The 56,668-nt window shown below is 62.5% G+C and carries 61 protein-coding genes and 1 tRNA gene (2 of these 62 only partly in view); 21 read left to right on the top strand and 41 right to left on the bottom strand.

Going from position 1 to position 56,668, the window contains the following annotated elements; translation table 11 throughout:
- The 6 genes from V9F06_04930 to V9F06_04955 all read right to left on the bottom strand — a co-directional run.
- Window positions 1-895, bottom strand: partial view of a cbb3-type cytochrome c oxidase subunit I gene (locus V9F06_04930; GenBank protein MEI2616979.1) — the 5' portion only. The gene continues 854 nt to the left of window position 1, outside the view; the window shows 895 of its 1,749 coding nt (coding positions 1-895); the start codon lies at window positions 893-895; the stop codon falls past the left edge of the window.
- Between the two features lie 22 nt (window positions 896-917).
- Complete coding sequence (locus V9F06_04935; GenBank protein MEI2616980.1) at window positions 918-1,469, bottom strand: cytochrome C oxidase subunit II; 552 nt, start codon at window positions 1,467-1,469, stop codon at window positions 918-920.
- A 47-nt stretch (window positions 1,470-1,516) separates the two neighbouring features.
- The gene (locus tag V9F06_04940) at window positions 1,517-1,687 is read right to left on the bottom strand and encodes a hypothetical protein (protein ID MEI2616981.1); all 171 of its coding nucleotides are present in this window, start codon (window positions 1,685-1,687) and stop codon (window positions 1,517-1,519) included.
- A gap of 192 nt (window positions 1,688-1,879) precedes the next feature.
- Window positions 1,880-2,794 (bottom strand): cytochrome c oxidase assembly protein, encoded by a 915-nt coding sequence (locus V9F06_04945; GenBank protein MEI2616982.1) that lies wholly within the window; start codon window positions 2,792-2,794, stop codon window positions 1,880-1,882.
- Window positions 2,795-2,924: 130 nt separating this feature from the next.
- On the bottom strand, window positions 2,925-5,687 hold the full coding sequence (locus V9F06_04950; GenBank protein ID MEI2616983.1) for a 6-bladed beta-propeller: 2,763 nt from the start codon (window positions 5,685-5,687) through the stop codon (window positions 2,925-2,927).
- A 22-nt stretch (window positions 5,688-5,709) separates the two neighbouring features.
- Window positions 5,710-8,118: a flippase activity-associated protein Agl23 gene (locus V9F06_04955; protein MEI2616984.1), complete on the bottom strand. Its 2,409-nt coding sequence runs from the start codon at window positions 8,116-8,118 to the stop codon at window positions 5,710-5,712.
- 206 nt (window positions 8,119-8,324) lie between these two features.
- Between V9F06_04955 and V9F06_04960 the strand changes: the two genes are divergently transcribed.
- Entirely contained in the window at window positions 8,325-9,254 is a 930-nt protein-coding gene (locus V9F06_04960) for a pyruvate, water dikinase regulatory protein (protein MEI2616985.1), read from the top strand.
- Between the two features lie 40 nt (window positions 9,255-9,294).
- Here V9F06_04960 and V9F06_04965 read toward each other — a convergent pair whose 3' ends face one another.
- The 6 genes from V9F06_04965 to V9F06_04990 form a co-directional block, all read right to left on the bottom strand.
- Window positions 9,295-9,525, bottom strand: a complete 231-nt coding sequence (locus V9F06_04965) for a hypothetical protein (protein MEI2616986.1) — start codon at window positions 9,523-9,525, stop codon at window positions 9,295-9,297.
- 61 nt (window positions 9,526-9,586) lie between these two features.
- Window positions 9,587-10,267 carry a PRC-barrel domain-containing protein gene (locus V9F06_04970; GenBank protein ID MEI2616987.1) on the bottom strand — a complete coding sequence of 227 codons (681 nt, stop codon included), beginning with the start codon at window positions 10,265-10,267 and terminating at the stop codon, window positions 9,587-9,589.
- A 356-nt stretch (window positions 10,268-10,623) separates the two neighbouring features.
- On the bottom strand, window positions 10,624-11,970 hold the full coding sequence (locus tag V9F06_04975; GenBank protein ID MEI2616988.1) for an amidohydrolase: 1,347 nt from the start codon (window positions 11,968-11,970) through the stop codon (window positions 10,624-10,626).
- Window positions 11,971-12,041: 71 nt separating this feature from the next.
- Window positions 12,042-12,959, bottom strand: coding sequence for a phosphotransferase (locus tag V9F06_04980; protein MEI2616989.1), 918 nt, complete (start codon window positions 12,957-12,959; stop codon window positions 12,042-12,044).
- A 61-nt stretch (window positions 12,960-13,020) separates the two neighbouring features.
- Window positions 13,021-13,094 (bottom strand) — tRNA-Glu (locus tag V9F06_04985).
- A gap of 110 nt (window positions 13,095-13,204) precedes the next feature.
- A complete protein-coding gene (locus tag V9F06_04990) occupies window positions 13,205-13,381 on the bottom strand; it encodes a hypothetical protein (protein MEI2616990.1) in 177 nt (58 codons plus the stop codon).
- Window positions 13,382-13,587: 206 nt separating this feature from the next.
- Here V9F06_04990 and V9F06_04995 point away from each other — a divergent pair, with 206 nt between their 5' ends.
- The 3 genes from V9F06_04995 to V9F06_05005 all read left to right on the top strand — a co-directional run bounded on the left by V9F06_04995 (window position 13,588) and on the right by V9F06_05005 (window position 17,669).
- Complete coding sequence (locus tag V9F06_04995) at window positions 13,588-14,430, top strand: 3-keto-5-aminohexanoate cleavage protein (protein MEI2616991.1); 843 nt, start codon at window positions 13,588-13,590, stop codon at window positions 14,428-14,430.
- Window positions 14,430-15,935: a M81 family metallopeptidase gene (locus V9F06_05000; GenBank protein MEI2616992.1), complete on the top strand. Its 1,506-nt coding sequence runs from the start codon at window positions 14,430-14,432 to the stop codon at window positions 15,933-15,935. The genes V9F06_04995 and V9F06_05000 overlap by 1 nt, the downstream gene beginning before the upstream one ends.
- A gap of 123 nt (window positions 15,936-16,058) precedes the next feature.
- On the top strand, window positions 16,059-17,669 hold the full coding sequence (locus tag V9F06_05005) for a phosphoenolpyruvate carboxykinase (protein ID MEI2616993.1): 1,611 nt from the start codon (window positions 16,059-16,061) through the stop codon (window positions 17,667-17,669).
- 56 nt (window positions 17,670-17,725) lie between these two features.
- Here the strand turns inward: V9F06_05005 and thiO are convergent, their stop codons facing one another.
- The 5 genes from thiO to rplU form a co-directional block, all read right to left on the bottom strand.
- On the bottom strand, window positions 17,726-18,844 hold the full coding sequence (gene thiO, locus V9F06_05010; protein ID MEI2616994.1) for a glycine oxidase ThiO: 1,119 nt from the start codon (window positions 18,842-18,844) through the stop codon (window positions 17,726-17,728).
- 120 nt (window positions 18,845-18,964) lie between these two features.
- The gene (locus V9F06_05015; protein MEI2616995.1) at window positions 18,965-19,168 is read right to left on the bottom strand and encodes a hypothetical protein; all 204 of its coding nucleotides are present in this window, start codon (window positions 19,166-19,168) and stop codon (window positions 18,965-18,967) included.
- Window positions 19,169-19,424: 256 nt separating this feature from the next.
- Window positions 19,425-19,751: a 50S ribosomal protein L31 gene (gene rpmE / locus V9F06_05020; GenBank protein ID MEI2616996.1), complete on the bottom strand. Its 327-nt coding sequence runs from the start codon at window positions 19,749-19,751 to the stop codon at window positions 19,425-19,427.
- Window positions 19,752-19,800: 49 nt separating this feature from the next.
- Window positions 19,801-20,100, bottom strand: coding sequence for a 50S ribosomal protein L27 (gene rpmA, locus V9F06_05025; protein ID MEI2616997.1), 300 nt, complete (start codon window positions 20,098-20,100; stop codon window positions 19,801-19,803).
- A gap of 34 nt (window positions 20,101-20,134) precedes the next feature.
- Window positions 20,135-20,449, bottom strand: a complete 315-nt coding sequence (gene rplU / locus V9F06_05030; protein MEI2616998.1) for a 50S ribosomal protein L21 — start codon at window positions 20,447-20,449, stop codon at window positions 20,135-20,137.
- Between the two features lie 425 nt (window positions 20,450-20,874).
- Here rplU and hemC point away from each other — a divergent pair, with 425 nt between their 5' ends.
- The 6 genes from hemC (at window position 20,875) to V9F06_05060 (ending at window position 25,567) form a co-directional block, all read left to right on the top strand.
- A complete protein-coding gene (hemC, locus tag V9F06_05035; protein MEI2616999.1) occupies window positions 20,875-21,804 on the top strand; it encodes a hydroxymethylbilane synthase in 930 nt (309 codons plus the stop codon).
- Window positions 21,801-22,592, top strand: coding sequence for a uroporphyrinogen-III synthase (locus V9F06_05040; GenBank protein MEI2617000.1), 792 nt, complete (start codon window positions 21,801-21,803; stop codon window positions 22,590-22,592). Before hemC ends, V9F06_05040 begins: the two co-directional genes overlap by 4 nt.
- A gap of 11 nt (window positions 22,593-22,603) precedes the next feature.
- Window positions 22,604-23,680 carry a porphobilinogen synthase gene (gene hemB, locus V9F06_05045; protein MEI2617001.1) on the top strand — a complete coding sequence of 359 codons (1,077 nt, stop codon included), beginning with the start codon at window positions 22,604-22,606 and terminating at the stop codon, window positions 23,678-23,680.
- A gap of 45 nt (window positions 23,681-23,725) precedes the next feature.
- Entirely contained in the window at window positions 23,726-24,121 is a 396-nt protein-coding gene (locus V9F06_05050) for a hypothetical protein (GenBank protein ID MEI2617002.1), read from the top strand.
- A 101-nt stretch (window positions 24,122-24,222) separates the two neighbouring features.
- Window positions 24,223-25,179 carry an aldo/keto reductase gene (locus V9F06_05055; protein MEI2617003.1) on the top strand — a complete coding sequence of 319 codons (957 nt, stop codon included), beginning with the start codon at window positions 24,223-24,225 and terminating at the stop codon, window positions 25,177-25,179.
- Window position 25,180: 1 nt separating this feature from the next.
- Entirely contained in the window at window positions 25,181-25,567 is a 387-nt protein-coding gene (locus tag V9F06_05060) for a carboxymuconolactone decarboxylase family protein (GenBank protein ID MEI2617004.1), read from the top strand.
- A 9-nt stretch (window positions 25,568-25,576) separates the two neighbouring features.
- Here the strand turns inward: V9F06_05060 and V9F06_05065 are convergent, their stop codons facing one another.
- From V9F06_05065 to V9F06_05090, 6 genes are all read right to left on the bottom strand, one after another.
- Entirely contained in the window at window positions 25,577-26,860 is a 1,284-nt protein-coding gene (locus V9F06_05065) for an MFS transporter (GenBank protein ID MEI2617005.1), read from the bottom strand.
- 72 nt (window positions 26,861-26,932) lie between these two features.
- On the bottom strand, window positions 26,933-27,670 hold the full coding sequence (locus V9F06_05070) for a DHHA1 domain-containing protein (GenBank protein MEI2617006.1): 738 nt from the start codon (window positions 27,668-27,670) through the stop codon (window positions 26,933-26,935).
- The gene (locus tag V9F06_05075; GenBank protein MEI2617007.1) at window positions 27,594-28,610 is read right to left on the bottom strand and encodes a DHH family phosphoesterase; all 1,017 of its coding nucleotides are present in this window, start codon (window positions 28,608-28,610) and stop codon (window positions 27,594-27,596) included. The genes V9F06_05070 and V9F06_05075 overlap by 77 nt, the downstream gene beginning before the upstream one ends.
- Before the next feature lie 16 nt (window positions 28,611-28,626).
- Entirely contained in the window at window positions 28,627-29,325 is a 699-nt protein-coding gene (locus tag V9F06_05080; protein MEI2617008.1) for a metal-dependent transcriptional regulator, read from the bottom strand.
- 73 nt (window positions 29,326-29,398) lie between these two features.
- Window positions 29,399-29,872, bottom strand: a complete 474-nt coding sequence (locus V9F06_05085) for a vitamin K epoxide reductase family protein (protein ID MEI2617009.1) — start codon at window positions 29,870-29,872, stop codon at window positions 29,399-29,401.
- Window positions 29,850-30,740: a DsbA family protein gene (locus V9F06_05090; GenBank protein MEI2617010.1), complete on the bottom strand. Its 891-nt coding sequence runs from the start codon at window positions 30,738-30,740 to the stop codon at window positions 29,850-29,852. Before V9F06_05090 ends, V9F06_05085 begins: the two co-directional genes overlap by 23 nt.
- A 142-nt stretch (window positions 30,741-30,882) precedes the next feature.
- Here V9F06_05090 and V9F06_05095 point away from each other — a divergent pair, with 142 nt between their 5' ends.
- On the top strand, window positions 30,883-31,833 hold the full coding sequence (locus V9F06_05095; GenBank protein ID MEI2617011.1) for a metallophosphoesterase: 951 nt from the start codon (window positions 30,883-30,885) through the stop codon (window positions 31,831-31,833).
- A gap of 44 nt (window positions 31,834-31,877) precedes the next feature.
- Here V9F06_05095 and V9F06_05100 read toward each other — a convergent pair whose 3' ends face one another.
- Complete coding sequence (locus V9F06_05100; protein MEI2617012.1) at window positions 31,878-32,897, bottom strand: polyprenyl synthetase family protein; 1,020 nt, start codon at window positions 32,895-32,897, stop codon at window positions 31,878-31,880.
- A gap of 268 nt (window positions 32,898-33,165) precedes the next feature.
- Here V9F06_05100 and V9F06_05105 point away from each other — a divergent pair, with 268 nt between their 5' ends.
- Window positions 33,166-33,858, top strand: a complete 693-nt coding sequence (locus tag V9F06_05105; GenBank protein MEI2617013.1) for a zinc metallopeptidase — start codon at window positions 33,166-33,168, stop codon at window positions 33,856-33,858.
- Window positions 33,859-33,911: 53 nt separating this feature from the next.
- Here V9F06_05105 and V9F06_05110 read toward each other — a convergent pair whose 3' ends face one another.
- From V9F06_05110 to V9F06_05150, 9 genes are read right to left on the bottom strand one after another with little or no spacing between them, the layout of a single operon-like run.
- Window positions 33,912-35,174 (bottom strand): crosslink repair DNA glycosylase YcaQ family protein, encoded by a 1,263-nt coding sequence (locus V9F06_05110; protein ID MEI2617014.1) that lies wholly within the window; start codon window positions 35,172-35,174, stop codon window positions 33,912-33,914.
- 57 nt (window positions 35,175-35,231) lie between these two features.
- Window positions 35,232-35,915 carry a CYTH domain-containing protein gene (locus V9F06_05115; protein ID MEI2617015.1) on the bottom strand — a complete coding sequence of 228 codons (684 nt, stop codon included), beginning with the start codon at window positions 35,913-35,915 and terminating at the stop codon, window positions 35,232-35,234.
- Complete coding sequence (locus V9F06_05120; protein ID MEI2617016.1) at window positions 35,908-36,636, bottom strand: metallophosphoesterase family protein; 729 nt, start codon at window positions 36,634-36,636, stop codon at window positions 35,908-35,910. The genes V9F06_05115 and V9F06_05120 overlap by 8 nt, the downstream gene beginning before the upstream one ends.
- Window positions 36,633-37,250 (bottom strand): CHAD domain-containing protein, encoded by a 618-nt coding sequence (locus V9F06_05125; GenBank protein ID MEI2617017.1) that lies wholly within the window; start codon window positions 37,248-37,250, stop codon window positions 36,633-36,635. The genes V9F06_05120 and V9F06_05125 overlap by 4 nt, the downstream gene beginning before the upstream one ends.
- On the bottom strand, window positions 37,237-37,722 hold the full coding sequence (locus V9F06_05130; GenBank protein ID MEI2617018.1) for a CHAD domain-containing protein: 486 nt from the start codon (window positions 37,720-37,722) through the stop codon (window positions 37,237-37,239). The genes V9F06_05125 and V9F06_05130 overlap by 14 nt, the downstream gene beginning before the upstream one ends.
- A 29-nt stretch (window positions 37,723-37,751) precedes the next feature.
- Window positions 37,752-38,069, bottom strand: a complete 318-nt coding sequence (locus V9F06_05135; GenBank protein MEI2617019.1) for a hypothetical protein — start codon at window positions 38,067-38,069, stop codon at window positions 37,752-37,754.
- Window positions 38,070-38,115: 46 nt separating this feature from the next.
- On the bottom strand, window positions 38,116-38,817 hold the full coding sequence (locus V9F06_05140) for a thymidylate kinase (protein ID MEI2617020.1): 702 nt from the start codon (window positions 38,815-38,817) through the stop codon (window positions 38,116-38,118).
- On the bottom strand, window positions 38,814-39,527 hold the full coding sequence (locus V9F06_05145) for a hypothetical protein (GenBank protein ID MEI2617021.1): 714 nt from the start codon (window positions 39,525-39,527) through the stop codon (window positions 38,814-38,816). Before V9F06_05145 ends, V9F06_05140 begins: the two co-directional genes overlap by 4 nt.
- Window positions 39,524-40,390, bottom strand: coding sequence for a metallophosphoesterase (locus V9F06_05150; protein MEI2617022.1), 867 nt, complete (start codon window positions 40,388-40,390; stop codon window positions 39,524-39,526). The genes V9F06_05145 and V9F06_05150 overlap by 4 nt, the downstream gene beginning before the upstream one ends.
- A 227-nt stretch (window positions 40,391-40,617) precedes the next feature.
- Here V9F06_05150 and ppk1 point away from each other — a divergent pair, with 227 nt between their 5' ends.
- Window positions 40,618-42,783, top strand: coding sequence for a polyphosphate kinase 1 (ppk1, locus tag V9F06_05155; protein MEI2617023.1), 2,166 nt, complete (start codon window positions 40,618-40,620; stop codon window positions 42,781-42,783).
- On the opposite strand, the gene V9F06_05160 is transcribed toward ppk1, so the two are convergent.
- The 6 genes from V9F06_05160 to V9F06_05185 all read right to left on the bottom strand — a co-directional run bounded on the left by V9F06_05160 (window position 42,780) and on the right by V9F06_05185 (window position 48,047).
- On the bottom strand, window positions 42,780-42,983 hold the full coding sequence (locus tag V9F06_05160; GenBank protein MEI2617024.1) for a hypothetical protein: 204 nt from the start codon (window positions 42,981-42,983) through the stop codon (window positions 42,780-42,782). The genes ppk1 and V9F06_05160 overlap by 4 nt on opposite strands.
- Window positions 42,983-43,747 (bottom strand): CoA ester lyase, encoded by a 765-nt coding sequence (locus V9F06_05165; GenBank protein ID MEI2617025.1) that lies wholly within the window; start codon window positions 43,745-43,747, stop codon window positions 42,983-42,985. The genes V9F06_05160 and V9F06_05165 overlap by 1 nt, the downstream gene beginning before the upstream one ends.
- 81 nt (window positions 43,748-43,828) lie before the next feature.
- Window positions 43,829-44,308 carry a CBS domain-containing protein gene (locus V9F06_05170; GenBank protein MEI2617026.1) on the bottom strand — a complete coding sequence of 160 codons (480 nt, stop codon included), beginning with the start codon at window positions 44,306-44,308 and terminating at the stop codon, window positions 43,829-43,831.
- A 306-nt stretch (window positions 44,309-44,614) separates the two neighbouring features.
- Complete coding sequence (locus tag V9F06_05175) at window positions 44,615-45,697, bottom strand: hypothetical protein (GenBank protein MEI2617027.1); 1,083 nt, start codon at window positions 45,695-45,697, stop codon at window positions 44,615-44,617.
- Entirely contained in the window at window positions 45,675-46,781 is a 1,107-nt protein-coding gene (locus V9F06_05180; GenBank protein MEI2617028.1) for an arginase family protein, read from the bottom strand. Before V9F06_05180 ends, V9F06_05175 begins: the two co-directional genes overlap by 23 nt.
- 3 nt (window positions 46,782-46,784) lie before the next feature.
- Window positions 46,785-48,047 carry a glycosyltransferase gene (locus tag V9F06_05185; protein MEI2617029.1) on the bottom strand — a complete coding sequence of 421 codons (1,263 nt, stop codon included), beginning with the start codon at window positions 48,045-48,047 and terminating at the stop codon, window positions 46,785-46,787.
- A 216-nt stretch (window positions 48,048-48,263) separates the two neighbouring features.
- Between V9F06_05185 and V9F06_05190 the strand changes: the two genes are divergently transcribed.
- From V9F06_05190 to hpaD, 4 genes are read left to right on the top strand one after another with little or no spacing between them, the layout of a single operon-like run.
- Window positions 48,264-49,010 carry a fumarylacetoacetate hydrolase family protein gene (locus tag V9F06_05190; GenBank protein MEI2617030.1) on the top strand — a complete coding sequence of 249 codons (747 nt, stop codon included), beginning with the start codon at window positions 48,264-48,266 and terminating at the stop codon, window positions 49,008-49,010.
- A gap of 55 nt (window positions 49,011-49,065) precedes the next feature.
- On the top strand, window positions 49,066-50,556 hold the full coding sequence (gene hpaB / locus V9F06_05195; protein ID MEI2617031.1) for a 4-hydroxyphenylacetate 3-monooxygenase, oxygenase component: 1,491 nt from the start codon (window positions 49,066-49,068) through the stop codon (window positions 50,554-50,556).
- The gene (locus V9F06_05200) at window positions 50,553-51,167 is read left to right on the top strand and encodes a flavin reductase family protein (GenBank protein ID MEI2617032.1); all 615 of its coding nucleotides are present in this window, start codon (window positions 50,553-50,555) and stop codon (window positions 51,165-51,167) included. Before hpaB ends, V9F06_05200 begins: the two co-directional genes overlap by 4 nt.
- On the top strand, window positions 51,164-52,198 hold the full coding sequence (gene hpaD / locus V9F06_05205) for a 3,4-dihydroxyphenylacetate 2,3-dioxygenase (GenBank protein MEI2617033.1): 1,035 nt from the start codon (window positions 51,164-51,166) through the stop codon (window positions 52,196-52,198). Before V9F06_05200 ends, hpaD begins: the two co-directional genes overlap by 4 nt.
- A 7-nt stretch (window positions 52,199-52,205) precedes the next feature.
- On the opposite strand, the gene V9F06_05210 is transcribed toward hpaD, so the two are convergent.
- On the bottom strand, window positions 52,206-52,718 hold the full coding sequence (locus V9F06_05210) for a hypothetical protein (GenBank protein ID MEI2617034.1): 513 nt from the start codon (window positions 52,716-52,718) through the stop codon (window positions 52,206-52,208).
- A gap of 142 nt (window positions 52,719-52,860) precedes the next feature.
- Between V9F06_05210 and V9F06_05215 the strand changes: the two genes are divergently transcribed.
- The 4 genes from V9F06_05215 (at window position 52,861) to V9F06_05230 (ending at window position 56,002) form a co-directional block, all read left to right on the top strand.
- On the top strand, window positions 52,861-52,989 hold the full coding sequence (locus tag V9F06_05215) for a hypothetical protein (GenBank protein ID MEI2617035.1): 129 nt from the start codon (window positions 52,861-52,863) through the stop codon (window positions 52,987-52,989).
- A 120-nt stretch (window positions 52,990-53,109) separates the two neighbouring features.
- A complete protein-coding gene (locus tag V9F06_05220; GenBank protein MEI2617036.1) occupies window positions 53,110-53,976 on the top strand; it encodes a hypothetical protein in 867 nt (288 codons plus the stop codon).
- Window positions 53,977-53,982: 6 nt separating this feature from the next.
- The gene (locus tag V9F06_05225; GenBank protein MEI2617037.1) at window positions 53,983-54,963 is read left to right on the top strand and encodes a transcriptional regulator; all 981 of its coding nucleotides are present in this window, start codon (window positions 53,983-53,985) and stop codon (window positions 54,961-54,963) included.
- An 85-nt stretch (window positions 54,964-55,048) separates the two neighbouring features.
- Window positions 55,049-56,002 (top strand): hypothetical protein, encoded by a 954-nt coding sequence (locus V9F06_05230; protein ID MEI2617038.1) that lies wholly within the window; start codon window positions 55,049-55,051, stop codon window positions 56,000-56,002.
- Here V9F06_05230 and V9F06_05235 read toward each other — a convergent pair.
- Window positions 55,969-56,668, bottom strand: the 3' portion of a protein-coding gene (locus V9F06_05235; protein ID MEI2617039.1) for a sigma-54 dependent transcriptional regulator. 683 nt of this gene lie beyond the right edge of the window; the window shows 700 of its 1,383 coding nt (coding positions 684-1,383); its start codon lies off the right edge, out of view; its stop codon occupies window positions 55,969-55,971. The two genes, V9F06_05230 and V9F06_05235, sit on opposite strands and share 34 nt — an antisense overlap.

Below are 56,668 nucleotides of genomic sequence, written 5' to 3' on the forward strand. Positions count from 1 at the left end.
TGGTGTTGATGTTCCGGAACCACGGTGTCAGGCCCGGGTCGGCGAGAAGGTGGTGAATGGAGCCCATGTTGATGAAGAAGATGTAGAGGACAATCGCGAAGCGGCTCAGGCCTTCGTTCAGTGGCTTGGCGCCGGTGGTCAGGCTTGCAAGCCCATACCAGATCGCGACCATTGCCGCGAGATTGATCTGTTGGGCGCCATGTCCAAGCCCCCAGTAGAGCAGGCGGTAGACGCCTGGATCGACTGACGGGATCAGGCCGGCCGCCCAGAGGAACGCCGGAATCAGCGCCGCCGCGCCGGAGATCAGGCTCCAGAGCGCGATGATCGCCGCAGCGGCAAGCGCGAAGCTGAACAGCGGCAGGGAAGTGACATCACCTCTCATCCGCGCTCCGACGATGTTGATGAAGAAGTGAACGCAGCCGAGAATAGCGCCAACAGCGAACACGAGCACCGCTGCGTAGTAAAGAGCCGGCGCTTTCAGTGGCGGGTATGACGTGAACATCACGACTGCCCGGCCGGTGATCATCATCCAGGTCGCTACGAGAGAGCCGCCGAGCATCATGCCGTAGACGACCCAGCCGAGCTTTGGAACGAGCATCTTCGTGCTCAACAGGATGGTGCTGCCGAAGATCAGACCGGCCATCTCGAAAAAGATGATCCAGAAGATCAACATCACCATACCGTGAGCCGACACGAACTCGTAGAACCGGCTTGCGGACAGGAGGTGGACCGCCTCCCAGCGCGTCAGCGCGATACAGAGTGCGAGGAATCCGCCAAATGCCAGGAAGAGAACCGCTGTTACAGCGTGGAACTTGATCAGCTTCTCGGCCGATCGGTCAACTTCGAGCCCTGTCACAGCACAGCGTCTGAACAGACCCGGCGTTGCTATCGCCATGAGGTCACCCCTTCTCCCCCTACTAGTCGGTGACGATGATCTGGCCGGTCATCATGTGATGCAGAGGCCCGCAGTATTCGTTACAGATGATCGGGAATGTCCCCGATTCTTGTGGCGTCAGCTTGATTTCGGTGACGAACCCCGGAAGGATCTGTAGGTTCAGGGCATGTCCGGGCATCACCAGCGAGAAGCCGTGCTGCATATCGAGCGAGGAGATGTAGAAGGTGTAGGTCTCGCCACGCTTCAGCTGAATGACTGGACGCCATGCGTAGGTATACGCCTCGAGATAGACCTCGCCGCCCGGCTCGGGGGCCACGATCGGCACCCCCTCTACCTCGCCGACCGTATGCGCTGTGACATATGCGTCGACATGTGCCTTGTAGGCGGTCGGCTCGATACGGTAGCTGAGAATGTTGTTCTGTTGACTGCCGATCATCGGCCAGATGAATGAGATCATCGCAAACATCGACACGCCCCAGATAGCGGCAATGCCGAGCCACAATTTCTCATCACGCCCCATCGCGGTCCACCACACCCCCTGTGGCTTCGCGAACGTGCTGAATCGGTTGGCCATCGTCCCCCCTTGTCTACGATCGCCCAACGGGTCGAACCAAGCGCTACCTATTTCCCGAACAGCGGGACGCTGGCCAGGCTGAACAGACCCCAGACGATGTAGAACAGTGTCGGCACTACCAGCCCGGCGAAGAGCAACAGGAAGACATCGTCCATCAGCAGCTGCTGCCAGGGGATTCGCCGGCCGGCCTGGTCATGTGCAGGCTTCTGATCGCTCATCGTGGTTCACCCTCCTCGTGCGCGAACATTCCTCACGCTGTCCTGCGCATATGCGTGTGACGACTACCATGCCCATGCTCACCAATGTCATGGACAGGTGCAGCACAGGCAGGGGAGACCGCCATTGGGTGCTTGTGCACGGGTGTCGTCGTCGATGACGGCCACAGTAGTGGGATCAACTCCGAAGAGCAACTACCCCGTGGGATAGTCTTTCGAAGGTTCTACCCCACCCATTTGGGTGGCAGCGTGCGATCCAACTTGCCGGGCCGGCCGTTCGCGGAGATAGGGAACGGCAAGGATGCCGATCAGAACAGCAGCGTAAAACACCCCGCCTGCCACCCACATGATGATGCCGCCAAGCCGTTGATCGGTGTACGCCGTCAGCCCCCATGGTTTTGGAGTATCGGCATAGATCGGATAGATCAGATCCTGGGCAAGGGTAATCGTCGCGCACATGAGGTCGCTCGCCATCCAGGTAGCGAACAGCGCCAGAGCGGCTGCCGTCGTTGACAGCCGATGGTGTCGCGGCACCGGGTCAATCAGGACCCACCAGAAGAGGAGCGCTGTGAGAAGGAATGCCGCGTGCTCGATCTCGTGGATCATTTCATTTCGAACGGCTGCCTGATAGAAGCGTGGAAGATGCCAGAGAATGAACGAACCGTTGAAGAGGAGCACGACACTTACCGGATGAGTGAGGACGGTCAGAACACTCCGCACGCGGCGATGGCCGACGGTGTGACGCATCAGCGCGCGGCTGTGGCGGGGTGGCAGCCCGCGGAGCAGGATCTGCACTGGCCTTCCCAGCAGCAGCAGCGGCGCGACGACGAGCATCAGCAAGAGATGCTGGGTCATGTGGACCGAGAACAGCACACCGTTGAAGTGATCGAACGGGCCAGTCAGCGCCAGCGCCAGGGTCGCCAGTCCGGCGAGATACGCGACGACCTGCCAGTCTGGCGGCACGGGCCGGCCGGCCTTGGCAGCTGAACGGTATGCCACGAGGTAGCCCGCCGCGGCCGCTACGAGCAGCGGGGTGAGCAATGGGTCTGCTCGCCACGCCAACCACCAGTTACCGTGAAGCTCCCCGGCGTGCAGCAGGGTGATCAACATGGACGCCCCCGGATCATGGATTACACGTGTCGCATCTCGCAAGAGTGTCGCTCAATTGCGCCGCTTTGTCACGCTTGCAACCCGCGACGCCGAGGCGGTTGCGGCCCGACGTGGAGCAAGCAGCGCCTGGCTACTGTTGCGTCAGAGGCACCGTGAGCACCGTTTGCAGCGCGCCGTCGGCGACCAGTAGCGAGGCGCCGCTCGGCGCGACCACGACGCCGAATGGCTGGCGGAGCACTCCGACTCCAATCGCTGCGCCGGCCGTGCCGTTGGCGTCAAACGACACGACCGCGCCGTTTGTCGAGGTCGTCGCATAGACGACGCCGTTCGGGCCGACTGCCAGCCAGGGCTCGAAATACTGTAGCCCGACCCATTGTGGAACCTGCCAGGCGCCCAACCAACGGCCGTTGGCGTCGAAACGGGCAATCCGGCCATTGTGCGAATCCGCTACGAGGACGGCGCCATCATCCGCGACGGCGATCCCGACTGGTTCACGAAGCTGGCCATCGCCGTTCCCAGCGCCACCGAATGCACGGATGAACGTCCCCTCTGCGTCGAACACCTGGACGCGCTCGTTGCCGGTATCGGTGACATAGACGAGCCCCTCGTGGATTGCGATCCCTCGTGGTCCATAGAACGAACCTGTCTGCTGCTGTGCGTCGGGGCTGTCCTGAAGGTCAACGAATTGGCCCCATGCTCGTAGCGGCGAGCCATCAGCGTTGTAGACGACGATGCGATGGTTCCAGGTGTCCGCAACATAGATCGAGCCGTCGGGGGAGATAGCGATTCCGGCCGGCCCGCCGCCGCCAGCCGCGGTGTTGAGTCCAAGCTGCCCTGGCCCCGAGCCATTTGTTCCGATTGCGCGGACGAATGAACCGTCCGAGGAATATTCCTGGATGCGGGCGTTGCGTGAATCGACGACATAGATCGAGCCATCCGCGCCCACCGCAACGCCCCGAGGACCGTTGAGCTGCCCCTCCGCCGATCCTGCCCCAACGCGATCGAAGAGATTGAACGGTCCGGTGGCTTGAAAGAAGGTGTTGGCGATGTCGGGTGTTGCCAGCACCTGGAATGTCGTTGCGGCCGGCTTGTGGTCGAGTTTCCGCGTGATCATGAAGCCTGCGAAGTGTCGCCAGTCGTCGGGATTGACGATCCCGGTCGCTAGCCCGGCCCAGTCGGGCGATTCCCAGGCAGGGGCGAGCTCGTGCCCGTACTGATACGACTGACCACGCAGACCCGGCGTGACGACGGCGGCGTCACGCGAGCCATCGAGAATGACGACCTGGACATCAGCCGGCGGTGATTCAGTCTCCGGATCGAAGATGGTGAGATTCGGGTAATCGCGGAAGTACCACGCAAACGGTTGCTCGACGGCGATGTCGACGGCGATCCGCAGACCGTGGCCGCCGGCCGGGTCGCGTGAATCGCGCTGGGCCATTGTCATGTCACGGGAGAGGCGTTCCAGACGCCCGACAACGATGGGGATGTCCGCAGATAGCGCATGTGATGCCAGTGGATCACCGGGGTTGCCGGGCCGCTCGGACGCGGCTAGCACGCTCGAGCGTACTGTGAGCCCGCCGAGCACCAGCAACGCTGCCGAGAGGATGATCACGATGCGATCGCCCTGGATGCGCCGGCCGATCGTCGAGAGCGCGAACGCAAGCGGCACCACAGCGACCAGCACCAGGAGCACAAAGCGCATCAGCCAATCGAGTGTCTGCGAACCTGGCCCGCCACTCAGCAGCCCGAACATGCTGAGGATCGCCGAGAACATCAGTAGTGCGGCCACCACGTACAGCGTCGCCGGCCCGCGCCGGTACTCACCCCAGGGGAGCCGCGCCACGAGGTATGCTGCGCCAATCGCTCCCAGCAACGTCAGCGGCACGATCAGCACGACCCACGATGCCAACGTCCCCGCCCCAAACAGTGACGCGAACGCGAAAGCGATCGCTGCCCAGATCGTCGCGGCGCGAGTCAACGGCTGATCGCGTGTTGTGATGATTGCAACCGCGCCGAGGACGAGTAGCAGCGGTTCGTTGAGGATCAGATTGAAGGCCGGCATGTGCGCGAGTGAACCGATCTCGCGAAGGTGTGCGCTCCAGAGTTGGTCGAAAAGCTCGCGGAGCGAGGCAGTGAAACTGCCCGGCCGGGTCAATAGCACTGTCGTCGTGAGTATCAGTGTCGCCAGCGCGGCCACCACCGCCGCTAGATTCAGCGGCACGCGACGCGTGGTTGAGCTACCGATTGCGTTCGCGACGAGTCGTGCTCCAAGCCACGCGATGCCGGCGGCGACGATCCCGAACGGGTGACTCAGCGTCATCATCGCCAGAGATATGCCTGCCAGTATCGACCAGCCGATACCTTCGCCTGACTTGTCGCGGATCGTGGACAACAGGATGAGCATCGTGCCGAGTGCGACCAACGCCGCGCCGTCCACTGTGCGCGCGGCGACGATGAGCGTTGGGGACAATGCCGCCAGCACAAGTCCGCTCGCCGCGACCTGCCAGCCAAGGTGACGAACGAACGCTAGCCAGACCAGCGTCGCTGCGATTCCAGCTGCTGCGAAGCCCACCCGGACGACGGCGTCGTTTGCGCCCCCCGCGAACATAGCAAGTGCGGCCCACTCGACTGTTGTCGCAACTCCGTGGAGGTCTACCGCGGCCGTTTCTCCACGCACCAGCCGGTAGGCATCCGTCGCGGCGTTGGCGCCTGTGATCGAGAGTGGCCACCGGTCCAACCCGGCCAGCCGGAGCAGGGTTGCGGCGACGATGGCGATGCCGGCCAGCGCCCAACGGCCGGCGGCAAACGGCAGATCGATCGCCCGGTCGAGTACGGTCGTCTCCAACGGCTCGGGCTCTCGGATATCGTCGTCCAGCGCGAGATCACGGCTCAAGCGGTCGATGCCCTTTCATCACCTAGTAGCGAATCGCGTTCCAGGTCGTCAACAGGTCATTGCGTATGTAGACGCGGAAGTTGTATGAGCCGATCGGCGCCCACAGCTCCCGAAACGCCACGAGGCGAAACATCTTCGCCTGCTCGGCGGGATCGCGCATCCCCCAGACTGAATGCCAGATACTGCCGACGACATCACCAGCGGTGAACGGACCCTTCTGGTCTGTCTGATAGTTCTGCCGGCTCGCGTTGTTCAGCTCCGGCGCGATCGCGAACTTGCGATAGGTTTCGTCTTCGGGGAACCACCACCGCATCGCATATTCGGTATAGGTGTAGCCCGAGAGCATCTGCAGGTTCTCGGCCGTCAGGTTGTCGTTCGCGATCAGAACGACTGGCGCATCCGGCGTCTGGGAGATCGTCGTGCCGAAGTAGTGGCGGTTAGGGTAGTTGCGAAGATACCACTGAAATGGCCATGACGTGCCGGAATCGTACGAGACCACCATGTCCTTACCGCCGGTCAATTCGCGTGAAAGAGTCCCGATGTCGGACATGACACGCGTGACATCCGGCGAGGTCTGGACATAGATAAGCATGTCCTTCGGGGTGTCGCCTTCCTGATAAGACATCCGGAAGCCGACATGCGTCTGGGCGACGAGAAGCATGCCCACTGCGGCGATCCCGAGCACACTTGCAGCCAGGCGCGGCCCCATTCGGGCGCCGCTCCAGACGATCAGGGCGACCAGGGCGAGAATGGGCAGGTACAGAATCCACGGATGATCGACGGTGAGCGGCCGCATCTCCCGGATCAGCGCTCCGCTGCCCTGGCGAACCCACGGGCCTGCGCTCGCCCACGACCAGAGCGCAAACCACCCAGCCGCAAGGAGCAGAATGCCGGCGGCGGGTACCCAGATGAAGCGCGTTGGGAGCTGCCGTTCGCTCACCGCTCGTTCGACGCTCTCGGCCGCAGATCCGACGACCGATGCCGCGAGAATCGCCAGCGGCAGCACGGTGTGGACCGTTAGCCAGGGCATCTTCTCCCCCGCCCAGGAGTAGATCGCGAGGTTCATGAACGCCCAGTAGAGCGCGAAGCCACGAAGATAGGTGCGTGAATCGACAGGCCGGCGAAACAGCACGGCCGGCACGAGGCGTCGTATTGTCAAGCCGATCGCGATCGGAAACAGCAGCACGGCAACGAACTCGTACTGCGCCATCAGCACGAGGTAGTAGAACCATGGCTGCTCCGCCCGCTGGACATCGTGCTGGCCGAGCCAGTAGCCGAGCGCGCCAACGGTTCCGCTGGCGAGGCCGGCCATGTTGGTGAACATGCTGGTGTACAGCGCAACAAACGCCGTCAACCCGAGCCCGATCGCCAGCCAGAGCGTCCGACGGTTGGTCAAGAGCGTCAACAGCGCCGCTCCAGTTGAGCCCGGTGGCTGGTTGCCGAGCACACCCGCGAGCCAGCCGCTTTCCTCCGCGTTGCGCGCTCTCTCGAGTGTGCTGAGCGTGGCGACTATCCCGAGCACCAGCACGCCGATCGCAGCGAGGAAGGTTGGATGGACAACAAGGTCGACCGCGAACGCCCGGATGTTGTCGCCGGTTGGGTGCTCCCAGGGAATACTCGGCAACGGCGGCGCGCCGAACCGTGGCATCAGAAGCCAGACGGCCGCCAACCCGCCTCCGGCGCCAGCGACGACGCCGAATGCTGCCCGGCTCACCTGCCAGGTGACAACCCCTAGCACGAACGTCACCAGGATGAAGGCGACGATGAAGGACACCTCCATTGTCGCGAAGAGCAGCCCGGCCATGATCCCGACGGTGATGACCCAGCGCCGTTCCGGCTTCTCCATATAGCGCAGACAGGCGATGACGATCGTCAGCGTCGTGACCAGGACGAACGGATCATGGCGGATATAGCGAGTGTAGTAGAGCATTGACGGTGACAAGAGCAAGAACACCGAGCAAGCCAGCGCGCCCCAACGCCCCAGCTGATTCGGGCCGCGGAGTAGCGCCGGCAAGAGCACCAGGATCACTCCGAGCAAAGCCGGCCATATCCGCGAGACATAATCATTGTCGCCAAATAGCAGGAACGCGAGCGCGTCAGCGTGGAAGAGCGTCGGCCCATGCATCAACGGGTCGTGGACATAGCCTTGGCCAACTGCGTAAAGCCACGAGAAATACGCGTGTAGACTCTCGTCGTGGTGGAGCGCGCGAGTGGACAGATCCCAGAAGCGTGTCAGGATCGCCAATGCGCCCAACACCACGTAGATCACTGCCTCGACTGTCACCCGCACACGCGGCGACTGCTCGGAAAGCGTCTGCTCCAGACGGTGTTCGGTGAATGTGCCGGCCGCTCTGACGTCACCGGATGAACTGCCGGCGGCAGATGGAGCCGATGTTGCAAAGATGATCCGCCTCGGGCGCGTATGATTCATCGAGAGATCGTTATCCTGCCGCGTTTGTCGCCGGAGGCGGGCCGACGGCGCCCTGCCAGCCGTGTTTGTCTACATGCGTCGATGCCCGACGTAGTGTACACAGTGCCCCCTTCGGGATGTTTGGGTCAGTCTTGTTGCGGCGCCGTGATCACTGGTTGTGACAATCCGGCTTGCTGCGAAGCGATACGGATGGGGAGGACACAGAAGTGTCGAAGTTTCCGGACGCGTCGGATTCAATCCCGTCGGGCGTTCGCACATCGGGAGTGGCGCGCCTGTTCGTCGTATCCGATGGCGGCGGCGCGACCGCAGAAGCGGCGATCGACGCGGCGATGGTGCAGTTTCCGGACACAGAGTTCGCAATCACCCGCCGGCCAGGTGTGCGCACGCGCGACCAGGTTCTCAGCGTCGTGCGCGAGGCATCGGCCGACCAGGGGATTATCGTTCACACCATCGTGATCCAGGAACTCCGGCAGATTCTGGTCCGCGAGTGTCGCCAGCGGATCATCCCGCATTTCGATCTCATTGGCCCGCTGATCGGTCATATCTCGCAGCAGGTCGGAATGCGACCGGTGTTCCAGCCAGGAATCTCGCGCGGAATAGACACCGACTACTTCCAGCGAATCGACGCTATCCAGTTCACGGTCCAGCACGATGACGGCCAGAGCTCCAGCACGCTCGACCAGGCCGATCTGGTGCTGGTGGGGGTCTCGCGGTCATCCAAGACGCCGCTTTCGATCTTCCTCTCGATGCGCGGCTGGCGGGTCGCAAATATCCCGATCGTCCTTGGCGTGCCGCCACCACCTCAGCTACAGACGATGGATCAGCACAAGATCGTCGCGGTGACGATCGATTCGCCGTATTTGCGTGAGATTCGGCGGAATCGGCTTCAGGCACTCGGTCAGCAGATCGACGGCGCATATGCCGACGCGGACAAGATCGACGAGGAGATGACCTACTTCCGGCGGATCGTCCGCAGTGGCTATCCATGGCCGATCGTCAACATCACCGGCAAGTCGGTCGAGGAGGCAGCCAAAGAAATTATTGCGATCATCGAGGAGCAGCGCGCGCTCGAAGACCCACTCTACGGCACGCCGCTCCCCGCGCCACTCCTGCGTAGCGACGAGCAGCGGCCGTGACGCGCAACGCGCCGGTGGATGACTATGGCTGGTGTCGGAGTCAGTCCTTCTTCTTGAACAATCCGCCGGCCAGGTCGCTGATCTTGTCGCCCAGGCCCGAGGGGATCTTGTCCGAGAATTGGTCAAGCCCCGGGATCTTCTCGACCATCGCCCGCAACTGCTCGTCGGAGGCATGGCTGGCGAAGAAATCGGTAACGACCGACACCGCCTTGTGCGCCTGCTCGGCGCTCAGTCCTGCCTTCTCCTGCAATTCCTGAAGTAGCTGATCCATTCATCTCTCCCGTTACAGAGTCGAACGGCCGAACCGATCGGCGCAACGTGAACACCGTGTGTCAGGACGTTGCCGCCGTTGCGTCGTGGGCCTTTGTCTCGGCCTCGCTGCCAGTCAGCGTGAGATGGATCTTATCGCCATCGACCTCGCGGACCCAATCCATCGGGATGCGAATGTCGTGGGTGAAGATCCAGCCCTTCTTGATCAGAAAGCCCGTGACCTCGCCGTCGGTGTTGACGTACACCTCCTCGACGGTCCCGATCTTCTTTTCGTCGGATCCGACGACGTCGGTTCCTGCGCTGATGAGGGTGTTTGTCTCTTCGAGGTTCGACTGATTCTGGAGGATCGGTGGGTTAGTTGGCGCAGCGTCGTAGAAGCTATCGCTGCGCCCCTCGTAGCCGCGGCCGATGAACGGCGCGCCGTAGAGGTAGAGCCCCCCGCTCGCGCTCGGCTGTACATAAGGAAGCGAGTCGTAATCCCCGCGCGGCACTTCGACGAACTGCCTCGTGACGAACGTCGGAAGCTGCGCGGCGTCCTTCTCGGATAGATCGAGTGTCAGCGCGTTGCTGGCCTCGCCGGATATCATCGACATGTCGACGATATGGTCGTGATTGCCAATCAACCCGCCGCCCACGATCAAGCTGAGAATCTGCTTCGACGCCGGGTCAAACACCAGCTTTCTGACAGCGCCAAGCTTGTGACCGTCCGATGTCAAGACATCCATGCCCAGATCGATATTCATACTGTCCTCCGTTTCGCGCTTGAAAGAGTCCTGAGACGGGAAACGCAAGGCATATGCCATCTGGTTGTCGTCGCGGTTACGATCAGTATCCTGCCGGCGTCATGTCTGTTCAGTCTGCCAGGTGAGGAGGGACGCCGGAATGACCATCGACTCGTTTGAGTCGATGCCGGACGACGCCGGGAACGACGGAATTCATCGCTGTGCCAGCGGCTGCGGTTGCCCAGGTTGTGTTCCAGGAGGTGGTCATGCCCTGGAGGCTACGACAGAACGGGGCGGCTGACAGATACGGTGCTTGATAACGCGCGCGACACGACCGGCGCTCGACTGAGCGCCGGCCGTTGTCCGTCTGCGGTGGGCTAGGAGTTTCCGACCTTCGCGCCGTCGAACGATTCCTCGCGGGCGTTGCGCCGCATGAAGGTGAGGTACTCGTCCTTCGTCATCGGTGGTTTGGTCGTCTCGAGGATGTGCTTGGCGATCTCGGCGTTGCCGGCCAGCAAGTCGATGACCGTCATCGCCATCAGCTTGGCCGGCAGGATATACGCCTGATACTTGTCCTCGATTGCCCAGTCGGTGCCGTGGCCGGTGCCGGAGAAGCCGCGGACGTGCGGGTGCAACGCCGGCATGATGTGAGCGATGTCGCCCATGTCGGTGGAACCGGTTTTGTGGCCGGTTTCCTCCCAGTCGCTCTCACCGTAGAACGACAGGAAATTGTCTCGAAACAGATCTGCCATCTGGCGGTTGTTGAAGAGCGGCATGTAGCCCGGCAGCGTCGCGATTTCCACTTGCGCGCCAAGCGCGACCGCACCAGCGCGAAGCGCGCGGTCTACCTTGCGGCCGGCGTCCTCAATCGCCTCGGCGGTCTTGCCGCGGACCATCGTCTCGAACCGCACGTCATTCGGGATGACGTTGACGAGGTCGCCGCCGCGAGTGAGGATCGGGTGAATACGAACGGTGTCTTCGTCCTTGAACGTCTCTCGCTGGGCGTTGATCGAGGCCAGTGCGATCTCGGCGGCGTACAGCGAGTTGATGCCGCGATGCGGGGCGCCGCCGGCGTGGGCGGCCTTGCCGACGAAGCGAGCCTGCTTGCCGATGAAGCCGTTGTTCGATGCTCCGACGCCCGCGATCGCCTCCATATTCTGGCTGCTGGCGCCGTGGACCATCATCGCCATATCGACGTCGTCAAACGCGCCGAGCCGGATCATCTCGCTCTTGCCGCCGAGAAACTCAGTCTTGCCCTCGCGACGGAGCTGGACGCGATAATCGATCTCGACATATTCCTCTGCCGGAACCGCGAAGAAGGCCACGTTCCCGGCCAACTCGGCCAGCACTCCGGACTTGATCAGGCCGTTGGCGACGCCGAGCATCGTTGTAATCTGGGCGTTGTGGCCGCAGCAATGCGCCGCGCCGGTGTCCGGGTTGGCGAACTCGTGATCGGCGACCAACACCGAATCCAGCTCCCCGAGAACGCCGACGGTCGGCCCGGGTGATCCACCGGCCACAACAGTCTTCAGCCCGGTGACGGCGATCTCTTCGTGGTACCCGAGCCCCAGCCTCTGGAACTCGCCGGCGACGATATTGGCCGTCCTGAACTCCTTGAAGCCCAGCTCAGGGTCGCGATAGATGCGCTCGCCGACGCTGATGAGATGATCCGCATTGCGGTCAATCTCATCCAGGACGCGCTGCTTGAGCTCTTCGTACTGCATGATACTCCTCATTCCCTCTCTTCGATTACCAGCGGTCTGACCGGAGATAATCGCCGAGGACACCCGGTTCGTCAACGGCAGATGGTGTCGACAGCCGCCGCGACGCGCGAGCAGAGCACCGGAACTCGTTCCTGATAGCCATGCTCGGCGGCCCAGAGAAGACGTGCCACCTCGTGCCAGACGCGGTAGAACTCGAGCGCTGGCTTCGGGTCGCGTAGAGCGGTGCCGGAGTAGTGGCTCAGCACAGTGTCGACAAACGAGGATCCATAGCTGTCGGAGAGATAGATCAGGTCGCGGACCGGGTCACCCAGGATAACACCCTGAAAGTCGATAATTCCCGTTACATCCAGGGTTTCGGGATCGATCAGGACGTGGTCGGCCGAGACCTCGCCGTGGAGCAGAATCGGGTCTTCCTCTCCGCGCTGGAGATGGATCGTAACCAGCCGATCCAGCCGGCCAAGGAGCTCTCCATCGAGCAACGAGGCGCGGGTCAGGGAGGCGAGATCGGCGACATAATGTTGCTCGGCCGGCCCGTCGCGCATGGCATCTTCGGTCGCTGCAAATGGGTACCAGCCGATCGGGATGCCCGCTGCCATGGCGAGATCGGCCGGTGTGGCGTGTACCTCGCCGAGGAAGGCGGCGATCGCCCGTGTCGTCGTCTCGACCTGGGCCGGCGACATCGAGTCGAGCAGTGCTGCCGAAAGCGGCACGCCCGGCAGACGTCGAAGCATCAGGAAGCGCTGCCCACCGAGGATAACGCCGGTGGTCCCCGCCTCTGGAATGGGGATACTGACCCGGGGCGCGATGACCGGCAGGATCGATGCGGCGCGTTCGAGGCTGCGGCTGGCCTCGTCGGTGCGAGCGACAAGGACCAGCCACCCGTCTCCTGCATCCCAGGCGCTACAGTAATCGCCTCCGCCGGCGACGGGGAGGGCATCCGGAATCAGCTCGCCGGACGCGAGCCGGGAGGCAATGAGCTGGTAATGCACCAGTAATCTCCACAATGACAAAATAAAAACGCGGCCCCATTTGAATAGGGCCGCGCGAGTGTAGCGCATACGGGATTCGAACCCGTGATCTCCGCCTTGAGAGGGCGGTGTCCTAGGCCGCTAGACGAATGCGCCACGTCCTGTCGGCAGACCGCGGGGAGTATAGCAACCCCCGTTTCCGCCTGTCAAACGCTCACGCCACGGGATCGACCCGTGGCGTGCCGTCTGGATTGGCGCTCGGCGTCCTAGAAGATCGAGACGCGCGATATCGAGTCGCGAACCGATGCGAAGTCGCGACGAGCCTCGTCGGCGCTTGGGCCGCCCTCGGCCTGGTTGCGAACCAGCATCGTGTAGTAGCTCTCGAAGCCCCCGTCGGAGACATCACCGGCGAGCGAGCGGAACAGTTTCTTAATCGGGTTCATTAGTTGTACCTCCTCGTACTTCCCAACGTGCCCGAATCATATCAGGCTATGCGGATATCGTCAAGGGTGAATTATCGAGATCTTTCCAACGACTCGAGCGCCGGGTCGCGAGCCGCGCTTGCTCTACCGCGCGCGCGCGAAACCGCCTATTATCCGGGCGGTCGATCGATGCCAGAAGGTGTCAGTCACGTCTGAGAGGAATGTCGTTGGACAAGCTGATTATCTCGGCGGCGCTGACGGGGTCGAGGACGTCCCGCGCCCAGACGCCGTACGTGCCGATTACCGAGGAGGAGATCGCGCAGCAGGCAGTTGAATGCTGGCGGGCCGGCGCGGCGATCGTCCATATCCATGTGCGCGACCAGCAGGGCCGAGTCTCGTGCGACGCCTGGCGCTATCAAAAGGTGACCGATCTTGTGCGCGCGGCCGGCAGCGATGTGATCATGAACTGGTCTACCGGCGGAGGCGCAGGGATCGTCACCGACGACGATCGTACCGCGCCTGTCCGCAACGCTCCCGAGGTCGCAAGCTTCGATTGCGGGTCAACCAACTTCGGCGATGGCGTCTTCATCAACTCGCCGGCATTCCTCGACAATCTCGCTCGCGAGATGAATGAGCATCTGGTCACTCCCGAGATCGAGATTTTCGACAGCGGCATGGTTGAGAATGCCCGGCAGTTGATTGCGGATGGACTCTTGCAACCGCCGTACTGGTTCCAGTTCGTCCTTGGCCTGCGTGGTGGGGCGCCAGCGACCGCGCGCGAGTTGACCCACCTGGTCGATTCGCTCCCGCCGGATTCGCGCTGGTCGGTCTGCGCGATCGGCCGTAACCAGCTGCCGATGAATGTCATGGCGATCGCCATGGGCGGGCACGCCCGAACCGGGCTGGAGGACAACATCTATTACGGCTATCGCCAGCTCGCGATCAGCAATGCCCAGCTCGTTGAACGAATTGCCCGACTCGCCGAGGAGCTGGGTCGCCCGATAGCCCGGCCCGATGAGGCGCGCGAGATAATCGGCGTCGCCGCCCGACGCGGGGTGATAGCTCCCTGATGCACGCCAGGCTGACAGTCGTCGCCGCCGAGCTATCGCATGAGACGAACACCTTCTCGTCCGTTACGACCGACCGTGCCGCTTTTCAACGGGCGGGATTACGGCGGGGCAGTGAGATTCTGTCCGCGCTTCGCGACACTGCCACGTCGTTCGCCGGATTTCTCGATGCGGCCGATCTCGCCGATGTACTGCTCGTCCCGGCGCTTGCTGTCTGGGCAACCCCATCTGGCCTCGTCGATGACGCAGTGCTTGAAGCGCTGGTCGCTGAAATCGTGGCCGCGATCGAGAGCAGTAGGCCGGACGGCATAGTGTTGGCCCTTCACGGAGCGATGGTGAGCGGGGCACACGAGGACGCGGACGGCTGGATTCTCGAACGCATTCGATCGGTTGCGGGGTGGAGTGTTCCGATCGTCGCAACCCTGGATCTGCACGCCAATGTCAGCCCGCGGATGGTCGAGCTCGCCGATATCCTGATTGGCTACGACACCTACCCGCACGTCGATCAACGCGACCGAGCAAGCGAGGCGTTCGATCTTCTTCTGGCGATCATCGAGCGCAGGATCCAGCCGGTTTCCAGCATGATGAAGCCACCAATGATGCCGACATCGCAGAACATGACGACCGATCGCGAGCCGATGCGTTCGATCGTCGCGCGCGCACATGAGATCGAATCACTCCCCGGCGTCCTGAACGTCACGATCTCAGGCGGCTTCCCTCCGGCGGATACAGCCGATACGGGCTTCAGCGTGCTGGTGACGACCGACGGCGATGAGCGCCTCGCGGAGACGTGCGCCGCTGAGTTGGCGTCATACGCCTGGGAGCGACGTTCGCAGTTCCTCGGCGGTGTTGCGACCTGGGATGACGCCTCCGAAATCCTGAAGTCCGATGCGTCGGGGCCGATTGTTCTGGTCGATATCGCGGACAATCCCTGGACTGGTGGACCCGGCGACTCTGCGGAGCTCGTCAGATTTCTGCTTCGTGAAGAGGTCGGTGATGCCTGCGTTGCGTCGATCTGCGATCCTCGGGCGGTGGAGCGCTGCATCGCTGCTGGCCCGGGCTCAACGATCGGCCTCGAGCTCGGTGGGCACACCGATCGCCTGCATGGGCCACCGCTACACATCGCAGGCGAGGTTCGAAACCTGAGTGTCGGTCGCTACGTCAACGCGGGGCCGATGCACGCGGGTGTCGAGGTCAACCTCGGGCCGACCGCTGTCGTTCGAGTTGGCGGTATTGACGTGGTCGTAACGACCTATGCCGAGACACCGATCGACCTGAATGTGTTTCGGTCGCAGGGCATCGAACCGACTGCCCGGCGGGTGATCGCGCTGAAGGGGAAGGGCCATTTTCGGGCGGCGTTCGAACCGATCGCTGCGCGGGTCGTCCTTGTCGAAGGCCCGGGCATCACCGGATCGGACTTATCCCGACTGAAGTTTGAGCGCGTGCGCCGGCCGATCTGGCCACTTGACCCGGATCTTGATTGGGATATCACCGCCACGCGACGCTGACGGTATGATTCTTGATCGAGGAATCTGGTACGGTCTGCCGGACACGTCGGCTCACAAAGAAGCGGCGGAGCACGTGCGAGTGACGGGCGAGATGCCCGGATACGCATTACGGAGGGCGAGGGCATGGTCGATACCACTGCGAAGGCTATCAGCAAGCATGGTCTGGATCACCACGGGGTGCGACCGACCGGGGTCGTGCACTGGAACCTCACGACACCGCAGCTCTACGAGGCATCCATCCGGCTCGGCGAATGCACGTTGTCGCAACACGGCGCGCTATCGGTCGCGACAGGCATCTTCACCGGACGCTCCCCGAAAGACAAGTTCGTCGTTCGTGAGCCAGCGACTGAGGAAGTCGTGGCATGGGGCGCGGTGAACCAGCCGTTCGATCCCGCGGCGTTCGACGCCATGCACGATCGCGTGGCTCGTTACCTCAGTGAGCAGGACGAGCTCTACGTTCAAGATCTGTACGTTGGCGCCGATCCCGGGTATCGCATGCCGCTGCGAGTGGTTGGGCAGCGCGCCTGGCAGATGCTGTTCGCGAGGACGATGTTCATCCGCCCACCGCGCAAGGCACTGCGCAATCATGTCCCCGACTTCACCGTTCTGCACGCCCCCGCGATGGAGGCGGACCCTGAGCGCGACGGCACGCGCTCGAAGACGTTCATCCTTGTCAGCTTCTCCAAGAATCTGATATTGATCGGCGGCACGGAATACGGCGGTGAGATCAAGAAGTCGATCTTCTCGATCATGAACCACCGACTTCCTCGCCTCGGGGTAATGCCGATGCACTGCTCGGCCAATATCGGCCCAGGCGGAGACGCCGCGTTGTTCTTCGGCCTCTCGGGGACCGGAAAGACGACACTCTCGTCCGATCCGGCTCGGACGCTGATTGGGGATGACGAGCACGGCTGGAGCAATCACGGCATCTTCAACTTCGAAGGCGGCTGTTACGCGAAGGTCATCAACCTGTCCGCCGAGGCGGAACCGGATATCTATCAAGCAACGCGATCGTTCGGGACAGTCCTGGAGAATGTCGTCCTCGATGACGACACGCGCGAGATCGACTATCGGGATTCGTCTCTGACCGAGAATACCCGCGCAGCCTACAAGCTCGATATTATCTCGAATGCATCGAAGGACGGAACGGGAGGGCATCCACGGAACATCCTGTTCCTTACTGCGGACGCCTTTGGCGTCCTTCCGCCGATCTCGCGCCTGACCCCCGACCAGGCCTCGTACTACTTCCTCTCGGGCTACACTGCGAAGGTCGCCGGGACTGAGCGCGGGCTGACCGAGCCGGAGGCGACGTTCTCGACCTGCTTCGGCGCGCCATTCATGACGCGGTCGCCGGGTGTTTATGGCCGGCTGCTCCGCGAGAAGATCAATGCGCATCAGCCGAATGTCTGGTTGGTGAACACTGGCTGGACAGGCGGCGCGTATGGAGTCGGGCACCGTATCTCGATCGCCCACACGCGAGCGATCGTCGATGCGGCGCTGTCTGGCGCGCTGGCCAGCGCGTCCTATCGCACCGATCCGATCTTCGGCTTCGATGTTCCCAGGGCTGTCCCGGGTGTTCCCAGCGAAGTGCTGACGCCGAGTAACACCTGGGATGACAAAGAGGCGTATAACAGGCAGGCTCGGAACCTCGCGGGGCGCTTCCGGAAGAACTTCGAAAAGTACGAGAACGACGTGGACGAGCAGATCCGCTCCGCCGGTCCGCGCGCCGAGTAGCACGAAACGGGTAGTGCAACGGGGCGGGTGTCAATCGACACCCGCCCCGCTCGATTTCAGCTGAATCGCCCTGGATCGAACGGGGCGAGCGCAGCGTCGACGCTCCCGGAAACTATGCTGTTGGCCAGGAGCTCGGCTGTTCCCGGGGCCAGCAGCGCGCCGGACCGGAAATGACCGGTGGCAACCCAGGCATTGTCCAGATGAGGAACACGGCCGATGATTGCCTCGCCATCGGCAGTTCCTGGGCGAAGGCCCGCCCATGTCGCTGCGAGCTTTCCGCGGTTGAGTGATGGCGCAACCCCGGCGATCCGCTCGACAAGTTGGGCCATGCCGGCCGGCGTCACCGAGGAATCGAAGCCCGCGTCATGCTCCTCGGTCGCTCCGACCGCGATGGTGCCATCGGCCCGCGGAACGAGGTAGGCGCCACCTCCGGTGACGACACTCCGAAGTGGAATGGGCGGGTCGGCAATCGCCAGCATCTGGCCGCGGACGGGGATGGTCGGGATCGACAGATCGAGCGCGTCCCCGAGTGTTCGGCTCCACGCGCCGGCCGCAACGATAATGGCGCCCACTGGTCGCTCTCCCGCAAATGTCCGCAGGGCGACGACTCGCCCTCCTGTGGTCACCAGCCCGGTAACGGGCGTGTGCTCGCGCACGATGGCTCCACGTGTTGATGCGGCACGCGCCAATGCCGTGGTCAGTCGGGCAAGCACGACGCTGCCTGCCTCGGTTGCTGCGATGCCGCACGTCCATCGGCCCTCGATTGCCGGCTCTCGTTCACGGATCTCGTCTTGTGAGCTCAGCCATTCGACCCGCATGCCATGCTCGCGTTGCCAGGCGATAGCTTGTAGAAGCGTATCCCGGCTGACATCGTCACCGAGATCGACTTCTCCGGTCTGCGCGTAGCCGACATCGATGCCGGTCGTCGCTTGTATCTCTTCGATCAGCGACGGGTATCGGCGATAGGAGCGGAGCGCAAGGTCCGCTTTGACGCCGTAGCGGGGCGAGGGCGGCGAGATGATGCCGGCCGAGGCCCAACTTGCCTCGCGAGCCAGATCCTGCCGCTCCAGGAGCTCGACGGTCATTCCCCGGCCAGTAAGCTCCCACGCGAGCATACAGCCGATGATGCCACCGCCAACGATCGTGATGTCTGGCGTGGATTGCCCGATGCCCATCTCTGCTCCCTCCCGTCAGCGATCGTGTCGCTGTGCAGGCAGATACCACGGACGGGCAGGCGTGTCCAGTTACACGGACGGTGAGTTGGTGTTGTGGCGATGCCGCAGGCGTGGGCGGTGTCAGAGGCGCTGCAAGTGACCCTGGTCGATACGCCACTTCAGAAACTGTAGCCGTCGCCACTGCGTCGCGGTGTCGACGTACTCAACGAATGGGTAGCAGGCTCGTAGCGCCTTCAAAGCTTCGATCTGATCTTCGGTGAATCCCAGCTCGACAAGGTCAGCGATTGTGACTTCCGGGCGGGGAGTGAGCGAGGAAGCCATCATTGGTGTCGCTCCGTTCCCTTCTGGCTCGTGGTGGCGCGATCTGCGCCTGGGCCTCGTGCCGGCTGTGTCTCGGCGCCTTCCGCGTAGCCGTGTCAGGCGGCCCGAGTGTCCTGGCTCTGATAACTGCAACTCACGCGCCACGATTTGGGTTACGCGTCATGATGCAGATGCAGACATCCCCCAACTGGCGCTTCATCGGCAACCGTGGAGGATGTCTATCATATGCTAGCGAGATAGCGCCGGATCTAGCGGCATGTTAGCCGTCGGACGGGGCGTCCCCGTCCGAGGAGGCAACGAGCAGTTGCTCGTCCCGGCCCTGGATGCGCTGGCGCTGATCGAGCTTCTTCTGGCGCCGTTCGGTCTTCTTGCGGCGCGAGTCGGTCTGAGCGCCTTCGAGTCGGCGCATGAAGCGCTCGACCTGGCCGGCGGTATCGACGATTCGCTGCTCGCCCGTGTAGAACGGGTGGCATTTATTGCAGAGGTCGACCCGCAGGCTCGGCCTGGTCGACTTCGTTACCCAGGTGTTGCCGCAGGAGCAAACCACGGTCGCTTCCTGGTACTTCGGGTGAATACCCGTCTTCATTGCAGTTGACTCCAGATTCCCGTCGACTTGTATCGACTGGTGAGTGCGATTAGTCGGCGACTGCGGCCTCGACCTCGACGGCGGCCAGCTGGGTGGTGAGCGCATAGACGCTTACACGCCTGCGGTCGCGCGAGATTGGCTCGAACTTGACTTCGCCGTCAATCAGCGAATACAGCGTATAGTCTCGCCCCATCCCGACGTTGTTGCCCGGGTAGAACTTGGTGCCACGCTGGCGAACGATGATGCCGCCGGCCCGCGTCGCGTTGCCGTCGTAGAGCTTCACACCGAGCCGCTTTGCGTTGCTGTCGCGGCCATTACGTGAGCTTCCCATGCCCTTTTTATGAGCCATTGGTGCTTCTCCATTCTATCCCGGCAACTCGGGATCAGGCGATCCGAATCTCGTTGATCGTCAGTCGGGTCATCTCCTGGCGATGGCCAGTGGTGCGGCGATAGCGCTTCTTCGGCTTGAACTTGAAGACGCGGATCTTCGGGCCACGGAAGTGCTCCGAGATTGTCGCAACGACGGCAGCGCCGTCGACAACCGGCGCACCGATTGTGATTCCCGCTTCGCCAGAGACCATCAGCACGCGGTCGATCTCGACCTGCGAGCCAGCCTCGGCATCCAGTCGCTCAACCGCAATCGTGTCGCCCGCGGCGACGCGGTACTGTTTGCCGCCTGTCTTAATGACCGCGTACACCGAGTCCCCCTCCTGTACCCACTATCGGGTGCGTTCGCGCCGTGGTGGATAACGATGATCGTCTCAACATGAACGTCAGGCCAACGCGGTTGCGTGGCCTGCCGACCTCTAATTATATCGCGATCGTGAGTCATACGTCAAAACCGCGATCCCGTCGCTTCCACTTACCCCTAGTATAGAACCCTTGTCGAGGAAGTCCGGCGAGAGCAACCGCGCTTGACACCTTTCTCCGGCGGTTCCTACACTTCCATGTCAATTGAACCTTGCCCAGATTTCGCGCGATTGTCGTGCCCTGGGTGACTGGTAGCACCGTCGCGGTTGATCGGCTCTTCCGTCTGGTGCGCCGTGGGAACGAGTACGAGTTTGATGATCCCACCTCATGGCCCGTGTGCCAGGGCGAGTGTCGCGAAGATCGGTCAAGTCTGATGAGCAACAGCCGCGAACATACGCCAACAACACTTCGTATCGCGACGCGGGGCAGCCAGCTCGCGCGATTGCAGACCGATCGCGTCGCGTCGATTCTCGAGGCCGCGCACCCCGGTTTGCGCTGCGAGATTGTCGTTGTTTCGACCCAGGGAGATCGCGACAAGCAGACTCCGCTTGCGATCCTTGGGGGGCAGGGAGTATTTGCCAAGGAGCTTCAGCAGGCCGTCTTGCGCGGCGAGGCGGATTGCGCGGTGCACAGCGTCAAGGACCTCACGTCCGAGATGCCGGCCGGCCTTACATTGGCAGCCATCCTCGACCGAGCCGATCCGCGCGATGTGCTCATTTCTCGCCATCCCGGCGGCCTTGCCGGCCTGCCCACGGGGGCGCGAGTTGGCACGAGTAGTCGTCGCCGCGTTGCCGAGTTGCGTCTTGCCCGCCCGGATCTCGTTGCCGTCGAGCTTCGAGGAAATGTCGATTCGCGCATCCGCAAGGTGCTCGATGATCCGGAGGCCGGGTATGACGCGGCGATCCTCGCGGCGGCAGGTGTCGAGCGGATGGAGCGCGGAGACACCATCTCCGAGTATCTGGACGTCGATCGGTTCATTCCAGCGCCGGGACAGGGCGCGCTTGGTGTTGACTGCCGATCCGACGATCGGGCAACACGGGCGCTTCTCGAAACAATTGCCGACTCGACGACGACCATCGAGGTCGAGGCCGAGCGGACGTTCTTGCGGGTTTGTGGCGGAGGCTGTCGCTCACCGCTGGCGGCCTACGCGCAGGCAGATGCAGGCATCGTCAGAATGTGGGCGATGTACGCTGATGAGTCTCTCGACCGCATAGCGACCACCGAGGACGAGGACGACATGGAGGATGCCAACTCGCTCGCTACTCGGCTGGCGACGACACTCCGGGAGCGTGTTGAGGCATGAGCGCGACACCGCCCGCGCGTGCTCTCGCCGGATTGCGGGTGGTTGTCACTCGTGCCAGGCGGCAGGCAGGCGACCTGGCCGGCCGGCTGGAGGCGCTCGGGGCCGAGGTTATCGAGCTGCCAGTAATCGAGATCCAGCCGCTACCCCCCGCTGGCCTCGACGCGGGCTTGCGCCAGCTTGCGAGCTTCGACTGGCTGGTGCTGACAAGCACGAACGGCGTGGACGTGCTGCTTGACCGCGCCCGGGCGCTCGAGATCACGATCGATCGTTCGTGTGGGCTGAAGGTCGCTGCGATCGGTGAGGCAACTGCTGGCAGGTTGACGGCCGCGTGTGTCCCGGTGCATCTCGTTCCGCCACGCGCCATCGCAGAATCGTTGCTGGAAGCGCTCGTCGCGCAAGGTGTTGCCGGCCGGCGGGTGCTCCTGCCGGTGGCCGAAGGGGCGCGGCAGGTTCTCCCGGAGGGCCTGCGCGCAGCAGGCGCGATGGTCGAAGTGATTGACACATACCGAACAGTCCGACCGGCTGGCGCTGCCGCCGAGACAGTAGGCGCAATCCGCGAGGGAAGCGTCGATATGATGACCATCGCGTCGCCATCGGCGGCCCGGAATCTCGCTGAGATCGTCGGCTTGCCTCTGGCGAAAAGCATTATCGTCGCATCGATTGGGCCGATAACGAGCCAGGCAGCGCGTGAACTCGGCCTCAGAGTCAATGTCGAGGCTGCCGAGCATTCGATCGCGGGACTCGTCGATGCGGTGGTTGCGTGCGCGGCGGGCCGCGCGACAGAGTGAGGAGCTACTTGATGTCACAATCTGGCGGGGCGCTGCCTGATTTTCGCCGGTATCGACGTCTCCGCCAGTCTGAAGGGCTGCGTCGCTTCGCGCGTGAGACCATCCTGCATCCTGGTGATTTCGTCTATCCATTGTTCGTTACGTTCGGCAGGGGTGTCCGACGTGAGGTGTCCTCGATGCCTGATGTCTTTCAGCTCTCGATCGACCAGCTCGAACGCGAGGCGAATGTGCTGTTGGATCTCGGGATCGGAAGTGTCATTCTCTTCGGCATTCCCGAGGTGAAGGATCTTGACGCCTCCGATGCATACGACCCCGATGGAGTCGTCCAGCAGGCGATCAGAGAACTGAAACGAATTGCCCCGAATCTCGTCGTCATCGGCGATGTCTGCTGCTGCGAGTACACGTCCCACGGTCACTGTGGGATTCTGGACGGCGAGATCGTTGATAACGACCGGACGTTGGCGCTGTTGGCCCGGACGGCCGTCGCGCAGGCCCAGGCGGGCGTTGATATCGTCGCGCCGTCGGACATGATGGATGGCCGGGTGCGCGTGATCCGCGAGGCGCTTGACGAGGCCGGCTACGTCAACCTGCCGGTTCTCTCCTATTCGGCAAAGTACGCTTCTGGCTTTTACGGTCCATTTCGCGACGCCGCAGATTCCACGCCGGAATTTGGCGATCGGCGCAGCCATCAGATGGACCCGGCAAATGTCCGCGAAGCCTATCTGGAGATCGCGGCCGACATCGACGAGGGCGCAGATGCGATCATCGTGAAGCCCGCCATGCCATATCTCGATGTTATCGCTGGAGCACGTGAGCGGTTCGATGTTCCGATTGCCGCCTACAACGTCAGCGGCGAGTACGCGATGGTTCGCGCCGCTGGCCGGGCGGGCTGGATCGATGAACGCCGGGTGACGATGGAGCTGTTGACCTCGATCCGCCGGGCCGGCGCCAGTCAGATCATCACCTACCACGCCAAATCCGCCGCCGGTTGGCTCCGTGAGGAGTATGGCGCCACACTGACGGCTCGATCTTCACCCGTGGTTGGTGTGAGCCAGGGCACGCCCGCCGGAGGCGTACAATCAGATTGAAGCGTCGTCCCGAAACCGGACACGGCGTGGCTCAGAGGACACCAGGTGACGACGGGGGGAATCGTGCAGTTCTATCTCAAATCGGACAAGATCGACCCGGCAGCCGAGATTGGCGAGGTCGAGGGTCGGCAGATTCTGAAGCGCCTACGGCAGGCAGGCCGAAAGGTTGTCGATATCTACGCCCTCGAAGCCGATGGCAAGATCGATAGATACCAGGAGCGCACGCGTCGCAAGCTCGGCTCGAATGCGATCGCCTCGCGGACGTGGCTGTGCGAGACAGCCGAGGGCGAAGAGTGGGCCAACGGTCGCTATGTCCCGGAACCAATCGAGGCGATCGACGAGACCGAGCCGACTCCACTGGCGGTTGTGCTGGTGCTCAGCGGGGCTGAATCGATGCCGGAGACGATCGTCGAGCAGCTTCAGGGTCTCCCGATCGGTTGACCGACGCCAGGAATCCGATGAAGCCCGCTTCGTGCGGGCTTTCGTTTTGCCCGTCGCGCGTGCGATGATCGCCGCGGCATCAGCCAGACAGGGGGGACTTGATGGAATACCGTCAACTTGGTCGCAGTGGCGCGATGGTGTCGGCTCTCGGACTTGGTGGCAATACATTCGGCCGCGCGTGTGATGCCGCAATGACCGCTGCGATTGTGGATCGAGCCCTGAGCATCGGGATCAACCACTTCGACACCGCCGATATGTATGGCGGTACCCGGTCAGAGGAGTATCTCGGCGCAGCGCTTCGTGGCCGGCGTAGCGACGCGATCATCGCGACGAAAACAGGCTACCCACTCGGTGAGGGGCCGAACGACGAAGGCCTCTCGCGGCGGCGAATCATCGCCAGTTGCGAGGCGAGCCTGCGGCGACTTCAGACTGACTACGTCGATGTCTATTATCTGCATCTTCCGGATCCTCGCACCGATATCGAGGAGAGCCTGCAGGCGTTGGACGACCTCGTTCGACAGGGTAAGGTCCGCTACGCGGCGTGCTCGAACTACACCGGCTGGGAGATAGCTCGACTTTGTGAGCGCGCGATGGCACACGGGTGGGCTGTTCCGGTCCTCACCCAGTCGCACTACAACATGTTCTCGCGCGAGACAGGTCGGGACATTGCTCCGGCCGCAGCGGCCTATGGCATGGGGATCGTGCCGTATTCACCGCTGGCCGGCGGGCTTCTGACCGGGAAGTACCGTTCTGTCAGCGATGCCCAGCCCGGGACCCGCGCCTGGAACAACCCGCGGTTCGAGACGCTCCTCGGCACGGATGTGCTCGATGTCGTCGCTGCCTTGCGGGAGTTCGCTGCGCGTTACGACCGCACCGTCGGAGATCTGGCCGTCGCGTGGTTGCTGAATCAACCTGCCGTTTCCTCGGTGATAACCGGAGTGACCAGCCCAGAGCAGGTGGAGACGAACGCTCGGGCGGTCGGCTGGATGTTCGACGAGACGGAGTTGGCTGATCTTGCCGGGATTCTGGCCGGTGTTCCCGAAGGATTGGATCGTTAGGGTGAGCCACGACGATGTGGAGATGGACTCGGGGTTGAATCGGATCGAGGCATTTCGCGCGCGACGCGCTCGTCAGAATGAGCGTGTCTTCGAGATCGACCACCTCGGCATCCGACGATTCTTTCGTCTGGATAGCGCCGCCTACGAGCCCGGAGCACTCGACGCGCGGACGAAGGAGCTGATGGGGTTGGTTGCGTCGGCAGTGTTGCGCTGCGACGACTGCGTGGACTATCACCTCGACCAGTGTATTGACGCGGGCGTGACTGATGACGAGCTTTACGACGCGCTGAACGTCGCGCTTGTTGTTGGCGGAAGCATCGTCATTCCGCATCTGCGCCACGCTGTCGAGTCGATCGATCTGATCCGGGCTAGCGACGAGGCGCGTTGATTCGCCAGGTCAATCGATGGCCGGCACGATATCCGGACTTTCCACGACCGTTGCTGTGGCCGGCCGTGACGCAGCGCGGACAAAGTAGGCATAGAACAACACCATCGCCAGCGACATGAACACGATGTATGCGCCGAACACGACGTTGTAGCCGCGGCTGACGATCAACCCACCTGCGATGAAGCTGGATAGTGACCAGCCTAGACTCCATGCGCCCGATCGAAGGCTGAATACCGATGCTCGCGCGCGGGCAGGAAGAATGTCCGAGATGTACGTGCTATCGATCGGCCATGCCATGTTGATCGAGGTCGTCCGAAGCATGTGCGCGACGATCGCGACTGGCAGGGCCGGGGTTAGCATCAACAGCATATAGAACGGAACCGGCGCGAGTCGGACGATGACGACTGCCCGCAGGGGCCCCAACCGTTGCGCGACCATCGGGGACATCAGCCCGACGAACGCTGCCATCAAGCCCGCCGCCGAAAAGATCAATCCGATCTGGCCGGCGCTGGCCCCTTGTCGCTCCAGGAAGACGTTGTAGAACGGAAACAACGCCCCGGCGCCAAGGCTCATGAGCCCGCCAACGGCAATGAAAACCATCATGTGCCGGCGGATGATCCGTTGGTCGGTAATAACTTGCGATCCGTGGCCGGCCTCCTCATCGTCGTTCGGAATGGCCCGTTTTCGTTCGGCGCTCATCATGAGGAGCGGGATAATCGCCAGCCCGGCAAACGCGAGTCCGACCAGAAGCGTGTAGCGATACGCTTCCGGGCTCTGGGCAGGGATAGAGGAGAACAGACTCAGCGAGCGTGGCATCCACCCACCGAGCAGACTCCCGAATGTCATCGAGAGCGAGTTCAGCGAGAAGGCAAGCGCAGCGACATGGTGGCGTTCGTGGCTGCGGGTGAGCTCGACGATGAATGGCATTGTGGGAACGAACAGGAACGCCGTCCCGGCGCCGCTGAGACCGGCGAACACGAGCAGTAGCGTCGGGTCGGTGATCAGACAGGCGAAGACAGACGTAACGAGGAAGATAACCAGACCGAAGGATACCGTGCGCCAGACGCCCAGCCGGTTGATCAACATTCCCATCGCCAGGGCGACAAACGCCATGACGAGGGTGTTCACTGAGTTCCAACGACCGATGAAGTCCTCTTCGTGTCCGAGCTGGATGAGGTACAGGTTGAAGATGAGCGTGAAGACGCCGATGCCGACGTTGGAGATGAGACTGTACAGAAGAAACAGCTTGATATCGCGGCTATGCGCTTTGATGCCGCGAATGTAAGCGCTCACATCTCTCCTGCCTCACTCGACTAGATTGAAGCGGATTATAGCCGGAGGGGCGACCAAGCGCATGGGTCGCGCCTATGTTGCCGGCCGGAAATCTTCGAGATGCAGCTCCAGGTTGTCCCGGCCATTCCAGGTGTCGCGTCGGATCCGGGTGACGATGTCGATCTTCGGGGTGTTCGTAAGCTCTGCCAGGCGGTCGCCGGCGTTGAAGAAGACGGCTTTGTGCGAACGGTTGCGGTCGTCGGTGACGTGAAGAAGGAGGTGTCGACCGTCGTTGGATGCACGGGCGGAGCGGTGCCCGACGCCACGGACGAGGATCCGTGGCTCTTCGTTGCCCGCGCCGAACGGCTCGAGACGCTGCAGCAGATCGACGGTTCCAAGGTCGAGATCGTTTGCGATGGTCTCCGCGTCGATAACGATCTCACGCTCTGGCAGCCGACCGCGGCAAAGATCCAGAACCGTGGCATTGAGCTCGTCGGTGAACTTCCCGAGCACGTCGTAGCGCATCGACAGACCCGCCGCCGCCGCGTGTCCCCCAAATCGGTCCAGAAGGTCCTGACTGGCGCTGATCGCATCGACGATGTCGACTCCTGGCACCGAACGGGCCGACCCGCGGACGATCTCACCATCGCGTTCCAGGACGATCGTCGGCCGATAGTACTGGTCGACGAGGCGACTGGCGACAAGTCCGACGATGCCGTTGCTCCAGCCTTCGCCAGCTACGACGATCGCGGGGTCAGTCGGCCTCCAGCCGCTTGCGCGGAAGCTGCTCCTCCGCTTCCCGAAGCACTCGTGTCGTCTCGCTTCGACGATGCTCGTTCAAAGCATTGAGCTGCGCCGCGAGAGGCGTGGCAGTTGTTTCGTCGTCTGCCAATAACAGATCGAGCGCCAGTGTCGGGTCGTCGATCCGGCCGGCAGCGTTGATCCGCGGCCCGATGGTAAATCCGATGTGCCAACTCGACAGATCTGCCTGTGGCACCCCCGCGTTGGCGCACAACGCAATGATCCCGGGCAGTAGCCAGCGGCGCAGCTTGGATATTCCACGGGCTACCAGGATGCGATTCTCTCCGCGCAGGCTTACGACATCGGCAACGCTGCCGAGCGCGACGTACGGCAGATACATCTGAGCGTCATCGTCACCCAGCAACAATCGAATCAGCATGTAGGTGACACCGACGGCGGCCAGGTCAGCGAATGGGTACGCGTTATCCGGTCTCCGAGGGGAGATGAACGCGACGCCATCCGGCAGCGCGCCACTGTAGTGATGATGGTCGATGACGATCGCGTCGATTCCGTGATCGAGGAGTGTCTGGAGCTCGATAGGGCTGCTGCTTCCGCAATCCACCGTTACGACCAGGTCCGGCTGCTCGGCGAGGATGCGATCGACGGCTCGCGCTGTGAGCCCATACCCATCGCGGATTCGGTGCGGGATCAGTGGGATCGGAGCCGCGCCAAGACGTCGGAGCACGCGAACCAGCATCGCAGTCGATGTCAGCCCATCGACATCGTAATCGCCGAAGACAACGATGCGTCTTCCGTCTGCGATGGCGTCGCGCAATCGCTGAGCCGCGTCTTCTGCATCGGGGAGGAGACGCGCATCCGCGAGTGTCCCGCGGCTCGGGGTCAGAAAGCGGGTCGCCTCTTCCGTCGTCGAAATGCCGCGGGAACGAAGGATAGCGGACAGCAGTGGATGGTCAACGAGGTTCGGGCCAGGGTGACCGGTCAGATGATCGACGTTCCAGCGTGTCGTCACCGCAGGAGCGTCTTCGTTACTCTGGCCCATTCTGTGCCCGTTCGTCGGTCGCGGGAGGTTGTCGCAGGATCTGGATCGTCTCGGCCAGGTCCGCGCCGAGATAGTGCTCCTCGTCGTTAACAACCAGCCGTAATGGACCGGCGAATGGGAGCCGCTCCAGGAGTCGTACCGTTGCCTCCGGGTAGAGGCCGATCGAACCGAGGTAACGGAGCTTGTCAGGATCATCGTCGGCAACGCGGCTGACCCTGGCTGATTCGCCGACAGCGAGGGCCGTCAACCGATCGAGAGCAATTGCGGGCACAGCGCCTTCGATGCTGGGGATTGGGTCGCCATGTGGATCTGTCGTTGGGAACCCGAGCGCGGCGTCGATTCGGGCCTCGAACTCCTCCGAGATCGTGTGCTCGAGCCGCTCGGCCTCTTCGTGGACTTCGTCCCAGGAGTATCCGAGCGCCTCGGCGAGGTAGAGCTCGAGCAACCGATGATGGCGGACGACTTCGAGCGCCGCTTTCTGGCCGGCAGGTGTCAGGCGAACCGAGTGGTATCGCTGGTGGTCGACGAGATGGAGCTCGGCTAACCGCTTGATCATCCCGGTGACAGACGGAGCCGCCACGGCCAGCCGTTCGGCTATAGCCTGTGTCGTCGCCCGTTGGCCGTCTTCAGACAGGCGGTAGATAGTCTTGAGGTAATCCTCCATCGCTGGAGTGATCGTGACCACGTTGTCACCTGCCTTGCTTATGCCGAGACGGCGAGCGCTGATGTGCGGATGTTGAGCGTGGCCCGCGTCGAGATCAGTCGTCCTCGCCCAGGATCCGCCAGAACAATACTGTTTCGGCGACCAGGATCAGCGCGGTGACGACTGCCGAACCGACGCACCACTGGCATATCGCCTTGATAACCCAGATCTCCAGATACGTCAGATAGAGAGCATAGGCGAAGCCGGCCAGCGCGATGGCCCAAGCTGCCATCGTTGCCTGTCGATAGCTCATCGGCAGCCAGTTGTGAAGACGGCCGGCCGCCAACAATCCCATGACGATGTACATCCCGACGCCGAGAATCGCGATCGGTACCGGTCCGATCGTCGCGTACGCGCTCTTCTGGACTGTTCCGCAGTTTCCCACCGCGCACACGAGGACGCTCTCGTTGTAGTGGGCCCAGGTCAGATATCCCGCGATCGCCGCGCCGATAACGCTCAGAATGATGACGGTCCCGAGGATTCGGGACCGTCCATCTTCGGTCGTGCTACTTGCTGAGTTCCGCGTCAATGCGCTGCTGGAGTTGCTCAAAGGTCTGATATCCAGTCACTTGCTCGCCGTTGACGTAGAAGGTAGGCGTCGAATTGACCCCGAGCTTGATCGCCTCGTCGTAGCTCGCTCGCACCGCGTCGAGGTGGGTGTCATTCTTCAGGCAGGATGAGAATGTCGCGCTGTCCAGGCCGATCTGCTCTGCCATCTGAGTAAGGCGATCTTGTGTAAACGCGCCCTGATTCTCACCATTGTGGTTGGCGAAGATCGTCTTGTGCATGGTGTAGCCCTGGCCCTGGTCCATCGCGCACCGCGCTGCCTCGGCTGCTCGCACTGACTCGCGCCCCGTGCCATTGCGGAAGTACTGGTCGAGGAATGGGAAATCGCGAAACTCGAGATAGACCTTGCCGGTATTGACATACTGCTCGACGAGCTTCGGCTCTTCGTTATTCGACCACTCGGCGCAAACCGGGCACTGGTAGTCGAACCACTCCTGGATCTTGACTGGCGCGTTCGGATCGCCGATGGCCAGAACCCCACTGCCCTGCTGACCGGCAGCAGGCGAGCCTTCCGGCGATGCGTTCGGCGACGCGACGGAGCCGGATGAGCCCGGCGTCGCAACATCCGTGATCCCCGTCGGAACGACGATCGGAGTGTCGATGCCTTTGTCACGGAACGTGTTCACCAGAACAAGCGTGACAACGACGAGAATGGCGACAAGTGCCCCGCCGCCAATGAACATCATGCGTCGTCGCTTTTTCGCCTGTTCGGCCTGGATCGCGCGCTGAGCGCGGCGCGATTGCGCGCGCGTCTCGGCGTTCGCCCCGTTTTCGGCCTGCGGCCGAGTCTTGCCCTTGCTGCTTCTGCGTTTCGGAGTGTTTGACGACACGGCGGACGGTCTCACCCTTCATCAGCCCGGCTGCGCCCTGCAGAGAATCGCGTCTCGCAACGTTATCAACGTCCGAGTGAACACGAGCTCCGTGGCCGCGCGGTCAACGGTCGCCTATAGTCAGGCTCACTGAAGGAGGAGTATGCCAAAACGAGCGATAACAGGTGGTGTTGTTGGCGTGTTCTTTCTTGGCGTCGCCGTCTGGGCCTACGCGCGGCATGTCGCGCCGCGCTGGCTGGAAGCAGTGCGGTTGCGCGTGGCGGTCCCGGCGCTCCCATCCGATTGGGAGGGTGTGCGAATTGCGCACCTGACGGACTTCCATGCCGGCGGGCGTGGTGTGCGTCTTGACATGCTCTGGCGCGCTCGCCGGATCGCCGAGGCGTTCGGCCCCGACATCATCGCTCTCACTGGGGATTTCTACGATCGCGGCCGGCCAGTGCCCGACGGTGGACTCTTCGTCGGGTGGCCAGATTCCGCGGTTGTCGTCGGTGTTCTCGGTAACCACGACAATCGAGGGAGCGCGGAAGACCAGAAGACTTTGCGTGAGCGGCTTGCCGCTGGCGGCGTTCACGTCCTCAAGAATGATGCGGTCGTGATCCCTCTGCGCGAACGATGCGCGTGGATCGTCGGGGTTGACGATCCGTTCACCTTTCGAGCGGATATCACGACGGCGATCACAGCGATGCCGAGCAATGCGGAGGCGCTGTTGCTTCTCGCCCATTCGCCAGCTATCGCGAACGATCTCCCGATTGGTCGCGCGCGACTTGTTTTCAGCGGGCACACACACGGTGGGCAGATCCGAGTGCTGCCATCGGGCCGTGTGCCGTTCGCCGGCATGCTGCGGCGAATGGCGCACGAGCAGCCGGGCAACGATCCCGTGTTCTACCGTGGTGTCCGCTGGCTTCGAGGCAGCCTGGTTGTCGTCTCGAACGGCCTCGGGATGTCGGAGCTGCCGCTCCGGTTTCTGACTCGGCCGCAGGTCGTGTTGATCGAGATTGTCCGCGGACCGGAGAATGGGGCGTCTTGTGACGAAGCGGCGCGCTACGTGACGCGGCTGGACCCACCGTCAAGGCTGCTGCGCTGGCTGTCCTGAGCGTCGCGCGAGTCACCACAGAGATCGCTCGCTACGGGGGTGGGCTAGTTGACGCGCGCGACGAGCGCATCGACGAGCACCTCGAGCTTCCTGCGGGCGTCGTTGTCGGGTAGCGACCCCCTGAGTAGCTCGAGTGCCTGGTCGTGCCAACCCTGCACTCGATCCTGCACCGCCGCCTCAATGTCATGTTTCGCGAGCATGGTGACGATCCGTTCGATGCCGGCATGGCTGATTTCATCCTGCGCGTAGAGCGCGTCGATCTCCTCCAGCTCATCGGGTGATGCGCACTCACGAAGCAGAAGGATTGGCAACGACTTCTTTCGACGGCGAATATCATCAGCCCGCGCCTTGCCGGTCTGCGAAGTCGCGCCCCAGATGCCGAGGATGTCGTCGCGGAGCTGGAAGCCGATGCCAAGCGCGAAACCCGCGTCTCCAGCCAATCGTGATTGCTCCGCAGTTGCCCCGGCAATCGTGGCCCCGGCCCAGCACGCGCAGCGGCAAATCTCCGCTGACTTGCCACCGATCATCACCATATATTCATCGGCCGTGACGTCGGAGCGCGACTCGAAGCCGAGGTCGAGAACCTGACCCTCGACGATGCGAAGCGTCGTTTGATGGAGCGCCTCAGTCAGCGGCAGAACGCGCTCGGCCGGCGCGCCGGCGTTCGACGCTCGCAAAACGGCGAGATGGGAGATGGCGAACATCGCATCGCCAGCGTTGATTGCCTGGGCAACCCCCCAGAGCGACCACACCGTCGGCCGGTGGCGTCTAAGCGGGCTGTGATCCTGGATGTCGTCGTGGAGTAGCGTAAAGTTATGCAATAACTCAATACCTGCGGCTACGGGCATAGCATCGTCGGCGCGACCTCCCGCGGCATTGCAGGACAGCACGCACAACAACGGCCGCATGCGTTTGCCTGAGTCGCTGCGGACAGGCTGGAACGACGCATCGGCGAATCCCAGATGGTAGCGCATGACATCGTAGATCGACAGCGCCGCTGGCTGGAGCGGCGGCGCAGCTCGTTCGGCCTCGGCAAGCGTCGCCAGGATCTCGTCGTCAAGCATCTCCAGCAGAGGGCGCGACGGTGACGGATCGAACAGCGGGATTCGCCTTTCCAGCAGCCGTGTTCGCGGCCGCGATTGAAGGCCACATCCAGCGCGGGGCATACTATAGCACGGTAGGTCTGGCGGCCCGACGACGATACTCGCGGACGTCTCGCGCCGATTCAGGGTGTCGAATATGTCCGTCCGCCTACCGGCTCGGCTCGGTGTCGATCGCGTCTGATCCGATGCGGCGCTGGGCTATCGCTTACAGAAGGCAGGTTCGCAGACGATGTTCTTCTTCGATCCACTGTATTTCGTGTTCATGTTGCCGGCAATCGCGCTGGTGATGTTCGCGCAGTACCGTGTCAAAAGCACATTCCAGAAGTACTCCCAGGTTCAGACGAACCAGGGGATTACCGGCGCTCAGGCGGCCGCGGAGATTCTGCGATCGAACGGCATCACTGATGTCCAGATCGAGCGTATCCAGGGGTCATTGAGCGACCACTACGATCCACGCAGCAAGGTCCTGCGTCTGTCCGAGCCGGTTTACGGCAGTAAGTCGGTGGCGGCAGTCGGTGTTGCGGCACACGAGTGTGGCCATGCGTTGCAGCATGCACAGGGCTATGCGCCGCTTGCGATGCGGAGCGCGATCGTGCCAGTGGCAAACATCGGCAGCATGATCGGCCCGATCATGCTGATCGCCGGGATTGTCATCGGGCTGACACAGCTTGCATGGATCGGCATCGCGTTTTTCGCTGCCGGCACGGTGTTTGCACTCGTCACTCTGCCGGTCGAGTTCAACGCATCGGCGCGTGCGATGCAACAGCTGTCGACGATCGGCATCTTCGACCGCACTGAATACGCGCAGGGTCGCAAGGTGTTGAACGCGGCGGCTCTGACCTATGTTGCCGGGTTCGCGGCAGCGCTGCTGCAGTTGCTCTACTACATCTCCCTCGTCAGCGGTGCGCGGGGTCGAGACTAATCCACGCATGTCCGAATCGGATCTTCGGGCGGCTCTCCTTGGGCCGCCCATTGTCATTCTCTGGCCAGGGCTGCAAGCGCGGTGGTGAGTGCTATGCCTGATTGCGTCGGATTGCTTCGTTCGACGCTGATAACGTCGCAACTGTTGAAGTGGGCGAAATCGCGGAGTGTCGACGCCAGCGACCGATAGAATCGCTCATCGGCCTGTTTCTCGAACCACGGCTCGAGGTGCAGGACGCGGATAAGCAATTGTCGTGACGCGCGATCCGCCTTCGGGTCGAGACGACCGACGAGGCGATCCCGATACAGGATCGGCAGGCTGAAATACCCGTAGCGCCGTTTCGGCGCGGGGGTATACGCCTCAAGCATGAGCTCAAAGTCGAACAACCCTGCCGTTCGCCGTCGATCCCAGACGAGGCTATCGAACGGGGAAAGGAGCGTTGTTCGGCTTGGAGGGATCCGCCGATCCGCGAGATCCGCCCAGACGAACGCGTCTTCATCCCAGCCTCGCACCCTGGCCGGAACGGCCACTCCTCGATCGACGAGTCCGTCGATCACGCGGCGTGCGGTGCTATTCGGTAACGCGGAGCTGCCCCAACTCTTGCGAAAGTAGTCGGGAAGCCACCGAGCGGTTGTAATACCCATTGCTCGGAGCGCGGCCGCGCCGAGTGCCTGTTCCTCTTCCTCTACTGAGGGCAGGCCTTCGTCACTCCATTCAGGGTAGACGCGCTCGGTGAGGTCGTACCAGCGCTGAAACTTCTCACGCCGATCGATCATGAGCTTGCCCATTGTCCAGAGCATATCCAGAGCAAGGTTGGTTGGCTTGTTGCCATACCAGGCCCATGGCTCGGCTCTGGAGCTGCCCTCCGGCGCCGCAAATGTGCTGCTGGACGCAGCCCCGTGTTCGGTGATGTGTGCGACGACATGGTCGAGCACGTCGGCGTTCTCGAGAATCCACCGACGCCCCTTTGCGCTCCACCCGTCACCTTCGGGGCTCGTGCGTTCGAGCATCGCCCGACGGAAATACGGGAAGAGCTCGATCGGAACGAACGCCGCAGCATGAGCCCAGTATTCGAACAGGACGCGGTCGGGATGGAACAGCTCATTGAGCCACTCCGGCGGGTGGTTACCGAGCCTGCTCCAGAGCACGATATGGTGACTACGCGCGATGACGCTGATTGAGTCGATCTGGAGGGCGCCAAGTTGCCGAATCGTCTCCCTCATTCGCTGCTTCGTGGGGCGTCCGGGCGGCGGGCCGGCGAGTTGCTGCGCGCCAATTGCCAGCCGTCGGGCATCGCGAAGGGAGAGATCGAGCACCGTCTGAACCTCCTGGCGGGTGGTTGTCCGACCGTGTGACAGACGGGCATCATAGCATCAATACGAACGTTTGTGCGAGTTATATGTCCCGCCGCCGGCAGCCTGGCTGAGCACCCGGGCCAGCTTCGTCTGGCCCGACGGGCGCAGCGAGGGGACGGCTGTGCGTAACGCGTCTACTGCTCGCAGTAAGTCGTCATGATCCGCTGTTCGCGCCTCCAGCTCGACTTCACTGAACGTCAGTACGCGGCCATCCGAAAGGCGCTCTCCGCGGCAATCATCGACAGCGAGTTCGTAGGCGCGGCCGGCCTCATCGAGAAGGCCGATCGCGGTGCGGTGGTTCTCAATACGCGCCACTGGCACGAGAGGCGCATCGCCTGTTGCTGTCCCTGCCAGTGTGATGGGAGGCAGGCGCGTCTCCGTGCGCTGGCCGGCCAGGATTGACGCCGCGACCTGCGCGGTGACGGGCTCGCTCACTTCGACTCGTGACGCGATGTGGGCATGCCCGATCGTGCTCGGCGCGCGCTTGCCCTTATAGGTCAACGTCCATCGTCCGCTGCTCTCGCGCAGCCGGAGTGTGGAGCCGGCTTGGTGCAGCGCGCCGTCCGGAGTATCGAGATAGGTGTCCACCTGAATGATCTCTTCTGCGGAGACGACAGTAAGCGGAGGCGCCTTCTTGAGCTCGCGTAACGGCGTGGGATCGTCGATCTCGAATTTGGCTTCGATCTCGCGTGGTTCAGTCATAGGTGGCCCTCAGCAAATCGCGAATGCGTCGATCGGGGTGTGGCATGCCGCTGTCCAGCATCCGAAGGACCGTCGTGCCGTGATCGTAGGCGACGCGATGGATCGCGCCACGCCAGCCGTTGTCCGGGCTCCAGACGAACGATCCCCACGCTGCTCGGCGATCGCCGTCGCGTGACAGGCCACAGGATGCGACATCGAACAGGCGCAGTTTTCCGATTCGACGTCGATAGGGAATATGGAGATGTCCGAATACCAGCACTCCTGCATGGAACGGCGCGACGAGCGTGCGGACGGCGTCGACTGTCATGTCTGGAAATATATGTTGGTCGAGGTCGTGCGGGTTGGCGTGGACGACAAGAAGCGGCTCGCCCGGGGTCTCAACAAGGTCAGAATGCGGAAGTTGGGCCAGCATGGCGAGCCGGCCGCTCCCGAGAGCGTCGCGGGTCCACTGGATCGACGCACGCTTCTTCTCGCCGAGTTCCGGATCGTTGACGCCTTCATCGACGAGATCGCGGTCGGTGTTTCCGTTGAGCATGATATCCGCACGATCGACGATCAGATCGAGCGCCCGGGCTGGATCCGGGCCATTCAGGCAGTAGTCGCCACCAGCAACGAGGCGATCGAATGGGCCGCGACGCTCGATGTCCGCGAGGACAGCCTCCAGCGCCTCGAGATTGCCGTGGATATCGGTGACCACCGCGACGCGCAACCTGGCGCTCATCCCGCGGTCTCGCCCGATTCGTGAGCAATGGCTGCCAACGCCACCGCCTCGTCGAGGACTGTCGTCACTCTGGTGGGGAAGTCGCTCTCCAATAGTCGCCGCCAGGCGGTGAGGAATTTTTCGTATGCACGGTCTCGATCTTCCGCGCGGTGGGCAATGAGCGTGAAGAATGCGATATCGTCTCGGGGTGTTGAGACCGCGCCGGCGGCCGACTTCAGTCGCTGGTGCCGCTGGGCGATCGTGCCGCGATCGACCGACGAAGCGATGCCAAGTAGACGGGCTGATCTGCGCTGGGCATCGCCTGCAATAACCTCCAGGACATGCTCGATCATGACATCTGCGTCGTGCAGGTCGCCGACATGTTCCTGGATTTCCTTGACCTCGTTGATCAACCCGCCTGTGGCCGACGGAAGCGCGAATCGGAATAGCTCGAGCGAGTAACGCAGGCGCTTGGCGGCGATACGCAGATTATGGATCTCCTCGACGTTCGCCGGATCGTCTACCCACGGCGCGAATGCCAACATCTCGTCGAGACGAGTCTGAATCACCAGGCGGGCATTGTGCGCAGATGACGCGCTGCAACGGATGCCGCGAACCCGCTTAGCCTTCGCCACGGGAATACTCCGCCAGGAATCCACGGAAACGGACATCAAACCGGTCCGCGTCAAGCGTCTCGAAGAAGGCGATCATGTCGATCCTGCGCGCATCGCGCTCAACGCGGAGATCGCGGAGCATGCGATTGATTGCGGGGTGCTCGGCTGTCGGCCGGCTTCGCCGGTAGGCAACGAGCGTCTCACGCAGCACATCACAATCCCGAACCCCGCCGAGCACGTCGGTGAGCCGCTTGATCGTCTGGTGGTAGTAACCATAGCGCCGTCGGGGAAAACAGTCGGTCGCGACATCCATCGCTGCCCTCAGTCGGCGGGAGCCGACGCGCATGTCGTGCAATTGTTCGGGATCTCGCCCCAGGAGCGTGCCAGCGCGGTGGAGCATCATCTCATCGAACCGTGTTTCGATCACTCGCCCGATGGCGAACCGATACTCGGTTGATCCACTCAGGCCATCGATACGATCTCGTTTGGCCATGTGCGCTTCCATTCGTCAGTAGTGACCGGTCAGGACGGCTCGATTGCCTGATCTTCCGCTGTGGGACGCAGCTCGATCGGTAGGTGGTCGGCGCCAGGGGCTTCGAGCTTGCCGGCCGCGTCGTCGCTGTTGTTGTTTCCGTCCGCAGTCTCGTCGGTTTCTGGCTCGATCGAACTGGTATCCGCGCTGCCGTACTTCTGGAGTAGTCCGCTCAGCTTACTTTCACGTCTGGCGACGCGAGCGCGGGCCTTGTCTACATCGGCCAGGGCCGCAGCGAGCTTTCGCTCTGCCTTGCGGATCTTGTTCTGTCCTTCGCGATCCTCTTGTGCTTTGTTTTTCTTCGCCATTCTGCGAGCCTCCGCTTCCTTGCCGTGCGATCCCGTCCTCGAACACTCAGGTGTTTGGACGCGCCCCGAGAACCTCCCGGGCTTTCGACCGAATGCGCCGCGCGATGGAATCGACGTCCTCCGTGCCGTCAATCACCGTAAACGAATGTTCGCGCGCGAGCCGTTCGAATTCATCGAACACGAGCTGCTGATAGAGCTGAAATGACTCATCCGGGTCGGTGCTCAGCCCGAGGTCCAGCCCGGCCTCATAGCGGTCTATCGACTTGCTGGGAGTGCTTGGCACGCGTTGCCGGGTCACTCCTGGCGGGACACGAAGGTAGAAAACGGCGTCGGGCGGAGGGGCAAAGCCGTAGAGTGTCTCCAGCCAGCCGGGGTCTGCTCCGCGCGCGATGTCGCGGGCAAACGCAGTATAGACATAACGATCAGCCACCACAACATCGCCACGCTCGAGCGCCGGCACGATGACGTTCGCAACGCGGTCGGTGAAGTCGGCTGCATAAAACAGGCTGAACGTAATCGGACGCAATTCGCCTGCGGCCTTTGCCTTGTGGATCGCCTTCGAGATGTGGGGAGACGTACTCCAGTCTGTCCGCACCGGTTCGATGTGCCGTCTGCGGAGCCAGTCGATGAGGAGTGCGATCTGGGTGCTGCGGCCCGATCGATCGATGCCTTCGACGACGAGGAGTGTTCCGGGCAGTTTGGACGGGGACGAGGTGGTTGACGTAGAGACCGTTGACTGCGCGCTCACGAGCCATCCATCCGTTCCAGCATACCCGCAACGATCTGCCGCAACTCTAGCTGTTGGTGACGAACTGGGTCGTGGGCATCGAGCGGCACCATGTCGAAAGGACGCACAAAGCGTTCATATTCGGCAATGACCCGCTGTTGGAATTGCAGAAATGATCCCAGCGGCCCGCGGACGCCGGCCCGTTCGTCGGCCTCTTCGATCGTTGCCTCTCCCGCGATCCCCATTACGCGGTCGATCGACGTCTCCGCGTCGATTCGCAGGTAGATCGAGAGGTCGGGGCGCACTGCAAAGCCGTACAAGTTGAGGATCCAGTCCGCATCGACGCCTCGGGCGATGTCCCGCGCGAAGGCTGTGCAGACGTAGCGGTCGGCCAGCACAACGTAGCCACCGCGAAGCGCCGGTATTACCTCAACTTCCTGACGCTCGGCCATGTCGATTGCGTGGAGGATCGAATACGTGCGCGCAGTCAGCGTCCGCTGGCGGCGTGCCTCAGCGATCGTTCGTGAGACGAGTTTGGACGAGTTCCATGCGGTTCTCACGACGCCGTAACCTTGGACTCGAAGCCAGGTGTCCAGCAGATCCAGCTGAGTCTCGCGACCAGCGCCATCGACTCCATCGACGGTAATGAGCACCCCGGGATACTGATGATGTACCCAGGACGAAGGGTACGCGGGATCGAGGTGGCTAAGAGACCAGCTGGCGATCGTCATCCCGAGCGTCTCTTCTCTTTGGCGCGAACTGTTGTATCGACCAGTATGCGTGGTGGCTTGTCGGCTAGTGAGTGGAACGTTGCTCGCAGCTGACCACGACGCTCGATATCGTACGACAGCAGGCCGACTTCCTTGCCCGGTGAGCGATCGAGCAGGGACGGCGCGTTGACGACCGCCATCGTTCGTCCATCGCGGCACAGTTCCCAGGCGTGCACGCGGTGTAGATGGGCGCAAAGCACGAGATCGACGCCAGCGGTCATCAGCTCATCCAGGATATCGCCAGCGTTTGGCAGGATGTCTCCCTCTTTCACCTTCTTGCCCGGCACCGGCAGGAGGGAGCGATGCGTACAGAACACACGCGTCAGCTTCGACGAAGAGCCTTCAAGGAACGCAATGCCACGGCGCAGCGATTCATCCGGAATAACGGGCTCGCTATCGAGGCCGACGATGCACAGCTCTCGGGTGCGATCGAAGAAATCAACATCGTCGAAGAACTCAAGAAACGGTGTTGCCTTGTCGCTTGATGTCGCGGGGTCGTCAATAGCCGTATCCGGCGCTTCGAGGAAGTAGTTGAGGTCTGAATCCGCCGGACGTAACGGACCCGTTCCGCCGGCCAGGTAATCGCGATTGCCCGGGATCGCTCGCACGCGATCCATCCCGTAGGAGGCCAGAAAATCGATGACTGGAACGAACTGCTTGTGTAATCCATTTCGCGACAGGTCTCCGGTGACGAGGATCAGATCGGGCAGAAGCTCGTCCATTAGACGCCGCACGAGATCCAGGCCGATATCGCACTCGGGGCCGGGTGCGTAATGGAAATCGGAAAGTTGCACGATACGCAGGGTATTGCTCGCTCTCGTCACAGGGATTGCCGCTCGACCTCTTCATGATACGCGGGATCGAACTCGATCGCAGGAACCACCGTCGATTCACGTTCGTTGCCGGCCAGAGGAGGTCGAAACTGTTCGAACAACCGGCAGGGGCGATCGACGTTGCGATACTATTCGTACGCAGGCTCAGCCAGTGTCGAACGCTCCGTGACGAGGCGCTGCGGTCGCGCGATTGGTGGAGCCGTCGGGGATTCGCGCCGATGAAGACGAAACGACATCGTAACGTGGCAACGCGACACCGCGAGCGGTCGAGCACGAGCGCGCTGCGATCGCCAGATCTCTATCTCAATCGCGAGCTGAGCTGGCTCGAGTTCAATCGCCGCGTGCTGGAGGAATCGCTCGACGAGCGTAACCCTCTGCTGGAGCGCGTGAAGTTCCTTGCGATCTTCTCCTCCAACCTCGATGAGTTCTTCATGATCCGCGTCGCTGGCATCGTGGGACAGGTGCGCGCCGGAGACGACACAGCCGCGCGCGACGGGCTGTCGCCGGCCGAGCAATTGGCCGCGATCAAGCTTCTGGTCACCGAAATGTCGGTGCGACAGCGTCTCTGCTGGCATGAAGAGATCGTGCCGGCTCTGCGTGAGCATGGCATCTTCATCGAAGACTATTCTCGCCTCACCGGGCGGGATCGCAAGGCGCTCACTCGATACTTTGAGCGGCAGATCTTCCCGATCCTGACACCGTTGGCAGTCGATTCGGGCCACCCATTCCCACATATCTCCAATCGGAGCCTGAATCTCCTGATCGTCGTGGAGGACGAGCGGGGAAGCCATATCGCGAGAATGAAGATTCCGTCGATCTTGCCGCGATTCGTCGCGGTTCCCGATGCCGACGGGAACCTGCCAGTCTCCTCACGCAGGAAGCAGCGCTTCGTGATGGTGGAGGAGATCATCGAGGCGAATCTTGACCAGCTTTTCCCTGGCAAGACTATCCGCAGCAGCCATTCATTCCGCGTGATCCGCGATGCCGATTTCGAGATCGCAGCGAGCACCGGCGACAGCCTCCTGAAGGTAATCGAGCGTGAGCTGGACCAGCGGCTCTTCGGCTTTCCGGTCCGTCTTTCCGTCGAGTCGTCGATGCCAGAGGATCTGCGGCACTGGCTCGCTGCTCAACTCAGCGCCTCTCCAGAGGATGTCTACGTGCTCGACCGCCCACACGGCATGGCGGATCTGATGAAGCTGTACTCTGTAGATCGACCCATGCTCAAAGACAAGCCGTTCGTGCCGCGCTATCCCGAGGTCCTCAGCCAGCACGAGTCGATCTTTGAGGCGATACGGCACCAGGATGTCCTCCTCTACCATCCCTATGATTCGTTCACGCCAGTGGTCGACTTCGTGAGGCAGGCGGCCAGTGATGGCGATGTGGTGGCGTTCAAGCAGACGCTGTACCGGGTCGGAGCACACTCGCCGTTGGTCGATGCTCTCATGGAAGCGCGCGACGACGAGACACAGATCGCAGTGCTGGTCGAGCTGCGGGCCCGATTCGACGAGGAGAGCAATATCAACTGGGCTCGGTCGATGGAGGCGGAGGGCATCCACGTCGCCTACGGTCTGCAGCAGCTGAAAACGCACTGCAAGGTGGCGACTGTCGTCCGGCGCGAAGGGGATGATCTGAGGCAGTACGTGCATCTCGGGACGGGCAACTACAACGTCGCGACATCTCGTATCTACACGGATCTCGGCCTGATGACCTGCGACCCGGATATTGCCGCTGATGTCGCCGACATCTTCAACTTTCTGACGGGCTACTCAAACCAGTCTGAGTACAGGAAGCTGCTCGTCGCGCCGGTCAACCTGCGTTCGCGACTCATCGATCTGATCGAGCGCGAGATGGAGCACGGATCCAAAGGCCGCATCATCCTCAAGGCAAACGCGCTGTCCGACTACTGGATCGCTGAGGCGCTCTATCGCGCCGCACAGGCCGGCGTGAAGATCGACCTGATCATTCGCGGAATCTGCGTCTTGCGCCCCGGCCTCCCCGGAATCAGCGAAAATATCCGGGTCATCAGCATTGTCGGACGATTCCTGGAGCATGTCCGGCTGTTCTATTTCCAGCATGCGGGCGCGGATGGCTCCGAATGCATGTATGCCGGCAGCGCCGATCTGATGCGGCGGAATCTGGATTACCGTGTCGAAATCCTGTTTCCAATCGAGGATCGCTCGATTCTCGAGCGGCTCCGTGACGGCATTCTGGAGCTTCAGCTGCACGATAACGTCCGCGCAAGGCAATTGCAGCGGGATGGATCGTATGTGCGCCTCACTCCGAAAGACGGCGAAGCCGCGCTCGATTCCCAGCTCGTCCACTTGAATTACGAGCCCAGCGCCGCCGCGCGCGCGTTCATCACCGCGCGACAGGACCCCGATTAGCTGTCTGAGAGCATATCCGGCTGGTCGGCTTCCTCTGGCTCCGGCAGCCGGCCGGCGCGACGAAGCAGCCCGAGTAGTTCTCGTTCGCGCTGGCTGAGTGTTGCGCGAGCACGCTCGAGATCGTCCAGCGCCTCGGCCAGACGCCGTTCAGCGGCCGCGATCTCGTGGTTCAGGCCGGCCTCGTCTTCCGGGTTGTTCATCACGTCGTGATCCCGGCGCGCTGGAGGAGCGATCGCGCCCGTTCTGCAACGGGTGGATCGACCATCTGACCATCCACCTCGACTGCGCCGACCCCCTCCGCGACCGCGGCATCGAAGGCTGCGACAATTCGAGCGGCCTGTTCCGTTTCGGCCGGGGAGGGTGTGTATGCGGCATGGATGACGGGAATCTGGGCCGGGTGGATCGCGAACTTGCCGTCAAAGCCCATCGCGGCGGCAGTGGCGCAGTCGCGCGTCAGGATCCCAAGATCCCGGAATTCAGGGCAGATCGCATCCCACGCGGCGATGCCAGCCGCGCGAGCCGCCAGCAGAATCTGCCAACGAGCGGCGTCAAGCTCGTGACCCTCGGGCGTGCGTCGCATGCCCAAGGCCGCACTCAGGTCCTCACCGCCGAGAAACAACCCCGTAACCCCCCGAGCGTTCGCTAACTCTTCCGCGTGTAGCACTGCTCGTGGCGTCTCGACATTGACGATGATTTCCCGGCCGGCCGCTGCATCACAGACCGATGCGAGCTCAATTGCCCGATCTACCTTCGGGACGACGACACCGACATCCCCGTACATGGCGATAACCTGCAAATCGAGGTCCACCTGTTGAAAGCGCGGGGGCGTGATTCGCACGTAGCGGCGGACGGGTGAGTTGGCCGGCCATGCCGCGAGAGCGCTGGCCACCATCTCCCTCGCCGCAGCTTTTCTGTGCGACCGGGACACTGTCCTCCAGGTCAAAGACGATGGCGTCGGCGCCACGGTCGGCTGCCTTTGCAAGCATTGCCGCTCGATGACCGGGAACGAACAGCAGCGACCGTGGAAGCCAGCCTGACATGTCGATTACGAGCCCGGCGGTTCGCGCTCGAGGATGATCGACTTGCCGCCGCACTTCGGGCAGACACTGAGCCGCTCGAAGCCACGCGTGTAGTAACCACACGCTTCGCACGACCATCGCGTCAGCGCGAATAGACGCACGAGATCGGAGCGGGACACGATGCCGGTCACTCGACCGTCGAGTACGACGGGGACGCGCCGGACATGCTGGCTCGTCAGAATCTGGGCGACGGCTTCGGCGTCCGTATCTTCGCTGACAGTGACGACGTCGCGCGTCATGATGTCGCCGACAGTCTGGCCCTCCTTGGCGATGATGTCGTACTCAGTCACCAGGCCGACCAGCCGGCCATCTTCGACGACAGGCATCCCCGAGATACGCTGGGTGAATAGCGTCCTTGCCGCCGACTCCGTTGTGGTGTCAGAAGTGACGGTGATGATATCGCGAGTCATGATCTCGCCGACGATGATGCGTGTGGCGGTCGACATCCGATCGTCTCCTTCGTCCTGCCTGCTCTTCAGGCGTCCAGGTAAAGCGACGGAGAAAGGGGCGTTGGGTCCGCCGCTGATCCCTCCGATCGACGCCATACGCCCGTGCGATACCTGAATCATGAATCATTGCCGCGCCGGGGGCAAGGCCTTGGCGCAGCACGTCACTATCCTCCGTTCGTGCTGTCGGCGAGCGTGGCGCGGGCTTTCATGATGCTCTCGTGCATCAACGCGAGCATTTCCTCGCGAAGGCTTCGCGCAGCGTGAGCGACATCGTCGAGGATCTGGGTAAGCGGTCGCGGGTCGTCAGCCAGGATATCGCCGGTAATATCGTGAAGACGCGCTCGGAATGCGAGATCGAAGATCGCGACGCACGATACGGAGCGCCCTGTTGTCCTCACCGAGGCCGGCACTCTCGATTTCCGACCGAAGCTCACGGATGCGCACAGGCAGCGTCGCGACCTCACTGACAGCAGCGCGGGCGCGCACCTGTGGCTCGATAGCGATCGCCCACCTGTCCACGAGCTCGAATGCGCTATCGGCACCCTCGGCGCGTGCGCTGATGATCGCCGCGACACGCCCCGGCTCTGGCGGCGGTGGTGGGGTCGTCGAGAGGAATGGACGATGCTCCTCTCCCCAGAAATGGAAGCAGGCACAGCTCAGCCTGAAGTAATAGATCGCCGAAATGAGGTTGTCTCGCGGTGTCACGGGTAACGCGTCGATTCGCGCGAGCGCGCCGATGACTCTGCTTTCCGGCAGGCCGGCGAACAGGCTGCCGGGGTGTGGAGGAATCGTCACGACTTCGGCTCGATCGACAGTGGCGCGTCTGCCGGTGGTGACCCGTTGTAGCAGAACATCGCTCATCTGCGAATCCGGGGAAACGAATACCCCGCGCACAATCCGTGGCGTGCTGAGTCCATGCGCCGCAACCGCGTCGACGACGATCTTGTGTGCCGCTCCGCCCAACTGGAGCAGGTTGCTGACGATTTCCGCGCTGACCTGACTCGGCCTGATCCGATCGGGCGCGAACTTCGCGTCGACTGCCTGAAGAACAGGCCCGCCGTCACCGCTCTGCGTGCCGAGCAGCAGGAAATCAGGATTCTCGAGATGATGCAGGTTGGCCTCGCGCGAGACCTCGGCGACGTCGTCGAGCCGCAAAATGTCGAGAATCTCAAACGGTTCATCGTGTGGAACCGGCCAAGTCCTCCCGACAGAATTTCGTAACGCTTCATCGGAGCGGATCGCCCAACGGTCGCCGATGTGGCGGCTGGCGCCGCCCCGGTCGCTCCAGATCATGACCTGGCGGTCAAGCGCGGCGGAGAGCAAGTTGCCGCCGGGCAGATGGAAGGACTCGACATTCTCGTGGTTATCGGCTCGTCGGGTCGTCATCCTGGCTGGATTCTCCTGCCTGACCGTGGCGCCCTGCATCATCGGTTGCCGCAACGACACCCGCCATCGCATAGAGGAAGATGTACATCATGATCCAGTGCAACTTCATCGCGTCGAACGGTACCGCCATGAACGCGATGCCGCCAAATCTGGCCCGGCCGGCTGCCCTGCCAATCTCGTATGCACCCCAGCACACCTCGGCAACGTGCAGGCCAAGCGGTTCGTCGCCGAAGTCCCCGGTCGCGCCCATGTCCAGCACGTCGGGATCGACTGCTACCCAGACACGATCTGCGCCGTCGATCTGGGGACGCACGACCGACGCGATCCATTCCTCGAACCCTTCGCGACGGGCGCGCGCGATCTGCCAGTAGGTGAAGATGTTCTCGCGACGCGCCCCTTTGGCCACGAAGCGGTCGATCACCTCCCGGTCGTTGCGCGGGCCGCGCAAGCCGATATGGGTATAGCGCGCAGGCTCGACGTTGGGCAGATCGAGGATCCGACGCGCCCAGGTGGAACCCCAACGCGGCATCCTCGGATCATCTTCGTCGATCTCACCCGTCAGGTTATCGTGGTGCGCGTCGAAATTGATGACAGTGACGGGTCCCCTCGCCTCCTCGGCGATCGCCTTGAGCACCCCCCAGGTCGATGGGCCGGAATTGCCGCCCAGCGTGAACGGTATCGCTCCTGCCCGGACGATCTCCTTTACACGAGCGATGGTGGTGTCGAATGTCACGGCATGATCGTTCGAGATTTCGACATCCCCATAATCCATGAGCCGCAGTCGCTCGAATACGTCAATGTCGAGCTCAGGGAGGTAGCCGCCGTACTTGACTGAGTTGGTCCGAAAGGTGCTCGGCGTCAGGTTCGTGCCGAAGTAGTTCGAGCCGGCCGCGCCGATTCGCGAGTCGGGCACCGGCGCCTGCCAGGGGACGCCAAGGAAGACGATATCGGCGCCGGCAAGATCTCCCGCTGACCGGGCAGGAGGAGATCCGAAAAGCGTCGGGACACTCCCATAGTGCCGGGGGAGCTGCATTGACACCACCGGATCGGACGGCCGGCGCGGCCACCTGACTGAATCGTTCATGCCTCAACCTTTCTTCCACAATCGGCCGGACCAATCGAGGGGGGTTGTGTCGGAGTCACGATGTTTCGAAACGAACCGTTCGACCGCCTCGTCATGTGCGGATGCGAGCTGATTTCCGATCGTTCCCCAGTCGTAATAGCCGACAAGGCGCCGCCCATTCTCGCTCAGTCGCGTCGCGAGCGTCTCGTCTGACAGGATTGCGCCGACGGCGCGCGCAAACGCCGCCGGATCATCGGCGCACAGGATTGCATCCGCGATCCCGTTGATACCCTCCGCGCCGATTGTGGTGGAAACCAGGGGCGTGCCGGCGGCCAGCGCTTCGAAGATCTTCAATCGTGTCCCGCCACCCGACCGCAGCGGCACGATCGCAACTGCCGCCGACCAGATCCATGGTCGGATATCGGCCACTCGGCCGGTAACGACGACGTCGTTGGTGGCCCGATCCAGCAACCACGACGGCGGGTCCGCGCCCGCGAACACGACACGGACATCCGGAGCAGTTCGCTGGACGAGCGGGTGAATCTCGTCGAGATACCAGCGGGCGGCGTCGCTGTTCGGTTGGTGCCGCATCACACCAGTGAATACGATATCGCGTCGCCGCGCCCAATCCGACGGGCGAGAGAATGAGGCGACATCCACTCCATTTGGCACGACGCGTGCTATCTGGCCGGTCGAGGCTTCGATCGCCGCGGCATCGCGATCCGATGTGGCGATCGCGAGGTCGCTGCCGGCCCAGAGCCGTCGCTCCAGCCATCCGACTTTCCGTGCCTCCGCAAGCTTCAGGGCGCGCTCGATATCCCCGCTTGCCGCGTGAGCGACGCGCGTCAGGAGCGTCATTTCGATGTCGTGCGCGTCGATGACCGTCGGGGTCGCAGTTGGCGGGCGAAAGAGCGCCATCCGTGTCGACTCGTAATGGACCAGATCCACCTGCGTCGTCAGAAACAGGCGGTCGAGGACTCGCTGCAGCTGCGTCGACCAGGTCGATTTCTCGAGGAAGGACTGGCGACTTCCGATTGAGCGGAACTGTAGTAGCCGCTTGCCGAAACTCGCCGGGTGGCGCGGTGTCCAAGTGGCCGGGACGGTCGTCACGTTGCAGATTGTGCCGAGCTCAATCGCCCGCGGAAGCTCGTCGGAACGCGCCGGACACAGCAGTGTCACCTCGTCCCGCCGAGCGAGCTCGCGAACCAGATGAAACGTGCGTAGCGCCCCGCCGAAGTCTGCCGGCAATGGCAACCAGGGCGCCACGACGACGACGTGACGACTCACGATCCATGCCTATCGTTGCCGATCGCGGCGGGTCGTCTACAATGGCAGCGCGGGGAGTGAGCCAGAGTGAAACCTCCAGGTTGTGGTCGGTCGATTCAACGGCGCGTCCGTCGGCCGGTTTAACGGCGTCGCACCGCGCAGCGGCGTCATCTTATCCAATGTTGCGCGACAATCGGCGTTGGGCATCCGAAAGTGATTTGACGAGGGGGAGACTGCATGCGATTGGTCCGATTCGCGGCCGATGGGGAGATTCATTCCGGCGAGTCGATCGAAGGCGATTCGCTGCTCCGAGGTAACGGCGGGCGGCTCTATCGTCCGGATGACGTCGTCTGGCTACCGCCGGTTGCGCCACGCAAGGTTGTTGGTCTGGCGCTCAACTACGCTGACCACGCCGCGGAGCTCGGCATGGCGTCGCCGGAAGAGCCGGCCTTGTTCTTCAAGCCATTGACGTCACTGATCGGACATCGCGCGCCTGTCATCGCGCCGGACAACATCGAGTATATGCACTACGAGGTAGAGCTCGCGGTTGTCATCGGGCGCGGAGGCCGGCGAATCCGCGCGGGCGAGGCGATGGATCATGTCCGGGGCTATACCATCGCGAACGATGTGACTGTGCGCGACTTTGTCCACAACTTCTTCCGCCCGCCGGTCAAAGCGAAAGGATTCGACACGTTTGGCCCACTGGGACCGTATCTTGTCGTCGATGAGATCGACGACCCGAATGCGCTTGAGCTGCGGGCCTATGTCAATGATGAGCTCCGGCAGACCGGCACAACGTCGATGTTTGTCCGCGATATCCCTGCGCTGATCGAGTACATCAGCGAGTTCATGTCGCTGGAGCCCGACGACGTCATTCTGACCGGGACGCCGAAGGGGCTCAGCCATGTCTATCCGGGGGATGTCATGCGGCTGGAAGTTGACGGACTCGGGTCGCTCGAGAATCCGATCGTCGCGCAATCGTAATCGGGATTGACGGTCATCGGCGCTTGGCGCCGACCAGAACGGAGAGGTAGTGTCGATGGGAGCACGAACAGGCCAGCAATTCATCGACGGGCTGAAGGCGCACCCGCGAGAGGTGTACATCGAGGGCGAGCTCGTTCGGGATGTGACCGAGCATCGAGCGTTTCGAAACGTTATCGAGAGTCTCGCTCATCTCTACGACATGCAGCACGATCCGCAGTATCGTGACGACCTGACCTACGAGTCACCAGACACCGGAGAGCGTGTCGGGACCGCGTTCATGCAGCCGCGCTCGCGTGCCGATCTGCAGCATCGCGGGCGAGGATTCAAGGCATGGGCCGACTATTCGCACGGGATGCTTGGCCGGACGCCCGACTACCTCAGCTCGTCGCTGATGTCGTTCGCGGGCGCCCACGACTACTTTGCGAAGAACAACCCAGACTTTGGCAAGAACGTCGAGTCGTATTACCGGCGGGCCCGCGAGGAGGATCTCTGCCTCACCCACACGCTGATCAACCCGCAGGCAAACCGTTCGGTCGGCCCATCACAGCAGGCCGATCCGTTTCTGTCGGCGCGCGTCGTCGAAGAGAAAGACGGCGGCATCGTCATCCGCGGGGCCAGAATGCTGGCAACGCTCGGGCCGATCGCCGATGAGATCGAAGTGTTTCCCTCGACCGTCGTCAAGTCCGACCCGGCCGATGCCCCGTATGCGTTCGGATTCGTTGTCCCCTGTGGCGCGCCGGGGCTGAAGTTCCTCTGCCGTGAGACATACGATCTTGGACGCTCCAAGCATGATCACCCGCTCGGCTCGCGGTTCGAAGAGATGGACGCGATCGTCATTTTCGACGATGTCTTCATTCCGTGGGAGCGAGTATTCCTGTATGGAGATCCGGAGCTGGCCAACGGCGCGTTTGGCGCGACGAACGCAGTGATCCACATGGCGCACCAGGTGATTGCAAAGAACATTGCGAAGACCGAATTCATGCTAGGTCTTGCAAGCCTGATCGTCGATACGATCGCAATCGAGCCATTCCAGCATGTCCACGAGAAAGTGTCGGAGATCATCATCGGGCTGGAGTGCATGCGAGCGCTCAAGGCGACTGCCGAAAATGATGCCCAGCTGGATCGCTGGGGCATCATGACCCCGGCGCGTGAGCCACTTGACGCTGCTCGCAACCTCTATCCGAAGCTCTACCCCCGCTTCGTCGAGATCATCCAGCAGCTATCCGCCAGCGGCCTGATGGCGACACCGACCGAAGCGGACATCAACGGAGCGATCGGCCCCACGATCGACCGATACCTGACGGCCGCGAGGGCGGATGCTCGCGACCGTGTTGCGTTGTTCCGGTTGGCGTGGGATACCGCCGTGTCATCGTTTGGCTCCAGGCAGGTGCTCTACGAGCGATTCTTCTTCGGCGATCCGGTGCGGATGGCCGGCGCGTTGTTCAACACATACGACCGCAAGCCATATATGGACATGGTTCGTGAGTTCGTTGCAGAGGGACGTCAGGCGACGATGCCTGAGGCTGCCAGTGGCGGCACCGAATGAACGCGATGCCAACCGTCGACCAGACAGCGTTCCGCCGCGCCGTGGGGCAGTTCGCGACCGGGGTGACGGTTATCACGATCCAGCACGATGGCCACGTGCACGGGATGACCGCCAACTCATTCGCATCGGTTTCGCTTGAGCCGCCGCTGGTGTTGTTTTGCGTTGGGAAGTCGGCGCGAATGGCGGGGTTGATCAGGGATGCGGAGGGATTCGCGATCAACATCCTCAGCGATCGGCAAATGCAGGTGTCACGCCAGTTTGCCGGGGCGAACAAGGATGCCGCCGCGCGCACGGTGAAGTTGCAACGCGGGCCTGTAGCGCCTCTTCTCAGCCATTCCCTGGCGGCACTGTCGTGCAGGACGCACGAGATCCACGAGGCGGGCGATCACTGGATCGTCATCGGGCAGGTCGTGGCGCTGCACGAACCTGATCAGGCGAGGGCACACGGACCGCTCGCCTTCTTCCGGTCGCGCTACTGCGACCTGATCGAGCCACCGACGCCGGCCGAGCAGGCGGATCGCTGGATGAATGACGAAATTCGCATCTACCACGAGGAATGGAGCGCCGGCGATCTGAACGAGCCGGCGGAGAGGCCGGAGTTGCCATGGTGACCAATCAGCAAACGAATGCGGAGATTCGACGAGGCAGGCCGGAGCCGCGCTCCGGCGCAAACATCATCCGTTCGGCCCACGGCGAATATCGGGTGACTGACCTTGGCCGCGCCCGGGCGTTCTACGTCGACACACTGGGGTTCGTGGAGACCGAGCAAACGGCCGACACCCTGTATCTGCGTGGGCTGGAAGAGCGAGACCATCACTCACTCGTCTTGCGAAAGTCGTCAACGCCGGGCGCTGGTCACCTCGCGTTCAAGGTCGCGAGCGAGGACGATCTGGACCGGCTTGCCCATCATGTCGCGGCCGCGGGCCTCAAGCCCTGCTGGCTCGCCTCTGGCGAGGAGATTGGGCAGGGCAGGGCGCTGCGGTTCAACGATCCATTCGGCCTGCCGCTCGAGTTCGTTGCCGAGATGACACAGGTCGAACGACTGCTTCAACGGTTCGACCTCTACCGCGGCGCTCAGGTGATGCGATTTGACCACTTCAACTGCCAGGTCCCCGATGTCCGGGCTGCCTATGAGTGGTACTCCGCGGAGCTCGGCTTCGGCTGCTCGGAATACACAGTCGACGACGCCGGGCGAATCTGGGCGACCTGGCTCCAACGCAAGCAGAATGTCCACGACATCGCCGTGATGAATGGGACTGGGCCACGAGTCCACCATTTCGGCTTCTGGGTTACCGATCCGTTGTCAGTGCTCCGCGCGTGCGATGTGCTCGCCGCGGATGGCTGGGCGAGCAGCATCGAGCGTGGACCCGGACGCCATGGCTTGTCGAACGCATTCTTCCTGTATCTGCGAGACCCCGATGGTAACCGCATCGAGATGTATGCCAACGACTATCTGTTGGCCGATCCTGACTGGGAGCCGATTCGCTGGACGCTGAACGACCCGCGCCGCGCGACGTTCTGGGGTCATATGCCGCCGGCGTCGTGGTTCGATGACGCGGCACTCTGTGAGTCGTTTGAGGACGGGCGGCTTCTGCCAACAGCGCCAGCGCAACTGTACGATCGGCCCGATCACGTAACTTGATCGCGGGCTATTGATCGGCGGCGGTCGACTGATTGTCAGCGCGGCGCTTTGCCAGCATCTGGCGACGGGTTCGTTCCATCGTCCCTGCGAAGCGGAACGCATGGATAACGAGTGAATCGTCCCGGGCAGGCGCGGTGGTAATACCCTGACGCTTGCGCTCGGCCGCGAGCCGACGCTGTTCCTCGGCTCGCGCTACGGCTTTGGCGTACTGTTCCTTCTTCCAGCGGTAGCGGGCGACCGCCAGGGCGCCGAATCCGACAGCCATTCCCAGCCCAGCGCCCGGGCCGGTCGGCGAGGTCGAGATATAGCCATAGCCGAAGACGTCGGCCATGTAAATGACGAGCAGTGTCAGCACGTAGCCGACGTTGAACCAGACAGTCTCCCGGATTGCCTCTCGCAGGCTCCATGTTGTCGAAATTCCGACGATGAACGGGGCGATCGGAATGAGCCACATTGCGGTGTGCATTATCGGCAGACTGACCCTTCCAGCGTTCGAGCCGCTGAATGCAATATCGGTCACGCCACCAGACGCGTACAGGCGGTATCATGTGGGCATGAACAGCAGCCGTCGGGTGAGCCTCGCGCCGGTCGAGATTACACGCGACCGAGTACCCCGAAAGCATACCAGCGGGGTGGCTGATGAGTTGAATGTGGAGGGGTGAATGGGCCCTGGAGAGAGATGGCTGCTTTTCGGCGTCGTTGCCAGCTTGCTGCCAGCGCTGCTCGTCGTTCGGACGATTATGCATGTTCTCAATATCCGCGTTGGTCGCCAGCCCAAGTGGCACGGATAGTCCCTGGATCGAGCTGATCTCGCTGCGACAGTGACGTTGAGGGAACGAGGGGCTTCCCGCTGACTCACTATCGTTGTGCCAGGTGATACGTCTGTAGCGCGCCAACGAAAGGTCTTCACGATGCTTGCGCACGGGGGTGATCGGAAGCACTCGACTTCGTCGGAGCGGCTCTCGCGAGAGCAAGAGCTGGCGTTTGCTCTGGATGGAGCGCGTCCAACCGCATACGACCGGGCCGTTGCGGCCCACGAGGTCGCGATGCATGTTGAGCGGATTGGGCAGGATCGTTCACTCGCTCGTTTGCGGCGGTGGGCGCCCCAGGCTATCGCAGTTGTCGATAGCAAGCTGTCGTCGCCCCGAAGCTTGCTACAGTTTCTCGATATTCCACATATCGAGGTTGACTCCCTTTCCGATGTGCCGCGCCTGGCGAGCATCGTGGTGCTGGGGTGCCAGGAGGCGGAAGCCATTAACCCGGTCGCGCTGGAAGCGACATTGTCCCGCGGTGTAACGATCATCAGTAGCGATAAGACGGCGCTCGCGAAGCCGATCAGGGACGTGTTGCTGCCGGGTGCGCCCCGGCCGGCCGGCATTGCGCGGGTCGAGTGGGCGACCGGAACCGCCAGTGGAGCCCCCGATCTTCTGCTCGGAGCGCCGCTCCTGCCGGGAATTCAGCTCCCACCAGGCTACATCCCGGTGACGATGCCGGCGGGATCACGCGGCAACGTTGAAGTGCTCGCGATAGACCGATTGACTCGCCAGCCCATCCTTGTTCGCGCGAAGATCGGTGGTGGGACAGTCATCCATGCAGTGCCCCACTGGTGGCAACAGTCCGTCCACTGCGGGACCGCGGTTGACCGCCGTCGCCTGGCCGACATTCCTGCATTCGCGGACCTCAGCGATTCGGTCGGCGATGTCAGGTTCGGGGAGCTGCAGGCGGCCCGATCGATGATGATGGGTCTGCTTCGCGCGCTGCGGCCACGGTTGAGATAGGCTGCCATGGGTCGGGAACAGGAAACGCGTCGCGTCGCGAGATTGCTTGAGATCATCTGGCTCATCCAGGCAGCGCCGCGCTACTGGACGCGGCAGCGGCTGGCCGAACGTTTCGAGGTCTCGGTTCGATCGATTACCAGTGACATTCAGGTGATCCGACATCGACTCGCGTGGGACGTGCGGACTGAACGAGGCTCGGGATACCACTTTCACGGCCCTGTGCCGCGACTACCGTCTGTGAATTACTCCGTGCCCGAGGCACTCGCGCTGATCCTGGCCGCGCAAGCGGGCATGAACTATGGCGGGGTGCCTCAGGAGGAGCTTGGCTCCGCAATCCGACGCCTGACGTCGGTGTTTCCGGAGGATCTGCGTCGCTTCATCGAGCAGTCCGGCGTCACGCCAGCCTCACCTGCGGATGACCGCCGCACAGCGCTACTCAGCACGGCCGCCTCAGCGATCTCTCGTAGCCATTGCCTGGCGCTGACATACAGAGTCGCATCGCGCGGAGGCGAAGAGACAGAGCGAGTCATCGATCCGCTGGCGATTCTGCCCTACGACAAGTCGTGGCAACTCGTCGGCTATTGCCATCTCCGGCAGGCTGTCCGCGTCTTCAAGATCGACCGGATCAAGAAGCTCGATATTCTGCCCCAACGATTCAATCGACCCGCGGGTTTCGATCTCGGCCAATTCCTCGCATCCGGATGGGGGATAATGCGCGGCCTCGACGCGCCGGTGGACGACGTCACTCTCCTGTTTCGCCCGCCCGCATCGGAGTGGGTTGCCGAGGGAGAATGGCACGAGGGGGAGATCATCGAACGACAGCCAGACGGTTCGATCATCTATCGCGCCTCGATCCAGGTGACACCGGAGTTTCAGCGCTGGGTGCTGCGCTATGGCAGGATGGTCGATATCATTGCCCCGAGCCATCTTCGGGACTGGCTCGTTGCCGAGGCGCGCGCGATCCTCGATCGCGCCGAGACTGCATAGCGCGCGCGGCACATCCGACGCGAAAGTCTCCCCATACCGCGACCGTGCAGCAGGTCGTGTACGACTGTTGAGAAGTGAGCCGCATATGGCGCCAAAGATGCACCCGTTTCCTAATCCGGTTGATTCCGCGCGTCAGGTCTTTCAGATCGTGCGCGAGATCTCGTTTGACGACATCGAGATGGCGGCGCTCAGACATCCGCGAATCGCGGTTGTCTCCACGACTGCGCAGGATGCGCGTCAGGCAGCGCTTGACATTTTCGGCCCGGAGGCTCGCATGAGTGTCGTTGCCTGCGGCGAAGACGAGGCGCTGCCGGAGCATGCAGACCTGATACTCGTTGAGGACGCCGCGTGGCGCGCGCGGGCACAAGCTGATGCACGCATACTCGTGTTCTCGCGCGGCGAGCCGATCGAGCATCTCTGGCAGATGATCTTCGCGCGTGAGCCCGATATCGAGCTTGCTCTGGGCCGGCTCTATCCAGCGCTACGAACGGCAGCCGCTCGCCATGTGGTGAATACGACAGCCCGGGTCAACGCGCAGTTCGCAGTAGTTTCAAATATCCCCGCGCTTGTCCCTGTTGTGGGCGGGCTGCTCTCGGCTGGCGCGGACACCATTGTGCTGACGAAGAACCAGTTGATGATGATCTACAAGCTTGCCGCGATCTACGGTCGTGACACGGGCAATCGGACGGCGATCTACCGGGAGATGCTGCCCGTCGTCGGAGCCGGCTTGTTCTGGAGGACGGTTGCGCGGGATCTTGCTGCGATGGTGCCGTTTGCGGCCGGCGCGGTCCCCAAGGTCACGATCGCCTTTACGGGGACGTACATCGCCGGGATGGCTGCCCAAGTCTATTATGACGAGGGCCGGCGTCCGGCCAGGCGGCAGATTGAGGGATTCCGGAATTGGGCAGTTCGCGAGCTGAACCGGTCTCCCGAGTGGCTTCGGTCGGTTCCATTGCCTGGAAATGTCCGGCGACGATGGCAGGACAGCGTTGTGATTGACGTTGCCTACACGACGGATGCCTCGAACGAAATGCCGTAGTTTCCTAACTTCTCCGACAGCTGGTCGAGCTCCAACCCAAGCAGGCCGGCGGCGGCTACTCGATCACCCGCGGATCGCCGCAATGCCTCGTGAATCATCTGCCGTTCGACCTCCTGCAGGACCTCACGCATCGGGGTATGGTTGCGGACACTGCTGGCAATGTCGATGAAATGTCCCTGGTCGGCAGATGAGAACGTAATCAGATCTTCGATGATGACACCGCCCTGAGCCATGATAGTCGCGCGTTCCATCGTGTTCTCGAGCTCTCGCACGTTACCAGGCCAGTCGTGGTCGACCAGCATTCGCATCGCGCCAGCGGAGATCTGGGTCGGCGCGGATGAGGCGTTGATGCGATGTTTGTGGAGAAAGTGCTCGACCAGAAGCGGGATATCATCTCGCCGCTCGCGCAGCGGTGGCAGATAGATCTCGATGACATTCAGCCGGAAATAGAGATCCTCACGAAATGAGCCATCGCGAACCTCCTGCGGGAGATTCTTGTTCGTGGCGGTAATGACCCGGACGTCGACCTTTACCGAGACGGTGCCACCAACTCGCTCGAATTCACGCTCCTGGAGGACTCGAAGGAGCTTCTTCTGCGTTGCGAACGTCATCTCGCCAATCTCATCAAGGAAGATGGTGCCGCGGTTTGCGCGCTCGAAGTGCCCT

It is taken from the genome of Thermomicrobiales bacterium, assembly GCA_037045155.1.
In the GTDB taxonomy this organism is placed as follows: Bacteria; Chloroflexota; Chloroflexia; order Thermomicrobiales; family CFX8; genus JAMLIA01.

Coding starts and splice junctions, on each gene's coding strand:
- V9F06_05220 (MEI2617036.1), top strand. CDS start 53,110: ATGCTTGCGCACGGGGGTGATCGGAAGCACTCGACTTCGTCGGAGCGG.
- V9F06_04940 (MEI2616981.1), bottom strand. CDS start 1,687: ATGAGCGATCAGAAGCCTGCACATGACCAGGCCGGCCGGCGAATCCCC.
- V9F06_05115 (MEI2617015.1), bottom strand. CDS start 35,915: ATGACTGAACCACGCGAGATCGAAGCCAAATTCGAGATCGACGATCCC.
- V9F06_05135 (MEI2617019.1), bottom strand. CDS start 38,069: ATGGCGAAGAAAAACAAAGCACAAGAGGATCGCGAAGGACAGAACAAG.
- V9F06_05105 (MEI2617013.1), top strand. CDS start 33,166: ATGTTCTTCTTCGATCCACTGTATTTCGTGTTCATGTTGCCGGCAATC.
- V9F06_05230 (MEI2617038.1), top strand. CDS start 55,049: ATGGCGCCAAAGATGCACCCGTTTCCTAATCCGGTTGATTCCGCGCGT.
- V9F06_05145 (MEI2617021.1), bottom strand. CDS start 39,527: ATGACGATCGCCAGCTGGTCTCTTAGCCACCTCGATCCCGCGTACCCT.
- V9F06_05180 (MEI2617028.1), bottom strand. CDS start 46,781: ATGAACGATTCAGTCAGGTGGCCGCGCCGGCCGTCCGATCCGGTGGTG.
- V9F06_05215 (MEI2617035.1), top strand. CDS start 52,861: ATGGGCCCTGGAGAGAGATGGCTGCTTTTCGGCGTCGTTGCCAGCTTG.
- V9F06_04975 (MEI2616988.1), bottom strand. CDS start 11,970: ATGCAGTACGAAGAGCTCAAGCAGCGCGTCCTGGATGAGATTGACCGC.
- V9F06_04955 (MEI2616984.1), bottom strand. CDS start 8,118: ATGAATCATACGCGCCCGAGGCGGATCATCTTTGCAACATCGGCTCCA.
- V9F06_04935 (MEI2616980.1), bottom strand. CDS start 1,469: ATGGCCAACCGATTCAGCACGTTCGCGAAGCCACAGGGGGTGTGGTGG.
- V9F06_05130 (MEI2617018.1), bottom strand. CDS start 37,722: ATGGCCAAACGAGATCGTATCGATGGCCTGAGTGGATCAACCGAGTAT.
- V9F06_05120 (MEI2617016.1), bottom strand. CDS start 36,636: ATGAGCGCCAGGTTGCGCGTCGCGGTGGTCACCGATATCCACGGCAAT.
- V9F06_05055 (MEI2617003.1), top strand. CDS start 24,223: ATGGAATACCGTCAACTTGGTCGCAGTGGCGCGATGGTGTCGGCTCTC.
- V9F06_05040 (MEI2617000.1), top strand. CDS start 21,801: ATGAGCGCGACACCGCCCGCGCGTGCTCTCGCCGGATTGCGGGTGGTT.
- ppk1 (MEI2617023.1), top strand. CDS start 40,618: ATGAAGACGAAACGACATCGTAACGTGGCAACGCGACACCGCGAGCGG.
- V9F06_05225 (MEI2617037.1), top strand. CDS start 53,983: ATGGGTCGGGAACAGGAAACGCGTCGCGTCGCGAGATTGCTTGAGATC.
- V9F06_05200 (MEI2617032.1), top strand. CDS start 50,553: ATGAACGCGATGCCAACCGTCGACCAGACAGCGTTCCGCCGCGCCGTG.
- thiO (MEI2616994.1), bottom strand. CDS start 18,844: ATGGGCATCGGGCAATCCACGCCAGACATCACGATCGTTGGCGGTGGC.
- V9F06_05000 (MEI2616992.1), top strand. CDS start 14,430: ATGCACGCCAGGCTGACAGTCGTCGCCGCCGAGCTATCGCATGAGACG.
- V9F06_05015 (MEI2616995.1), bottom strand. CDS start 19,168: ATGATGGCTTCCTCGCTCACTCCCCGCCCGGAAGTCACAATCGCTGAC.
- rpmE (MEI2616996.1), bottom strand. CDS start 19,751: ATGAAGACGGGTATTCACCCGAAGTACCAGGAAGCGACCGTGGTTTGC.
- V9F06_05095 (MEI2617011.1), top strand. CDS start 30,883: ATGCCAAAACGAGCGATAACAGGTGGTGTTGTTGGCGTGTTCTTTCTT.
- V9F06_05175 (MEI2617027.1), bottom strand. CDS start 45,697: ATGACGACCCGACGAGCCGATAACCACGAGAATGTCGAGTCCTTCCAT.
- hemB (MEI2617001.1), top strand. CDS start 22,604: ATGTCACAATCTGGCGGGGCGCTGCCTGATTTTCGCCGGTATCGACGT.
- V9F06_04970 (MEI2616987.1), bottom strand. CDS start 10,267: ATGAATATCGATCTGGGCATGGATGTCTTGACATCGGACGGTCACAAG.
- hpaB (MEI2617031.1), top strand. CDS start 49,066: ATGGGAGCACGAACAGGCCAGCAATTCATCGACGGGCTGAAGGCGCAC.
- V9F06_05170 (MEI2617026.1), bottom strand. CDS start 44,308: ATGTCGACCGCCACACGCATCATCGTCGGCGAGATCATGACTCGCGAT.
- V9F06_05190 (MEI2617030.1), top strand. CDS start 48,264: ATGCGATTGGTCCGATTCGCGGCCGATGGGGAGATTCATTCCGGCGAG.
- V9F06_04990 (MEI2616990.1), bottom strand. CDS start 13,381: ATGAACCCGATTAAGAAACTGTTCCGCTCGCTCGCCGGTGATGTCTCC.
- V9F06_04945 (MEI2616982.1), bottom strand. CDS start 2,794: ATGTTGATCACCCTGCTGCACGCCGGGGAGCTTCACGGTAACTGGTGG.
- V9F06_05160 (MEI2617024.1), bottom strand. CDS start 42,983: ATGAACAACCCGGAAGACGAGGCCGGCCTGAACCACGAGATCGCGGCC.
- hemC (MEI2616999.1), top strand. CDS start 20,875: ATGAGCAACAGCCGCGAACATACGCCAACAACACTTCGTATCGCGACG.
- rpmA (MEI2616997.1), bottom strand. CDS start 20,100: ATGGCTCATAAAAAGGGCATGGGAAGCTCACGTAATGGCCGCGACAGC.
- V9F06_05005 (MEI2616993.1), top strand. CDS start 16,059: ATGGTCGATACCACTGCGAAGGCTATCAGCAAGCATGGTCTGGATCAC.
- V9F06_05100 (MEI2617012.1), bottom strand. CDS start 32,897: ATGCTTGACGACGAGATCCTGGCGACGCTTGCCGAGGCCGAACGAGCT.
- V9F06_04965 (MEI2616986.1), bottom strand. CDS start 9,525: ATGGATCAGCTACTTCAGGAATTGCAGGAGAAGGCAGGACTGAGCGCC.